Below are 48,371 nucleotides of genomic sequence, written 5' to 3'. Positions count from 1 at the left end.
GCCATGAAGACCTGCTGCCACAACGCATCCTCCTCCTGAGGTGAGAAGGATGCACCACTACTCCTCGGGACTACACAACTAGCGCAGCCTGCATCGTGCTCTGCCTGATCTTCGAACCTCAACAGTGCGGCAGGACCGCCGCATACCCGTTACCTCACACGGCTCATCCTGCGGCCGACCGATGCCATAACCATGCAAAGGGCCAACGAGGCGAATTTTCGCCCGATCAACCTTTACTAGCGCACGTAGGTGTCGTAGAAGGCCATTCGGGAATACAGAGGTCACGATGGGAAATCAAATTCAAGGTGATGCCGAGGCTCGGCTCGAGGGCATGGATTGGGCGAGCCGCTACTTCGAGGACATCGGCGAGCGCGCCGACTACCAGACGCTCGTGCTGCGCTCAGGCGAGTGGCTGGAGGTGTTGCTCGGCGAGCGAATTGCTGGAACCAGCATGCGGGCGCTCGTCGTCGCCCTGCACGTCGGTTGCGGTGGATCTCCCAGCGAGATCGAGCAGCGGATTGACCGCGACGGTTGGCGGGCTGGCCTGGAGGAGTCTCACGGGGTCGCTGATTGGCCAAGCATCTCCATTCTGGCGGAGCAACTATACGCCTTCGCGATTGATGGCGTCGTTACCGACACGCGGCTGCCCGATGACGTCGAGGCGCGCCGTTCTCACCTCGAAGCGCTTTTCGCGCGAGCTGCGCGTCTCATGGAATTGCTGCCACCAAACTGGGAGCCGAACCCGCGCCATCCCTGGTCACTGTCCGGCACATACGCGTCCGCGCTGGCGCGTTGGAAGATGGACAGGGAGGCGCCGATCACGACTGCCGAGATAGCGCGCCTTGGGCGGCTCGACGACAAGACGGTCCTCAACGCACTCGGCAGGCAACTCCATCCCGACGCCAAGGGTCTCATCGCGGCTGATGAGGCGCGAGGCTGGCTGATGGGAAGGCGCCCCAGGAAGTTCAGGCCGTCTCGTTGGTTGAATGCGTCCGATGACCAGGACAGCCGATCGCCAGACCGCACCGACAACGAGCCAGACATCGTCATGGTGCCGGTGGATGCGCATGGCGCTTCCTTTCTGCCTACTCTGGCCCGCCAGACGCGAGGCACGGGCTCGGAACGCCTGGGCTTCCGCATCGGGGCCAAGGGTGATGAGTTCGTTGTGCACGACTACTTCGAGGCACTCGACGCCCTGAAAGGCATGCATCCACCGCGCTGGCGGCGCCCCAATGCCGAAGGCAACTGGGGCATTGTTCGCGGCGAGCCGAACTGGCGGACCGTGCCTCGGGTCGAGATCGACCGCTTGCTGCATGAGGCGGGCTTCATGGCCACGCCGTCCGCGCAGGCATGACCGCCATGAATCTGTCGGCCACCACCCATTGTATCGAGCGCCTGCAACAGCGCTCCATACCGCCCTTTGTAGCGACTGTTGTGCAGGATCATGGGCGTTCCGTACGCCGCCGCGGCGCGGACGTCTTCTTCTTGGACAAGGCGTCGCGCCGACACCTGCGCCGAGAGCTGGGCAACCGCATCTACGATGCCATCAAGGAATTCCTTGATGTCTACGTTGTCTGCGCAGACGACGGCCGCTTCATCACCGCCGCCTGACGGCTTGAAAAGATCCGGCGCCCTTAGGGGTCACAATAGGAACGTTGAAAGGACAGTAGAAAATGACATCCGCCACGATTTTCCTGGATGATCAGCCGACAACGAGCGCGGTTGCGAAAGTGCGCCGATCAGCATGTCCGCCGTCGAGCAGCTTTGTGCGCCGGATTGGCGCCCTCATGGAATCCAGTGGCAAGACTCAGCGCCAGATCGCGATGGAGCTCGGCTATCTGAAGCCAAACATCATCACGATGTTTAAGCAGGGCACCACCAGAGTGCCGCCGGACAAGGTCGCACTGCTCGCCTCGTCGCTCAGGGCTGACCCTGACGAGTTGCTACGCCTCTGGTTCGAGACATATGAGCCCCACATGCTGCCAATTCTCGAACGCCACGTCGGTGCCTTTCTGTCGGCGCGCGAGAGGCAGACCCTTGTAGAGCTACGCGGGTGCGTCTCGTAAGCCCAGCCAGAGCAAGACGTCATCCCGGGGGGGCTGGGACACCCCCCCGTGTCGAACTTGTTCCGTGCTGACCCGCAGATGACAATGCTTCTTCTGTCACTTGCGCCTTCGACAGTCTCATCAATCGGCCATCGCTGATGCGACGAATGCACTCGGGTTGTCTTCCTCCACCAAACATCCCCGCTCGATCAGCCAGAACCGCGTGCCGACGTTCTCTACGAAGCGGCGGTCGTGCGAGACTAGCAGGCAGGCGCTCTCCCGTTGCCGCAGCTCCTCCTCCAGCATCTCCTGGCCCTCAATGTCTAGGTGGTTGGTTGGCTCGTCCAGCAGGTAGAAGTTCGGCTCCTGCAGCTGCAGGATCAGCATGGCGAGCCGCGCCCGCTGGCCGCCGGAAAGCTGCCCGATGCTGTGCCCCTGCCGGTCGACCGGGAAGCCCGCAGTTGCCAGCAGCGTCCGGATGCGCTGGTCGCCAATCTCGAAGCGGCTGCGGATGGCGTCGTGCAGCGTCTGGCCCGGGCGCAGGTGGCTGAGCATCTGGTCGCAGATCCCGGCGACGACCGTGGCGCTTACCGTCACGCCTGGATAGGACTGGCCCCGGATGGCCTTCGTCCCGTCCGGTGCTGTGACCTTGAGGGTGTCGAGGGTCAGCAGCGTCCTGGCGTGGGTGCTGCCGTCGGCCAGCCGGATCTGCCCAGCCGATCCCTCGCGATAGGCTGGGCGTGTTGCGGCCTCGATGCGCTCTGCGCGGTCTTGCTGTTGCTTCGTCTTGACCTTCAGCAGGTCGGAGCCGGAGTTGACACCGATGTTGTGCAGCTTGGCCGCCTGCTGCCGCAGCCGGGTGGCCTGACGCAGCTCAGTCTCGTGCCGCCGCGCTGTGGCCTCGTCCAGCTCAGCGAGGCTGGCACGCGCCGCGGAGTAGGGTGCCGCGAACTCCGCGGAGGCCTCGCGCCGCAGGAACAGGGTGCGCCGGGTGACCGCATCCAGGAAGGCGCGGTCGTGACTGGCGACCACCAGGACGACATCCTGCGGAAGCTCGGCGATCCAACGCTGCAACTGGCCGATCCGCTGGAGGTCCAGATGGTTGGTAGGCTCGTCCATCAGCAGGACGTCGGGCTCCGTCAGCCAGGCCCGGACCAACAGTACCATCCGCTGCCAGCCGCCGCTCAGCGCGCCCAGGGGCCAGTCGTGCAACTCCGCTGGGACGTCCATGGCGTCGAGCGCGACATCCACGCGCCAGCCCTCCCACTCCCGGCTCTCGGCGGGCAGCGCCTGTAGCAGGACATCGCGCACCGGCAGGGCCAGCGAGGAGGGCTCCGGGTCCTGCTGCATCAACGTGACGCGCAGGTTGCGGCCGTAGCGACAGTGCCCTGTGGCGGGCTCGGTGCGTTCCGCCAGGACGCGCAGCAGGGTCGATTTGCCGCCACCGTTATGGGCGACCAAACCGATGCGGTCGCCCTTGTGGATGGTGAAGTCGAGGTTGGTGAACAGCGGCGCGCCAAGCGACATGCCGAGGGCTTCGAGCGTGATCAGGGACATGAGGTCGTCTTTCGCTGTCCTGGCCGGACCGAGGTCCAGACGCAGAACGTCCGTCAGTAAATGAGCTGATCGGGGAAAGAGACCTTGGAGTCTGTCACCTGATCAGCCCTGCAAACGCATCTGCAGGGCTGGGACAGGGCCGCGCCGGTGGTGGTAGCTGTAATGCACCGCGGCCCTCCTCTTGTTACGGCTGCCGAGACCTCGAAATTAGCGAAGCCAGGTGTGCCGGGCAACAGGAATGAAGGGCTGGAATGAACTCCTTTGAACCCGGATAGGCTTGTGGCGAGCGCTTCCTGTTGACGCCGCTCGGGGCTGGCCGCCAGAGGTTAGCGTGCATCCTGGATGCGTGCAGGGTCGCAATGGTGCTGTACGGCGTGATGGTTTTGGCGACGGCAACGGTCCAGCAAGGGCCGGGGGCTGATGCTCCGGCTTGAGGACGTTGCGGCGCGCTTTAGGATGCGCGCCGCAGCCCCGCGCATCCGCTGGATAGCCGTGCCGCCCGGCTTCAGGGCGCGAACGAAGAACCTTGAGATCTAGACGCGCCATGAGCAATCCAGGAACCCTACTTGCCTACGGCGACCCGCACGGTGATTTCGTGCCGCTGTTCCGCGCAGTGAAGGAGCACAGCCCCTCGGCCGTCCTGATCGTTGGCGATTTCGACCCGCCCGCGCCGCTGCGCGTCGTGCTGGCCCCGCTGCTGGAGGCAGGCATCGACGTACGCTGGATCCCCGGCAACCACGAGGGCGATAGCCAGGAATGGTACGACCGAACTTTCGGCGACATGCCTGAGCGCAGCCTGCACGGCCGCTGCGCGACGCTCGCCGGTGCGCGCGTAGTGGGTTTGGGCGGCGTGTTCCGCGAACGGGTGTGGTGGCCAAGGGACGACGCTGCCGCAAAGCCCGAATACAGGACGCGCGTCGAAGCACGGCGTGCACACGGTGAACGCAAGACCCCGCCGCTCCGGCAGGCCATCACCATCTTCCCCGAGGACTGGGAACGGGCAGCGACGAATGGCGGCGACATCCTCGTGTGCCATGAGGCGCCGACATCTCACCCCTACGGCTTCGCCGCAATTGACGCACTGGCACGCCGTGTCCGCGCGCGCCTCGTCATCCACGGACATCATCACCGTCCGCATGAGGGCCGCATCGAGTGGCCAGGGGGCGGATGCGCAGTACGCGGCCTAGGCCGCGCTGAGCCGTGGGTCGTGGAGTTGCCATCGCCTTCGAATTAAGCTGCGTCGTCACGCTGCTGTCCGCACTGCGCAGCGCCAGGCTATCTCGTTCGGTTCCATACGGGAGTTCCCGTGTCGTCCACCGGGCCAATCGCGCCGGACACCGGATCGATGCGACGCACCATGGCCTCTGCGAACGCAGCGCAGCCTTGCTGATCGGGTGTCGGCTCGCCCATCCACAGGATGGTCAGCTGGCCCTCGGCGGTGGCAGTGATGGATGTCAGCTCGGCCTTTCGCTGCCGATCATCCCTGCCGCGCGCGACCACAAGATTCTGGAGAATGAACTGCTGGATCAGGTCGACCCAGCCGCTAGGGACGTCGATGCCATCCGGCACGTGGGCGCCGTACCCTCTGCGCAACAGGTCCAGCGCGTCCGGCTGGCCCGCGCGTGGCAGGGGCGTCTCTGTTCCCTCGGCGAGACCATATTCACTGCGCTCGCCCACCGCCAAAGTGCAGTAGTGGCCGTCGCACACATGCAGCGCGCCAGGGCGGCCCGAAAACTCGCTCACACAGAGGCTGTAGCGCTCGCCCATGACCCACGCGCTGTGCATGTAATCATCTAGGTCCTTCATGCGGAATCGGAGCTCGCCAAACTTCTGCTTGACCTGAGTCGCGATGAGATATCTGTCCGTTCGCTGAACGTCCTGCCTGCCGAGGTTGCTCAACACGTCGACGATGGCGAACCAGCCGTCCCCGTGCGTGAAGCCTTGCGCCATCAGGCTCTCCGTCAGGGGCAGGTGGCGCCTGACGTAGAGTGCCGGGTAGCGCTGGAACAGCAGCTGCTCGAGTGCCTCACGCAATACCGTTGCCTCCAGACACGCCTGCACAGGGTGCGCTGGCGAGGTCGACACTTCCGGCGCCAGATTCTGCATGAAATGTGAGCCGGTAGGTCAGCAGGACCGTCATGCTTGAGGACAGCTACTCGCCCATCAGCAGACGGCTGTACTGGTTTCTGTTCAACATGATGAACTCCTCGACTGCATCCGGATCGCTGCGCGGTGGCGCCGCGGTCTGGAGGTGGCGAGCCATCTTGCAGGCAAGCACCCAGCGTCCGGCTATGAACAGGTCTCCTGTGACCGGGGGCACGAGTGCTGGCCCGTTGACGTATGGTGCCACCAGAACAGCAAAGGCGACCTTGGCTTCCTCGTTTGGAAACTGGTCGAGCTCAAAGCGCTGCCCAAGCGAATACCGGCGGCCGCTCAAGGTATGTGCACGGCTGTAGTCGGCCGCGAACCACATCACCCGGGAGCTTCTCGCCCACGACAGGCCGCCAAGCACATTGTGCTCGACGGCGTAGCCAAACAGGATCTCGACGCCGACGTCGATATCCACGGAGCACCACGGATCCATGCGGGCGTTTGGACGCCAATCTTCATGCGCAGTCATGCCGTCCTCACTCGGCTGCCGGGCGGCTGCAAAGTCGGCCGCGGGCGCCTTGAACCCTGAATGTCTGGGTAAGCGGTGGCGCGCCACGCAATTGCCTCACAGAGGCTACTCGCAGGACCATCGCGGAGAACGGCGCTCCGCTGCCCGCGGTCATAGCGCGCATGCGAGGATTCAACGGCGTGTTATTCACGGGGCGGTTCACATGCCCGGCGGCTTCGCCGTTCTCGTGCCGACAGTCGGGCAAACCCGATGCCGAAGTGAACCAGCAAGCCGACACCGAATGCTGTCGTCGCGATTGCCAAAAGCCAAGTTGCAGAAATGGCGACGAGTTCGGCGCCCGACAGCTCCGTGCTGTGGAACGCCTGAACAGCTTCGCGCGCCACGGCGGCTGCTGTGACAAGCCCTGCCAGAGTTCCGGCTGTCCTATCGTGCACCAGCACACCTCACGTTAATTCAAGCTCAGCGATGCTGTTGATGATGGCCATTCCCGCCTCCGCTGCAGGTCACAGAGGTTGGCGCCCCAAAAGAGCGTTCTTGATGTCGTCGTCAGGTCCCGGCGGCATCGATAAGCTGAGTGCGCTGGGCAGCAGGCGGAGCGCCAAGTCGGGCCTGCCACATCGGAGCAGCTTCGACGGAGTTTGGTAGCCGATTGGCACCGTAACGCCTTCGAGCCAGCGGCAGAGCTCGACCCTGCGGCCGTTGAACGCGCTATGGACTTCAGCCGGGATGTCGAGCTCGTCCAGGCTGCGCATGCCGAGGCGCTCGCTGAAGCGGCCGAAGTAGCGGATGGCGGCTGCAGCGTCACGGACACAGAGGCCCTCAACGCCATCCACCAGCAGGGTCGGTTCCGGCGTTGTGCCCGGCACGTTATCGATGACGAGCCAGCTGCCTGGCTGCTGCTCAGGATGATTGCTCAGCCAATTTTCGATGTCGATGAACTTCGTCTTCTCCCCGTGCTGCATCGGCGGGCACGCCCAATCCTCATGAAGCATGTCCTCGTCGAGACCCTGTTGGATGAGCTTTGCGCGTGTTTCTACGAGCCCGACTGTGTAGCGCCAGCCGCTCGACACGACGAAGCGTGCACCAGTGGCATAGTGGATTTGTGCAAGCAGCTGGATTGCGCTGGGCTCAAAAAATGCGTCACGCCCAATTTCCTGCGCTGCGCCGCGCCCATAGTACCATCTAGTCCTTGCGCGCAGTGCACGGTTGCCTGGCATCATCCACGCCCGGGTGCTCTACAGCACTCCGTCGATGCCGATGAAGATGACAGGCTGAATGTCCAAGGGATGCATCAGAACAGCCTTGGGCCACGACGTTCGAGGTAGCGAGACAGGTGGTCCGCGATGAACTTCCCAGTCGCCGTCGGGTCATGAAGCGGCGGTGCGTCTGTCGTGAGGTGGCGTGCCATTTTGCACGCTGCGATCCACCAGAAGGCCGTTGTCAGGTCTTCCGTAACGGCAGGTGCGAGGCGTGGATCGGCCAGGCGTGGTGTCATCATGATCGCGAAGGCGTACCTGGCTTCCTCGCTTGGTAGCTGGTCGATGCTGATGCGGCGGCCGAGCGCATATCGGCGACCGCTACTCGTCCGGGCACGGCTGCCATCCTCAGGCATCCATTCGACCAGCGAACTTCTCATCCAGGCCAACCCACCGGTGGCGTCGTTCTCGATGGCGAAACCGAAGAGGGCCTCGGTGCCGTCGGCAAACTCGACGAGACACCACGGATCCAGATGGACGTTCGCGCGCCATTTCTGATGCGCGTTCATGATGGTCCTCCATTCATGGTCCGGTTCCGGTCAGGCACTGACGGCACCACGAGACCGGCACCATTGATATGAGCGAGAGCCGACGGTGACATGCTCGCTGTCATCCCGAAGATCGGTGCTTGGCGAAGCCCGTCCTCGCATTCCGGATTCGCGGTGCTCATGGCATGGCTCATTCGGTCAGAGCCTGAGCAATTCAGCGAGCAGCGCTGCACAACCCGGCTTGCCGTGCCTGCGGGCCATGCCACGCATCACGTTGGCGGCGCCCTTGTAAATGGTCAGCTGAACAGCGCCGCTCTCGAAGTGATGGGCCCTGATCACCGGCGTTGGCCTGGGATGGCAGGAAACGGGTCCCGAGAAGATGTCCTTGCGCGGGCGCCAAACGCCATCGCCGCTGTACACGCCCCAGGGGGTAGGATGGGCGCCAGTAGGACCTGCCAAACGCCGCCACCAATCCGGAACCCCTTTGTCGTCGACCGGGCCGCAGGCTCCTGTCCCGGGATCCGTGAGCGCCGCCATGCGAACGGCGAAGGCTATGGCCCCGCTTTCATATGGGGACAGGTGCTGGCGGTTGCGGGAGACGACGAGTTGGCCAACAGAGCCGCTATCCCAGGCTGCGATCAGCTCCACTTCATTCGTGCTGACCAGGAACGGGGCGAGGACGACTTCAGCGAGGTTCGCCCAGCCCGGCGGGATGTCGATTCCGTCATTGATGAGGTGTTCGTACCGTTGCTCGAGCAACCTCAGCGCGCGGGCTCCATCTGCGCCGACTGGTGCGGGATGGCGGCGCTTGGCAGCCTTCGGAACCGGCTTCCACCCTTCCAGTTCGCCCGGCGCGAGCGTGCAAAGCTCACCGATGTCATTCGTCATCAGTCTGCCCGGCTTGCCGCTCTGCATGCTCACGGCAAAGCTTAGGTGCGACGCGGCGGCGGCCGCTCCGTCCACGAAGGCATCTTCGCCGCTGAAATGGGCTTGCATCCCGCCCTCCAGACGCTCAATGCGCAGGACGCGGATGTTCTTGAGCCCAGCCCGCTCAACGCGCGCTGCCAGGACTTCGGAAAGCGCCTGCAGGATGGCGAACCAGCCGTCGCCGAGATCGGAGCCGAAGATTGGCGGCCGTTCCTGGCCGCGCTCGTCAGCATCCCGGTAGAGCACGGGGAACCTTGCGCGCAGGAGCTGCTCCAGTTCGTGGCGCATCAGAAGGGCTTCTGTTCACGGCAAGGCGGTCGGTGCTGCTCGCCGCCCCGGGCGGGCTCAAGCTGCCCCAGGACCCGGGGCACTAGGCAAAGCGCTCGAGCCATTGGGGCAGCCATAGTGGCAATCAGCGCCCGAGCAGCAGGCTGGTAGCCCCCGCTCATCCTGCGACCACTCCACCAATGCGAGTAACGGCCCCTGGCCCGCGCGGGCAGGCCCGGACGCATTGATCCAGACACATCGCTGGCACGGCCGTTTCCGATTCGCGCGTCACTGAGTGCCCCCATTCGTTCCAGTACGGCGGAGCCTGCATGCGCGCAATGCTAGTTTCAACCGGTTTACCGGTTACAGAAACCGGTACATGATGCTATGGTTCGACGAGCTCAGGCAAAGAATGTTGACAAGGATTGTCGCGGGGACGAGCGCGCATATTGCTGTCAACATTCGTGCTGAACAGCGCTCACGGCCTTCCCCCGCATGCTCCAACTGCCGCGCCTTCTCACCGCGGCCCGTGTTCTCGCCGGGCTCACGCAGGCCGAACTCGCTCACGCTGCCGGAGTGGCGACCAGCGTGCTCCAGGCCCTCGAACAGGGCAGGTCGGACCCAAAGCTGTCCACGGTGATCGCGATATTTCAGGCGCTCCGTGCCCGGGGAGTTGCCGTCACCTGGGAGCCGGAGAACGAGACCGGGACCATTACCTTGCTGAGCGGGGGGCGAGCTGAGCGACTTGCCCCCAAGATCCCAATAGAGCGGCACTGAACCTTTGAGGCACCCGATCGGAGTGGTCAGGCAACATGATCGCGACGGAAGCTGAGTCAGGATTCTAGGAACTCCATCGCGGCGACTCCGGCGAAGGCGCCCTCCGCTGAGGATGCGCTCACCCCTTCGGGGCACTGCCACACGGCCTCCTCAAGGCCGATGATGACGCATCCTGGTTCGACGTCGTCGTGACCCCAGCGCCCAACCATGACTGCACGACCGAGTACGGGAGTTGCAAATTCGGGCGCCCAAAGCCCGACGTCGGAGCACGATCGGGAAGACAAAAACGTGCGGCGGCTTATGCCTTTTCAAGAGAGCCGCCATCGGTCAGATCGACGCTCGCTGTCCGCTCTGCGTGGTGGGCCAAGAGCGCGATTGCCCCGCGGAGCAGGTCCACGGTTGCCATGGTAGTCATGCGTCCCGAGACCCGAGCGTCGGGTCGCCATGCAAGGATTCGCGATCACCTGCATCGCGCTCCAGACCCTTTGGCACCTGGCCGCCCAGGTTCATCAGGGCCGCCATGACCTTTATTGCGTCCTGACGCTCCAAGCGCCCGTTGGCAGTAGGGAGGTGGATGCCAGCGAAGCTCACCGCCTGCGATAGGAGAGCCATGGCCGCCTCCCACTCCGCGTCGGGCACCCCAGGGAATCGGACGCAGTGGAGGGCGGGGCGAACGGAGGATGGGGCGGCGGCGGGGTTCATGCGGGTCACCTCAGTTTGCCACCATGGTGACCCGGGCTGGAGGGAAATGGAGCCCCAGATCTGTCCTGTAAGGGCGCGCCTTACCCCGGAAGCAGGGCGCCCCAAGACGACAGCTGATCTAGCAAAGCGTTCGAAGTCTCTCCGTCAAGGCGCACCATCCCTCTCCTGTGTCTTCACTCCCTCATGGCGCTGTTCGGTTCCGCTACGCCGCTCACGGCGGGTCGGCACCCCAAAGTCCTGTCTTGAGGCCGGCCAGCGTCAGCAGCGCCTGGCGCCGTACCAGGGGAATCCGCCCGACCGGCCCCGCCAGCCTGTCGCGCATCCAGCCCAGGCCTGGCAGGTCGGACTGAAAAACCGGGGTCAGGGCGCGGCTCGCCAGGCGGTAGAAGGCCGTGCGGCGGCGGCGGGATTGCCAATAGGTGTCAAGACGTGCGTCCAGCGCTCCGGGCAGGCTCAAGGCCTCAGCCAGCGCCAGCGCATCGCGGAGCGCCTGGGTCGTGCCCTGGCCAAGCTGCGGGCTGGTGCCATGCGCCGCATCGCCCAGCACCACCAGGCGATCGGCAAAGGGTGGCGCAGCCCAGACGTCGCGGTAGCTCGCATGCTCCACCTGCTCGGGCGCCAGCGGCGCCACAAGCTCGGCGGCCTCCGGCCAGACGCGCGCCACCTCCTGCCGCCATGTGGCGATCGGGGAGGCACGCCAGGCCGGCACGCAGTCATTGCGGATGCTCCAATACAGCGCCGCGGCCGGCCGTCCCTCAATCAGCCCGGTAGGCAGCACGCCGACCATGATGCGTGTGCCTTCACAGCGCTGCATCAAGACGTCGGAGGGCCAGCCGGGCGGAAGCTGGACGGTTGCCCAGAGGCAGCCCCATCCATAGGGCCGGGCGGCATGTCCCGGCCGGCCGGACCACAGGGTGGCATGGGTGCCGGCGGCAACGACGATCAACTCGAAGCGCCGATAGGACCCATCCGCCAGAACCGCGACCGCCGCCTCGCCCAGGCCCTCGACCCGTGCCACCTGGCAGCCAGGCGTCACCGCCGCGCCGGCCGCCGCCGCGGCGGCCGACAGCGCAGCCCAGATCGCAGGGCGGGTCAGGCCCAGCCCGTGCAGCCCCTCGGCCAGGTCTTCGTACTGAAGGTCCAGCAGGCGGGTTCCGGTGGTGGTGCGGCTGTCCAGCCGCCTTACCTTCGCGGCGGTCCCGGACAGTGCATCGAGGACGCCGATCCGTCCCAGGATTGCCGCGCCGGGTGGTTGCAGCAGCAGGCCGGCGCCGATGGGCCGCGGTGCGGCGGCCCGTTCCAGCACCTCCACCCGGTGGCCATCCCGGGCCAGCAGGGCGGCGGTCGCCAGGCCCGCCAGCCCACCGCCGACGATACCGACATGCACGAGCGGCCCCTTCTGCAATGCGCCGCCCCCAGGATGCGCAGCGCACCGGGTCCCGGCAAGCCAGCCGCCGCCACCGCGGCCGCCGCGAAACCTCTTGCGAAGCCCCCCGGCTTGCGTGAGGGTCGCCGGACGACCGCTCCCAGAAGGACCGACCTTTGGCCTATGCGCTGCAGCAGCTGATCAACGGCATCAGCCTGGGGATGATCTACGGGCTGATCGCGGTCGGCTATACGATGGTCTACGGCATCATCGGCATGATCAACTTCGCCCATGGCGACATCTTCATGGTCGGCGCCTTCATCGCGCTGATCGCCATCCTCAGCCTGATGTCGAGCGACCTGATGGGCGGCCCGGCCGCCATCCTGCTGGTGCTGGCGATCTCCATGGCCTTCACCGCGCTGTACGGCTGGACGGTGGAGCGCATCGCCTACCGGCCGCTGCGCGGCAGCTTCCGCCTGGCGCCGTTGATCTCCGCCATTGGCATGTCCATCGTGCTGCAGAACTTCGTGCAGGTCAGCCAGGGCGCCCGTGTGAAGCCGCTGGAGCCGCAGCTGCGCGGCGGGGTGGAGCTGATGCGGGACGGCGATTTCGTCGTCCAGCTGTCCTACATGCAGATCCTGATCATCGCCTCGACCCTCGCGGTCCTCGCCGTCTTCACCTGGCTGGTGACGCGAACTGCGCTGGGCCGGGCGATGCGTGCCTGCGAGCAGGACCGCAAGATGGCCTCCCTGCTCGGCATCAACACCGATCGTACCATCAGCCTGGCCTTCGTCATCGGCGCGGCGCTGGCCGCGGTGGCCGGCACGCTCTACCTGCTGCGCTATGGGATCGCCGATTTCTTCATGGGCTTCATCGTTGGCGTGAAGGCCTTCACCGCGGCGGTGCTGGGGGGCATCGGCAGCCTGCCCGGCGCGGTGCTGGGCGGCCTGCTGATCGGCCTGATCGAGACCTTCTGGTCGGCCTATTTCTCAGTCCAGTACAAGGACGTGGCCGCCTTCGGGATCCTCGTCCTCACCTTGGTCTTTCTGCCCACCGGCCTGCTGGGACGGCAGGAGATCGAGAAGGTATGACCACGCCGGCGATGGCCCCGGCCGCCGGGCGGCTGCGCCTTGCGATGTTCGATGCGCTGAAGGCGACGGGCATTGCCTTCGGCCTGTTCGTCGTGATGGTGGGCCTGCGGACGGATATCAGCCCCTCTGGCGCGCTGCTGCTGCGCACGCGATGGACAGATGTCGCCGCGCTTTGCGCCGCCGTCTTCATCCTCCGCCTCGCGATGGGGTTGGGCCTGCGGCCACGGCAGGCGGGGGCAGCAACGACTCGATGGAACGCCACCCTTTCGCGCGCCGGGTTGCTCTTCGGCCCGGCCCTGCTCGCCTTGGCGCTGATCCTGCCCTTCATTCCCGGCATCGGCCGCTATGAGTTGGATCTCGGCATCCTGGTGCTGACCTATGTGATGCTCGGATGGGGGCTGAACATCGTGGTCGGCCTCGCCGGGCTGCTGGACCTTGGCTATGTCGCCTTCTACGCGGTCGGCGCCTATTCCTACGCGCTGCTGGCGCAGTATTTCGGGCTGTCCTTCTGGATCTGCCTGCCGCTGGCAGGCATCCTGGCCGCCTTCTGGGGGGTGCTGCTCGGCTTTCCCGTGCTGCGCCTGCGCGGCGACTACCTGGCCATCGTCACGCTGGCCTTCGGCGAGATCATCCGCATCGTCCTGCTGAACTGGGTCAGCCTGACCGGTGGCCCCAACGGCATCTCGGGCATCCCGCGTCCCACCTTCTTCGGCCTGCCCTTCAGCATGAGCGGTGGCCCCGGCAGCTTCGCCGGCTTCTTCGGGCTGGAGCCGAACCCCTCGCACCGCGTCATCTTCCTGTACTACCTGATCCTTGCGCTGGCGCTGCTGACCAACTGGGTCGCCATGCGGATCCGCCGCCAGCCGATTGGCCGGGCGTGGGAGGCGCTGCGGGAGGATGAGGTCGCCTGCCGTGCCCTCGGCATCAACATCACCAATACCAAGCTGACGGCCTTCGCGCTCGGCGCCATGTTCGCGGGATTCGCCGGCGCCTTCTTCGCCACTCGCCAGGCCTTCATCAGCCCCGAGAGCTTCACCTTCATCGAAAGCGCCATCATTCTGGCCATCGTGGTGCTGGGCGGCCTCGGCAGCCAGATCGGCATCGCGGTGGCGGCCATCGTCATGATCGGCGGCTTCGAGCTGTTCCGCGACCTCGACGAGTACCGGATGCTGGTCTTCGGAGGCGCCATGGTGCTCATCATGGTGCTTCGGCCGCGCGGCCTGGTCGGGTCCCGCGCACCAAGCGTGCTGCTCGGCACGCGACGCGGATGAGCGCCTCCCTGTCGAACCCTGCCACGGCATCGGGCACCGCGATCCTGGAGGTCGAGGCGCTGAGCATGCGCTTCGGCGGGCTTCTGGCCGTCGATGGCGTGAATTTTCAGGTGCAGCGCGGCAGCATCACCGCACTGATCGGCCCGAACGGCGCCGGCAAGACCACCGTCTTCAACTGCATCACCGGCTTCTACCGGCCGACCGCCGGACAGATCCGCCTGCGCCGCGCCGATGGCAGTGTCGCCGCGCTGCAGACGCTGAAGGATCACCGCATCGCCCGTGCCGGCGTCGCCCGCACCTTCCAGAACATCCGCCTTTTCGCGGGCATGACGGTGCTGGAGAACCTGCTGATCGCCCAGCATATCAAGCTCCAGAAGGCGACCGGCTTCGGCATCGGCGCCATGCTCGGCCTTTCCGGCTACCGGGCGGCGGAGGAGGAGGCGATCGACCGTGCCGCGGAATGGCTGCGCGCCATCGGCCTGCTGGACCGCGCCGACGATGTGGCGGGCGGCCTGCCCTATGGCGCGCAGCGGCGGCTGGAGATCGCGCGCGCCATGTGCACCAGGCCCGACCTGCTCTGCCTGGACGAGCCCGCCGCCGGGCTGAACCCGCGTGAATCGGACGACCTGGCCAAGCTTCTCCTCAGCATCCGCGACGGCACCGCGACGGCCGCCCCCCCCACCTCGGTGCTGCTGATCGAGCATGACATGGGCATCGTCATGCGCATCTCCGATCATGTCGTGGTGCTGGACCACGGCAAGAAGATCGCGGAAGGACCGCCCGAGCAGGTGCGGAACGACCGTCACGTCATCGCCGCCTACCTCGGGGAGGATGAGGAAGGCTGATGGCCGGACCGCTGCTGGAAATCGACAACCTCTCTGCCGGCTACGGCGCGGTGCAGGCGCTGAAGGGCGTGTCCCTGCATGTGGAGAAGGGCGAGATCGTGACGTTGATCGGCGCCAATGGCGCCGGCAAGTCCACCCTGCTGATGAGCATCTGCGGCGACCCGCGCGCCCGCGCGGGCCGCATCCTGCTGGATGGCGAGGAGATCACCGCGAAGCCGACGCATGAGATCATGCGGAGCGGCGTTGCGCAGTCGCCGGAGGGCCGGCGCATCTTCCCGCGCATGTCGGTGCTGGAGAACCTGATCATGGGCGCGCAGGCGGCGGGCCAGGATCCGGATGCCGAACTGCCGGGCGTCTTCACCCTGTTCCCCAGGTTGCGCGAGAGGCAGGCCCAGCGTGGGGGCACGCTCTCGGGCGGCGAGCAGCAGATGCTGGCGATCGGCCGGGCGCTGATGTCACGGCCGCGCCTGCTGCTGCTGGACGAGCCCTCGCTCGGCCTGGCGCCATTGATCTCCCGCCAGATCTTCGCGGCGATCCGCGAATTGAACCGGCGGGAGGGGCTGACGGTGCTGCTGGTGGAGCAGAATGCGAACCAGGCGCTGCGCCTGGCCCATCGCGGCTACGTGCTCGTCACCGGCCGCATCACCATGAGCGGCAGCGGCGCGGAGCTGTTGGCCCGGCCTGAAATCCGCGACGCCTATCTCGGCGGCGGCCATTGAGCCTCAATCGGGCCAGCCCGCCAGGGCGCGGGCCTCGGCGGGACTGACGCCTCGGGCGCGCAGCTCGCGCAACGTCTCGGCCCGATCGCGCTTCGCCAGCCGCCGCCCGGCGGCATCGGTCAGCAGCGGGTGATGGGCATAGGCGGGCTCCGGCCAGCCCATGAGGGCCTGCAGCAGCCGGTGCAGGTCGGTCGCCGGCAGCAGGTCCTCGCCCCGCGTCACCAGCGTCACGCCGTCCCGCGCATCGTCATGCGTGACGCAGAGATGGTAGCTGGCCGGCACCTCCTTCCGCGCCAGGACCACGTCGCCAAAGCGGGCCGGGTCGCAGGCCAGGCGGCCGCGTCCCAACTCGGCGAAGGACAGGCCCGGCCCCGCCAAGGCCAGCGCCCGCGGCATGTCCAGCCGCAGCGCATGCGCATCACCCCGCACCAGCCGCCCCTGGCGCTCATCCTCCGACAGCCGCCGGCAAAGCCCGGGATAGAGCGGCCCATCCGGGCCATGCGGGGCGGAGGCGCTGCCGGCGATCTCGCGCGCGATGTCGCGCCGGGTGCAGAAGCAGGGGAACAGCAGGCCGCGGCCGCCGAGCGTCGCCAGGGTCGCGGCATAATCCGCCATGTGCCGGGACTGCACCCGCACCGGCCCGTCCCAATCCAGGCCCAGCCAGGCGAGGTCCTCCTGGATCGCCTCGGAAAAATCCGGGCGGCAGCGGGTGCTGTCGATATCCTCCAGCCGCAGCAGGAAGCGCCCCTGCCCTTCCCGCGCCCGCCGCCAGCCGGCCAGCGCCGAATGGGCGTGGCCGAGATGCAGGTAACCCGTGGGGCTCGGCGCGAAGCGGGTGACGAGGGGCCGGGGCGCGGTCATCCTGCCCCGGCGTAGCCGAGACAGCGGAAGGGGAGCAAGCGATGGCGGAGGGATTGGAGGGGCCGCATTGGGGCCCCGCATCGGGCGGCCGGCCGCGCCATCTGGTGCTGTTGCTGCACGGCCTGGGCGCCGATGGCTTCGACCTGATCGACCTGGCCCCCGGCTGGGGCAAGGCGGTGCCGGATGCGCTGTTCATCGCGCCGCATGGGCCGGAGCCCTGCGACCTCGCCCCCTATGGGCGGCAATGGTTCAGCCTGCAGGACCGCCGCCCGGCCCTGATGCGGGCGGGGGTGGAGGCTGCGGCGGAATCGCTCACCCCCGCGGTCGCGGCGAAGCTGCGGGAGCTGGGCCTGACCCGGCGCGACCTGGCGCTGGCCGGCTTCAGCCAGGGCGCCATGACTGCGCTGCAATTCGGCCTGCATGCGCCGGATGGCTGCGCCGCCGTCATCGCCTATTCCGGCGCCCTCCTCTCGCCTCCCGCCCTGGCCCGGCCCGGCGCGGCACCGGTCCTGCTGGTGCATGGCGCGGCGGATGACGTGGTGCCGGAAGCGGGCAGCCGGCAGGCGGAGGCCAGCCTGCGCCAGGCCGGCTTTTCGGTGGAGGCGGTCTACCGGCCGGGCTTGGGACATGCGATCGACGAGGTCGGCATCAGCCTCGGCGCGCTGGCGCTGCAGCGCGCGCTCTGCGGCGGGGCATGACGGCTGGATGAAAGCCGCGGAACAGGCGGTTGCGCCGCCAGGGCCGCCCTGGCATGAAGACAGCGTCAACGCGGCGCTGCCACAGAATATGGGGCTTGCCTAACGTTCGTAGCCCCAGTGCTGGGAGGCGTCGCCATTCATAGGAGTGGCGCTTGCCTGACGGCGGACACTTCCAGCTGGGCCAGTCGTTTCCCGCGCTCGTCCTGAACGCGGATTTTCGGCCGCTGTCCTACTTTCCCCTTTCGGTCTGGGCCTGGCAGGATGCGGTGAAGGCCGTCTTCCTCGACCGTGTCTCCGTCCTTTCGGAATATGAGACGCTGGTGCATTCGCCCCGCGTGACCATGCGGCTGCCCAGCGTCATCGCGCTGAAGGACTATATCCCGGCCGCGCGCCGGCCCGCCTTCACGCGATTCAACGTCTTCCTGCGCGACAGCTTCGAGTGCCAGTACTGCGGCCAGGGCAAGCCGACGCCGGAGCTGACCTTCGACCACGTCATCCCGCGCAGCCGCGGCGGCCGGACGACCTGGGACAATGTCATCACCGCCTGCGGCCCCTGCAACCTGCGCAAGGCCAACAAGCTGCCGCGGGAGTGCCGGATGTTCCCGCGCCAGGTGCCGCGCCAGCCCACCAGCTGGGAGCTGCAGGAAAATGGCAGGTCCTTCCCGCCCAATTACCTGCATGAAAGCTGGCGCGACTACCTCTACTGGGACAGCGAGCTGGAAAGCTGAGCCTTCAGACCCGCTCGCTGACCTTGATCGCCACCTTGCAGCCCATCTTGATGGTGGCGCTCAGCAGCCGGTAGGCGGGCGTCAGCTCAGCCTCATGGGCCAGGCCGATGTCGCGGTGCTCCAGCTCCTCCGCCCGGAAGCGCTCGATATCCGCGCGCAGCGCCGCCTCGTCCTCGCCCAGGGTTTCGGCCTGGGCACGGTAGTGCTCGTCGATCGCCTCCTCCACCGCCACTGTGCAGGCCATGGCGGCGCGGTGGCCCAGCATCGCGGTGCCGGCCCCCAGCACGAAGCCCGCCACATGCCAAAGTGGCAGCAGCGCGGTGGGGCGCACGCGGCGCTGCCCGATCAGCCGGGCGAAGGTGTCGAGATGCACCTGCTCCTGCGCCTTCATATGCTCCAGGATCGGTCCGTATTTCGTCCGCCCGAGCACGGCCAACTGCCCCTCATAGATGCGCCTGGCGCCGTATTCCCCGGCGTGGTCGACACGGATGGTGCGGGCCACATAGTCGCGCGGCGTTGTGTCTCCCGGCAGGCGTTCCTCCGCGGTCCGGCGTCCTGGCATCAGCTCCTCCCTGCTCCGTCGCGGCCGGCGCGGCGCAGGATCCACGCCGACAGCAGCAGCGCATAGATCAGGTTCATTCCCGCGATCGAAAGGGGCAGGCCGGGAATGAGATAGGCGGGCTCGTCGCAGGGCTTGCTGGGCAGCGGCGTCATGTTGCGCAGCAGGTCGTCCACGCTGGTCGCGCTGCCGACCCCGGGGGCGAGGCAGGCGGGCAGCGGCGAGGGCCACCAGCCCTGCTCGACACCCACATGCAGCGCCGCGATGGCGCCGGAGACCGCGACCAACAGGGCCGCCCCGCGCAACAGCCAGACCCGCTTGCCGGACGGCACCAGCCCCGCCAGCAGCGCCAGCGCGGCGGCCGCCCAATAGGGCCAGCGCTGCCAGAGACACAGCGCGCAGGGCGCCAGGCCCGGCCAGCGTTCGAAACCCATGGCGAGGAGCGGCGCGGCGGCGGCGAGGAACGCCGCCAGGAAGGAGGTTGGCATGCCGCCTTCATCCGCCAGCCCGTGCCGATCGGCAACTGGACCCGTGGGGAAGCCGGACCTACCGTGGCCGCATAGCAGGAGGGGAATCGCGATGCTGCGGATCTGGGGCCGGGCCAATTCGTCCAATGTCATGAAGGTGCTGTGGCTCTGCGAGGAGCTGGGCCTGCCCTTCGAGCGGATCGACGCCGGCGGCGCCTTCGGGAAGACGAAGGAGCCGGCCTATCTCGCCCTGAACCCCAATGCCTTGGTGCCGACCATCGAGGAGCCCGACGGCTTCGCGCTGTGGGAAAGCAATGCCATCCTGCGCTACCTGGCGCGGTCCAAGGCGCCCGGCCATCCGATCTATCCGGCGGATCTGCGCCTGGCGGCCGATTGCGACCGCTGGATGGACTGGCAGCTCGGCACGCTCAACCGCCCGATGACAACCGTGTTCTTCACCTATGTCCGCATCCCGGAGGCGGAGCGCGACTGGCCGGCGACTCACAAGGCGCGGGCGGAGGCGGAGCAGCTCTGGGCCATGGTCGACCGGCACCTGGCGGGCCGCCCCTTCCTCACCGGCCAGGACTTGACCCTGGCCGATATCGCGCTCGGCATCTATGTGCATCGCTGGTTCGCCATGCCGATCGAGCGGGCCGAGATGCCGGCGCTGCGCGGCTGGTACGAGCGCCTTCTCACCCGTCCCGGCTGCGCCAAATACGCCTCCGGCCCGCTGACCTGACCCTTCAGCGGCTGGCGCCGGGCGTCCAGAGGACATCCCCGGTGCCATTGCCGTTCAGCCGGCGGGACAGCACGAAAAGGTGGTCCGACAGGCGGTTGAGGTAGCGGACCACGGCCGGGTTCACCGCCTCCTCCGCCGCCAGCGCCACCGTATCGCGCTCCGCCCGACGGATGATGGTGCGGGCGAGATGGGCATGGGCGGCGCCCGGGCTTCCACCCGGCAGCACGAAGCTGCGCAGCGGCGGGACCAGGGCATTCATCTCGGCGAGTTCCGCCTCCAGCCGCAGGCATTGCTGATCGCTGACCCGCAGGCGATCCTGGCTTGTCCCGGGCACGCAGAGATCCGCGCCCAGGTCGAAGAGGTCATTCTGGATGCGCCCGAGCATGGCATCCGCCAGCGCATCGCCCGCCAGGTGCAGGCGCAGCAGGCCAAGCGCCGCATTGGCCTCGTCGATGGTCCCATAGGCCGCGACTCGCAGCGCATCCTTGCGTACCCGCGTGCCGTCACCGAGGGAGGTTTCCCCCGCATCGCCGCCCCGGGTGGTGATCACATCCAGCCTTACCATCTTCGGTCTCCTTCAAGCTGGAAGGTGATGCCGATGGAGGTGGTCGAAAAGACCGGTACCCCGTCGCGCTGCGCCGGTTCGAAACGCCAGGCCCGCACCGCGCGGATCGCAGCCTCATCCAGCGTGGGAAATCCCGTCGAATTCAGCACCTGGACGTCGGCGACGCGGCCGATGGCATCGATCTCGACGCGCAGGGTGACGCGCCCCCGCTCATTCCGGATCCGGCTGGCATAGGGGTATTCGGGCGGAGGATTGGCCGCGCCGCCCAGCTGCCGGGCAGGAACCACGGCGCCCAGCGCCTCGCCGCCAGCCTGTTCGCGCGGCGGCCCCGGGGTGGTGGCCGCGCCCGGTGGAGAGGTACCGGCGCGGGGTGCGGCGGCGGTCCGCAGGGATGGAGCCAAGGGGGGTGGGGGCGGAGGCGGCAAGGGCAGCGCCACCTCCTGCCCTGGCAGGTCGGCGGCCGGTGGCACCGGGGCCTGGGGCTGCAGCGCCGGTGCCTGCTGCACCGATTCGGCAGGCTGGGCCGGGGCCACGGGTGGTGCGATGGCAGGCGCCGGCGGCTCGGCGGGCGGAGCCGGCCCGCTGGCCTCATCGGAATCGCCCGCCCAGGGCGACTGCTCGGCCCAGACCAGCGCGACCTGCTGCGCCGCCTCCTCAGGCGGCGCCCGGCCCTGCAGGATGACCAGCGCCAGCAGGCCGGCCGCATGCACCAGCAGCGAGAGGCCCAGGGCGGTGGATCGCCGGCCTTGCCCGCCGCGGCGGGCCCGTGGCCGCGTCACAGCACCAGCACGCCCCGGTGCTTGGCCTTGCCCTCCGGCTCGACATGGATGGTGATGACGGCGCCATCCAACTCCGCCTTCAGGGCGGCCTCGATCCGGTCGCAGATGCCATGCGCCTGCGTCACCGTCATCTCGCCCGGCACCACCAGGTGGAATTCGACAAAGGTGAAGCGGCCCGAGCGGCGGGTGCGCAGGTCATGCGCCTCGATGGCGCCCTCGGCATGGGCGGCGACCAGGCTGCGGATCTGGCCGAGCTCCTCGGCCGGCGCCGCCTCGTCCATCAGCCCGCCAAAGGAGTCGCGCATCAACTGCCAGCCGGAAAACAGGATGTTCAGCGCCGTCAGCGCCGCCAGCAGCGGGTCGATCCAGAGGATGCCGGTCAGCGCCACCAGCGCGACGCCGACGAAAACCCCGACCGAGGTGATGACATCAGACAGCAGGTGCCGCGCATCGGCCAGCAGGGCGGGCGAGCGCGAGGTACGCCCCCGGCGGAACAGCACCGCCGACCAGGCGCCGTTGATGCCCGTGGCAATGGCCGAGACCACCAGACCCGTCGTCGCCGCCTCCAGCGCGCGCGGCTGCAGCCAGGCCTGCCAGGCCTCGTTCAGGATCAGCAGCGCCGCGACGCAGATCAACACGCCTTCCAGCACGGCGGAGAAATACTCGGCCTTGGCATGGCCATAGGGGTGCTGGGCATCCGGCGGCTTGGCGGAGACGCGGATGGCAGCCAGGGCCACCAGCGCGGCCGCCACGTTCACCACACTTTCCAGCGCATCGGCGAAAAGCGCGACGCTGCCCGTGAGCCACCAGGCCCCCGCCTTCAGGCCAAGCACGAGGAGCGCGACCAGGACGCTCGCCGCGGCGAAGTGCTCCACCCGCTTCATGCCGCGTCCCTGCGGCAAGGCGGCAGCGGGCGGTGGCATGGGCAAGATGCAGGCACCGGGCCGTTCTCCTTCGGACCGGCTGCTTGATGCCCCGGACCGCGCCGCCAGCGCAACCTTGCGCGGCGGCGCGCTGGATCAGACCGAGAAATACTTGGCGCGCGGGTGGTGCAGCACGATCGCGCTGGTGGATTGCTCGGGGTGCAACTGCCACTCGTCCGAGATGGACACGCCGATCCGCTCCGCATCCAGAAGCTTCAGCAGCGGCTCCTGGTCCTCCAGCCTAGGGCAGGCGGGATAGCCGAAGGAATAGCGGCCGCCGCGGTAGGATTGCTGCAGCATCTTGTCCATGTCGCGGTCGTCTTCGGCCGCAAAGCCGAGCTCGGCGCGGATGCGCTTGTGCACATATTCCGCCATCGCCTCCGCCATCTCCACGGACAGGCCGTGCAGATAGAGGTAGTCCTGGTAGCGGTTGTCCTCGAACCATTCCCGCGCAATATCGGAGGCCTTCTGGCCCACCGTCACGACCTGCAGGCCGATGACGTCGCGGCCCTCCGGCCCCTCCTCGATATCCCGGACGAAGTCGGCGATGCATTCGCCATCCGGCTTCGGCTGGCGCGGCAGGTTGAAGCGGCAGACTTCCGTCACGCCATCCTCGGCGAAGAGCACCAGGTCGTTGCCCTGGCCGGCGCATTTCCAATAACCGTAGATCGCCTGCGGCTTGAGGATCTTCTGGTCCTCCGCCAAGGCGAGCATCCGCTTCAGCACAGGACGCAGTTCCTGCTTCGCCCAGCCCAGGAAATCCTCAAGCGAGCGTCCGGCCTTCCGGAAACCCCACTGGAATTGGTACAGGCTGCGCTCGTTGATGAAGGGGATGATCGCCTTGGGCGGCGCCTCCACTACCCGCGCGCCCCAGAAGGGCGGCACCGGCACGGCGCTTTCGGCCGCCACGCGGCGGCGACGTTCCTGCGCATAGGCGACGTCGACAGGGGCGAAGCCGCGCGGATCGGCCTGGCCGAGGGTGCGCTTCTCGTTCTTCGCCTTGCCGACGCGCTTGGCCTGCAGGGCGGAAAGATAATCCTCGAAGCCGTTGCCCATCACCTTGTCCATCAGGTGCAGGCCATCGAAGGCATCCCGCGCATAGGCCACGCGCCCGCAGGCATAGGCCTTCACGCAGTCATCCTCGACATAGTTGCGGGTCAGCGCGGCGCCGCCGAGCATCACGGGAATGTCGATGCCCTGGCGGCTCATCTCCTCCAGGTTCTCGCGCATCACCACGGTGGATTTCACCAGCAGGCCGGACATGCCGATGGCATGCGCCTTGTGCTCCTTGGCCGCCGCGACGATGTCCATCAGCGGCACCTTGATGCCGAGATTCACCACCTTGTAGCCGTTGTTGGTCAGGATGATATCGACCAGGTTCTTGCCGATGTCGTGCACATCGCCCTTCACCGTGCCGAGCACGATGGTGCCCTTCTCCTGGCCCTCCACCTTCTCCATGAAGGGTTCGAGATAGGCAACGGCGGCCTTCATCGTCTCCGCGCTCTGCAGCACGAAGGGCAGCTGCATCTTGCCGGCACCGAAAAGCTCGCCCACCACCTTCATGCCGTCCAGCAGCACGTCGTTGATGATGGACAGCGGCGTATTGCCCTGGTCGAGCGCGACCTGCAGTTCCTCGCCGAGGCCCTTGCGGTCGCCGTCGATGATGCGGTCCTTGAGGCGTCCCTCCACCGTCTCGGCCCGCACCTTCTTGACATTGTCCGCCGCCTTCCGGCCGGAGAAGATCTCCAGCACCTTCTGCAGCGGGTCGTAGCCTTCGCGACGGCGGTCGAAGATCAGATCCTCCACCACCTCCACCTCCTCCGGCGGAATCTGGTGCAGCGGCTTGATCTTGGAGACGTGGACGATGGCGCCCGTCATGCCGGCCTTCACGGCGTGGTCGAGGAACACGCTGTTGAGAACGTGCCGCGCCGCCGGGTTCAGGCCGAAGGAGATATTGGACAGGCCGAGGATGATCTGGATGTCCGGGAACTTCTCCCGGATCATGCGGATGCCCTCCAGCGTCCATAGGCCGAGCTTGCGGTCGTCCTCGTTGCCGGTGGCGATGGTGAAGGTCAGCGGGTCGATCAGCAGGTCGGATTGTGCCAGGCCGTACTTGTTGCAGGCGAAGTCCACCAGCCGCTCGGCGATGCGCAGCTTGTCCTCCGCCGTCTTCGCCATGCCGACCTCGTCGATGGTCAGCGCAATGACCGCGGCGCCGAACTTCTTCGCCAGCTTCAGGCGATCATGCGCCGCTTCCTCACCATCCTCGAAATTGATCGAGTTGATGATGGGCTTGCCGCCATGCAGCTTCAGCGCCGCCTCGATCACCGGGGTCTCGGTGGAGTCAATCACGAGCGGGCTGTTCACGCTGCTGGTGAAGCGGCGGATGACCTCGTTCATCTCCTCGATCTCGTTACGCCCGACGAAGGCGGTGCAGACATCGAGACTGTTGGAGCCCTCCGCTACCTGCTCGCGACCGATGGCGACGCAGCCGTCCCAGTCATGATTCGCCTGCCGTTCGCGCCAGGCCTTGGAGCCATTGGCGTTGCAACGCTCGCCGATCGAGAAGTAGCTGTTCTCCTGCCGCAGCGCCGTCGCGCCGTAGAGGCTGGCGACGGAGGGGACCCAGACCGGCTTCCGCAGCGTGGGCGCGGGGCGTTGGCGCGCACCGCCCAGCTTGCGCAGCAGCTGGTCCAGCGCTTGGATATGCGGCGTGGAGGTGCCGCAGCAGCCGCCGATCAGGTTCAGCCCATCCTCGAGGATGAAGCGCTCCATCCAGGATGCCAGCTCGCTCGGGCCCAGCGGATAGTGGGTCTTGCCGTCCACCAGTTCCGGCAGCCCGGCATTCGGCTGCACGCTGAGCAGGCCGGGCCAGTTCTGCGACAGCCAGCGCACATGCTCGGCCATCTCCTGCGGCCCGGTCGCGCAGTTCAGCCCGATGAGCGGCACGTCAAGCGAATGCACCACCGTAGTCGCGGCGGCAATGTCGGGCCCGACCAGCAGCGTGCCCGTGGTTTCCACCGTCACCTGCACGAAGATCGGGATATCCGACTTCGCCTGGGCGCGGGCGATCTTGGCCGCATTCACCGCGGCCTTGATGAACAGCGTGTCCTGGTTGGTTTCGGTCAGCAGCGCATCGGCCCCGCCGGCGATCAGGCCCTGGCATTGCAGCACCAACGCCGCTTCCAGCTCGTCATAGGTGATATTGCCCAGGCTCGGCAGCTTGGTGCCCGGTCCGATATCGCCGATCACCCAGCGGTGGCGGCCATCGGCGAAGCTCTCCGCCGCCTCACGCGCCAGCTCTACGCTGAGCTTGTTGATCTCGAAGGATTTCTCCCCCAGTTCGAACTCGCCGAGGGTGACGGGGCTGCCGCCGAAGCTGTTGGTCAGCACCATGTCCGACCCGGCTTCGTAGTAGCTGCGATGGATCTCGCGCACGATGTCGGGGCGAGAGAGGTTCAGCACCTCGGTGCAGTTCTCCTTGCCCCAGAAGTCCTTTTCGACATCCAGCGTCATGGACTGGATGCGCGCGCCGAAGCCGCCGTCGCACAGCAGCACCTGGTCCCTGAGGGCGTCGAGAAGATGCGGACGAGACATGCGGGGGAACCCCTTCAGCGAGTCGAAACGGAGAGGGAGGCCGGCTGGCGCTGCGCCACCCAGAGCCGGACGGCGAGTGGGCCGTCGATGCTGCGCGCACTGCGCAGGGCGCAGCCGGCTGCGCCCAGCCAGCCCGCAAGCTGCGCGTCGTCGAAGCCAGGCCAGCGATGCGCGTGCCGTCCGAGAAGATCGGCCCTGGCATGCGGCGCCAGGTCCACCACCAGCAGGCTTCCATCAGGCTTCAGAACGCGGGCCGCCTCGGCCAGGGCCGCGGCGGGATCCTCGGCATAGTGCAGCACCATCTGCAACGTCGCGGCATCGAAGGCGGAATCAGGCAGCGGCAGGCGGTACATATCGGCCTGGCGCACCGCGCAGTGATTCAGGCCGCGCTCGGAGAGGCGGGCGCGGGCCAGGGCCAGCATTTCGCGGCTGGCATCGACGCCGAGCGCGCTGGCGCAGCGGCCGGCCAGGACCTCCAGCAGCCGGCCGGTGCCGCTGCCGATATCCACCAGGCGGTCCAGCTGAGCGGGCAGCGCCTCCAGCAGCGCCGCCTCGATCGCGGCGGCGGGCAGTTCGAGCGCCCGCATCTCATCCCAATCGGCGCCATGGCGGCGGAAGGCGTCGGAGGCGACGCGGGCGCGCTCGGCCGCCAGGCGCGCCGCAGCGCGCCGGTCCGAGGCCAACAACGGGTCCTCCTCGGGCAGGCGGGCCAGGATCTGGCGGACCAGATCGGCATCGGAGGGCAGTTGGAAGAAGACGTTCGCGCCCTCCGGCATGCGTTCCAGCAGCCCCGCCTCGACCAGCAGCTTGAGATGCCGGGACAGCCGGGGTTGCGACTGGCCCAGAATGCTGCACAGGTCCGAAACACAAAATGAACCGCGCGCACAAAGCGACAGAAGGCGCAGCCGAGTGGGCTCGGCAGCGGCGCGGAGCTGGGCTAGGAGATCTTCCATGCGCTTGCAAATGACATAAAGATATCCTTATGTCTAGTCCATGACATGGACCCTCGATGCCCGCATCCCGCTGCGCCTGGTCACCTCCGCCCAGTTGGCGGCGCAGATGGCAGCCGCGCAGCAAGACAGCGGCAAGCCCGCGCTGCTGATCCCCGAGGCCTTGGCGGGCATGGCGACTCAGGGTCTGCCCCACGCAGCCTTCGCGCCCGAGGGGCCGCGCCATGCCGCGGCCTGCGCCTGCTGCGCCGGACGCCCACCTGTCTCCGCGGCCTTGGACCGGCTGTTCCAGGCGCGGGTGCGCGGCACCTGCCCCTGGTTCGACAGCGTGCTGGCCGTGGTGCCGGATGACGCATCCCGTACAGAGGTCGAGACGGCCCTGCAGCACGACCCACTGACCGCGGCCCGCTTCCGGCCAGCCTAGCGGTTCGGTCCTGGATTGCGGGAGGGGAACTTCAACTGCAGACCGCCTCGACCCGCCCCAAAGGCCCCAGCGAGGCCGTGACGGTCCCCTTCGGGTGCAGCGGCGGCGTCAGGCCTGCCACAACCAGCAGCCCGCCGGCCGGCAGGCCGCCAAGCCGCCGTGCAAAGGCCGCAGCCTCGGCGAAGGCGGTGGCCAGTTCCCAGGGCACGACCTTTCGCCGCGCCCCTGCGGGTCCGAGCCCGGCCTTGATGCTTCCAGGTACCAGGGCCTTGCCACGCCCGACGACGACCAGGCCGAGGCGCGCGAGATCCGCGGTCAGGGCCAGATCATCGGCCTCGGCCCCGAAACGCGTGGCGGAGACGTCGATGGCGGCATGCAGCGCCGCCAGGCGAGGCGGCTCCGCGGAATCGGGGTGCAGCGCCTCCGCCAGCACCCCGACCGCGGCGGCCGTAAGGACCGGCTGGCGCAGCGCCTCCAGGGCCACCGGGGCCCCATTCGGCAGCAGGCGGCCTTCGATCATCGGGCCAGCCAATGTGGCCCTCCCGAGCCGGTGCAGCAGGCGCACACCGCAGGGCGGAATCTCAAGCTGCTGCAGCACGGCCAGCGCCACCGCCTCAGCCTCCGCAAGATCGCGGGGCGCGACCTCCGGCGGAAGGGCGGCGAGCGGGTTGCCGGTTTCCACGGCCTCCACCAGCCAGCGGGTCGCCGCCTCCGGCGACCAGGCGGGCGCCGCCAAGCTCCCGGCCCTCAATTGAGCGGCGGGAGGCTGATTTCCTCCTGTTCCGTGAAGCCACCCGCGGGCGGCGCGTCGAGCATGCTGGGCGCGCCGGGCACGGGCGTCGCGCCGCCATAGAGGTTCTCCGGCAGCCAGGTCACCAAGGCGGGGAAGACATAGACCAGGCCCATGCAGAAGATGACGATGTAGATGAAGGGCATGCAGCCGCGGAAGATGTCCTCCAGCCGCACATGCGGCGGCGCCACGCCCTTCAGGTAGAAGGCCGCCATCGCGACGGGCGGGGACAGGAAGGAGGTCTGCAGGTTCAGCGCGATCATGATGCCGAAGAAGATCGGGCTCACGCCGAAGTCGTCGAGCAGCGGCAGGAAGATCGGCACGAAGATCACGATGATCTCCGTCCATTCCAGCGGCCAGCCCAGGATGAAGATGATGACCTGCGCCAGCAGCAGGAAGGTGAAGCTGTTCAGCGGCAGCGACTTGACGAATTCCTCCACGACCGACTGGCCGCCCAGATAACCGAAGACGGAGGAGAAGATGTAGCTGCCGACGAAGAGCCAGCAGACCATGGCGCTGGTGCGCGCCGTCAGGAACACGCTCTCCTTCAGCTTCTGCCAGGTAAAGGCGCGATAGACGATTGCGAGGATGATCGAGCCCAATGACCCCATCGCGGCCGCCTCAGAAGGGGTCGCGAGTCCGGCGATGATGGAGCCGAGCACCGAGGCGATCAGCAGCGCCAGCGGCAGAAAGGAGGTGAGCAGCGCCCAGATGATCTGCAGCGCCGGCACGTTGCGTTCCTCCGGCGGCAGACGCGGCGCCATCTCGGGCCGGATGATCCCGATGCCGATTGCATAGATGATGTAGAGCAGCGCCAGGGTGACCCCGGGGATGAAGGCCGCGGCATAGAGCTGCACGACGGACACGCCTGCGGTGGCGCCGTACAGGATCAGCATGATCGAGGGCGGGATCAGGATGCCGAGGCAGCCGCCCGCGCAGGTGACACCCGCCGCGAGCTTAGGATCGTAGCCGGCCCGCAGCATGGCTGGGAAGGCCAGCAGCCCCATCAGCGTGACCACCGCGCCAACGATGCCGGTCGCGGTGGCAAACAGCGCGCAGGTGGCGAGCGTCGCCACGGCGAGCGATCCAGGCAACCCGCCCGAGGCCAGCTGCAGCGAGCGGAACAGCCTGTCGAGGATATTCGCCCGCTCGATGATATAGCCCATGAAGACGAAGAGCGGGACGGAGATCAGCACGTCGTTGCTCATCACCGCATAGGTGCGCTGCACCAGCAGGTCGAAGACCCGATCCTGCATGCCGAGATAGCCGAAGAACAGCCCCATCGCCATCAGCGTGAAGGCGATGGGGAAGCCCAGCATGATGAAGAACAGGAACAGCAGGAGCTGGGTGAGCCCGAGGCCGGCGTCACTCATCTGGCGTCACTCATGTGGATGGGCCCCAGGGTCATTGAGCAGGGTCAGGAATGCGGGTGGCGCGGCGTGGGATCTTGCGAGGCGCCAACCTGCGAGGCAGCGCGCACCACGGCCGCCTCCCCGCCGCGCGCCATCTCGGCCGCCAGCGCCTCCGCCCCCTTGGCTTCTGCCGCGGCCAGGATCTGCTTCTCGAGTTCCTCGACGTCGGACAGCCGCTGCGGCCAGGCACCGGTGCGGATGCACTGCACGCAGCGCACCACTTCCACCACGCCCTGCAGCAGCAGCAGCAGGCCGACGATGGGGATGAGGAACTTGAACGGCCAGATGATCGGCCCGTTCGGGCTCATGCTGGACTGCTCGTTCTGCGCCCAGGACTGCACGGAGAAGTGCCAACCCGAGATCATGAAGGCGAAGATGGCAGGAAAGAAGAACAGCCCGTAGAGCACCAGGTCGAACTTCGCCTGCAGGGCCGGGCTGAAGTTGCGATACAGGAAGTCGCCCCGGACATGCCCGTTGCGCGACAGGGCATAGGCACCCGCCATCATGAACAGCGTACCGTAGAGCATATAGGAGGTATCGAAGGCCCAGGTCGTCGGCGCAGCGAAAAAGCGGCGCGCCGTCACGTCATAGACGATGACGGCGGTGAGGATGACGACGGTCCAGGCGAAGGTCTGGCCGACAAGGGTGGAAAGCCGGTCGATGCCAATGAGGACGCGCTGCATGAGATTGACCTTCTGGCAGGACGACCTCGCCGGCCCGCGATGCCAATGAACCCGCCCCGCGGTTGGCCGCACTGGCCATCCGCGGGGCGCGTCGGCACTCAGCCCTGGCGGGCGAAGAAGTGGTTGTAGGAGATCACCGGGCTGGCCTCGTAGCGCAGGAAGAAGCCACCGACCCGGCGGCACCACTCGCGCTGGCTGTCGCAGACCTTCTTGAAATAGGGGCCATTCGCCGGGCTGGAGTTATCGGCCTCCAGCCGCTGCACCACCGTGTCCCAGGCGCGCAGCTGCGCATCCAGCACCGGGCGCGGGGTCGGCCGGACATTCACGCCCGACTGCGCCAGCGCCACCAGATCCTTCGAATAGCGGTCCTGCAGCTTCCAGGACATATCGGCCGAGGCGGCTTCCGAGGCGTAGCGCAGCACCGCCTGCAACTCCGCCGGCAGGGCGTCATACTTGCCCTTGTTGAACAGGATCTCGAAGGATTCCGTCCTCTGGTGGAAGGACTGGATCATGTAATTCTTGGCCACGTCGGCGAAGCCAAGGACGCGGTCGGAGGAGGGATTGTTGAACTCCGCGCCGTCGATCACGCCGCGCTCCAGCGCCGGCACGATCTCGCCGCCCGGCAGCGCCACCACAGCCGCGCCCATCTCGTTGAACAGGTCGGTCGCGAGGCCCACCGTACGATAGCGCAGGCCGCGGATCTGCTCGACGCTGGTAACCGGGTTCTTGAACCAGCCGAGCGGCTGGGTCGGCATCGGGCCGCTCTGGAAGCCCACGACGTTCAGGCGCAGGATGTCGTTGACCAGCTCCTTGTACAGCGCCTCGCCGCCGCCGTGGTAGAACCAGCCCAGCAGCTGGTTGGCATCGCCAAACCAGGGCGGGGAGGTGCCGAAGAGGCTGAAGGCCTTGTTCTTGCCGAACCAATAGGCGGAGACGCCATGGCCGCCATCCAGCGTCCCGGCATGCACGGCATCCATCAGCTGGAAGGCACCGACCACGGCACCCGCCGCCAGCAGCTCGAGCCGCAGGCGCCCACCCGCCATGCTATTGGCGCGGGTGACGAAATCCTGGGCGAATTCATGGAAGATGTCGCGCTGCGGCCAGGTCGACTGGAAGCGCAGCACCGTCGTCTGCGCGCGGCTGACATTCGGCGTCGCCAGGACGGCGGCCCCCACGGCGCCAACTGCGGTCGCCTTCAGCAGGCCACGGCGACCGGCATTACGCGTGTCGTTCTCGTTCATCCCTACCTCCCGGACGGGCCGTCTGTCCGCTTTGCGAATCATTCGGCATTTTCTTCCCCCTTCTTCATAGGGGTTCGCCGCGACGAAGCGCAATGCCCGGTTTGGCCCGAGGTAAGGAGGCCGACTATTTCGTGACGAAGGCCTTCTCCACGACGTAGGTCGCAGGCCGGTTGTTGGCGCCTTCGGTAAAGCCGCGCGCCTCAAGGATGGCGCGCATATCGGCGTTCATCGCCTCGCTGCCGCAGAGCATGGCACGGTCCCGCTCCGGCGAAAGGGGCGGCAGGCCGAGATCGGCACAAAGGCGTCCGCTCTCGACCAGCGTGGTGACGCGCCCCTGGTTCGGGAAGGGCTCCCTGGTCACGCTGGGGTAGTAGAGCAGCTTGTCACGGACCATATCGCCCAGCAGCTCATGCGCCGGCAGGTCCTTCGAGATGGTCTCCCGATAGGCCAGCTCCGCCACCTGGCGCACCGTATGAACCACGACAACGCGGTCGAAGCGGTCATAGGTCTCGGGCTCGCGGATCAGGCTCAGGAAGGGTGCCAAGCCGGTACCCGTCGCGAAGAACCACAGCGTGCCGCCCGGCAGCAGGTTGTCGGTCACCAGCGTGCCGGTCGCCTTGCGACCGATCAGCACGCCGTCGCCCGGCACGATGTGCTGCAGCCGGGAGGTCAGGGGCCCGTCCTGCACCTTGATGGACAGGAATTCGAGATGCTCCTCCCAGGGCGCGCTGACCAGCGAATAGGCGCGCACCAGCGGCTTGCCCTCGACCATCAGGCCGATCATCGCGAACTGGCCGGCGACGAAGCGGAACTGCGGGCTGCGCGTGCAGGTGAAGGAGAACAGCCGATCGGTCCAGTGATGGACCGTCAGCACCCGCTCCAGGAAGAACCCGGGCGGGGCGGCTTCGATCGCCGAGGAGGCGCTGGGGGACGACATGGCGCCCGTATGCGACATCCCCCGCCCTGCTGCAATGCGGTTGCACCTGGCGAAGTCACCGCGCCCAAACCTGACCCGGCCGTCTCGCCCTGCCGGGCGCTCTGGGGCATGCTCCCGCCTCACCATGACCCGAGCCCCGCTGATGAACGACCCTGCTCCGCAGTCCGAACCGCCGGTCGGGGATCTCGTGGATGCCACGCCGCGCCCCCTGCCCGCCCGCATCCCCCATCGCGGCGCCTCCGTCACCCTTGAGCCGCTGGCGGTGCGGCATGCGGCCGAACTCTGGGATGCGGCCCAGGCCGATGCGGCGGGCCATGGCTGGGCCTATATGGGCTATGGCCCCTTCGCCGATGCGGAGGCCATGCGGCGCCACGTCGCCGCCTTCGCCGCCCAGCACGACCCGATGGCCTGGGCGATCCGCCCGCACGCCAGCGGCACGGTCCAGGGTTGGCTGACGCTGATGGAAATCCAGCCGGCCAATGCGGCCATCGAGATCGGGCACATCTGGTTCTCGCCCCGCCTGCAACGCACCCGCGCCGCGACGGAGGCCATGTTCCTGCTGATGCGCCATGCGATGGACGACCTCGGCTATCGCCGCCTGGTCTGGAAGTGCAACGCGCTGAACGCCCCCTCGCGCCGCGCAGCCGCCCGCCTCGGCTTCGTCTATGAGGGCGAGTTGCGCGCCCATCTGGTGGTGAAGGGCCGGCGGCGGGATACCGCCTTCTTCTCCATCCTCGCGGAGGAGTGGCCCGGCTGCCGGGACCGCATCGCGGCCTGGCTCGACGATTCGAACTGGGACCATGCCCAGCGTCCGCGCCGCTCCCTCGGCGGCGCCTCGGCCGCCCGGGAAGGCTGAGGCGCCGTGCCATGCAAGCGGGAACCGGCACAGGCGGGCGTTGTGTCCGGACCTATCCTGCCGCAAGATCCAGGATTGGTTTGAATGGGTAACGGAGACAGAGCCGTGCCGCGTGCTTTCGAGGATCGTGTCGGTGCCTTCGTCCCAGGGCCGCGGGTGGAGCTGCCCGCTGCCGCCACCGGACCGCTGCATGGCCTTGATTTCGCGGTCAAGGACCTGTTCGACGTGGCCGGAGCCGTCACCGGCTACGGCAATCCCGACTGGGCGCGCACCCATGCGCCAGCCGCGGCGACCGCGCCCATCATCCTGGCCCTGGCGCAGGCCGGCGCGCAGCTTCGCGGCAAGACGAAGACCGTCGAACTGGCTTATGGCCTGACCGGCGAAAACGTCTGGTATGGCACGCCCACGAACCCCGCCGCGCCGGACCGCTTCCCGGGTGGATCCTCCTGCGGCTCCGCGGCCGCGGTCTCGGCAGGCCTGGTCGATTTCGCGCTCGGCAGCGACACCGGCGGCTCGGTGCGGATCCCGGCCAGCTATTGCGGCATCTTCGGCATCCGGCCCTCCTGGGGGGCAGTCAATCTGACCGCGGCCTGTCCCCTGGGCCCCAGCTTCGACACTGCCGGCTGGTTCGCCTCCCGCGCCTCCGTGCTGCGGCGCGTGGGGGATGTGCTGCTGCCCGGCGGGGGTGCCTCCGGGGGAGAAGGCGCGCTCGGGCCGCTGATCAAGGTGCAGGAAGCCTGGGTGAATGCGGTGCCGCAGACCGCGACCGCCCTGGTGGGTGCGCTTTCGAAGGTCGAAGAGGTGCTCGGCCCCTGCCTCTCCATCCACCTCGCACCGGAAGGGCTGACCCAGCTCTACGAGAATTTCCGGGCGGCGCAGGCGGAGGAGGCCTGGGCCAGCCTGGGCTCCTGGATCGAGGCCATCAAACCCAGCTTCGGCCCCGGTGTCGCGGAGCGCTTTGCCGCGGCCAAGGCCACCGCGCCCGCCGTCGCCGCGGCGGCCCGCGCCTTCCGCGAGGTCTTCCGGCAGCGAATGCGCGCGCTGCTGGCCGGCGGCGCGGTGCTGATCTACCCGACCTCGCCCGTCGCCGCCCCCCGCCTCGACATCGATGCGGAGGCCCAGCAGGCGGTGCGGGAGCGGACCATGGGTGTCACCGCCATCGCCGGACTCGCCGGGCTTTGCGAGGTGACGCTGCCGGCCGCGAAGGTGGATGGCGTGCCAGTCGGCCTCTCGCTGGCGGCCGCGCCGGGCCGTGACCGGGCCCTGCTGGCCGTGGCCGAAAGAGTGGCCGCCGAGCTGCGACTGCCGGTTTGAACGCCACGGCCAGCACGGCGCTTGCCCCTGCCTGCGCGGCGGCCTAATCGCTGCGGCTCCGCCGATCCTGGGAAGCCTGCCGATGCTGATCCGTGACGCGACCGCGAACGACCTGCCGGCCATCACCGCCATCTACGCCCACCACGTCCAGGTCGGCACCGGCACCTTCGAGGAGGTCCCGCCGCCGCAGGCCGAAATGGCGGCACGCATCGCGAAGGTCCAGGAGGCAGGCTGGGCCTGGCTGGTGGCGGAGCTCGATGGCGTTGTCATCGGCTACGCCTATTTCAATCAGTTCCGCGAGCGGTCCGCCTATCGCTTCTCCGCCGAGAATTCGATCTATGTGCGCGACGACGTCCGGGGCCAGGGCGTCGGCAAGGCGCTGGTGGAGGTGCTGCTGCAGCGCGCCACCGATTGCGGCTTCCGGCAGATGCTGGCCGTCATCGGCGATTCGGAGAATGTCGGCTCGATCGGCCTGCACGTCTCGCTCGGCTTCCGGCAGGCGGGGATCCTGAAGGCGGCCGGGCTGAAGTTCGGCCGCTGGGTCGATGTGGTCTTCATGCAGCGCGCGCTCGGCGAAGGCGACCGGACTTCGCCGCTTTAGGAGGGCCGGGACTGACCGCGGACGCCTCCTCTCAGCGTCCGACCAGGGCCAGCAGAATGCCCAGCAGCCAGAACAGCAGGGCGAGGCCGCCGATCTGCTCCGCATGCCAGACCAGACGCTGGCGCAGCGTCTGGGCCATCATGCGCTGCGCCTGTTCCGCCGAAAGGCTGCGTGCCAGGGCCGTCGCGTGTTCCAGCAGCAGACTCCAGAGCTCGCTGCGGCGGAGGTTCCGGCTCGGCGTCCGCCAGGCGAGCCACAGCAGACCCAGGCAGATCAGCGCCAGGAGGTTTCCGCCCGTGCGCATCGCCAGCGCCAGGTCGAAGGACAGCGCCAGCATCAGGGTCACCACGCCCAGCCCGGCAAAGCTGAGGGCGCGGCGGATGCTATGATCCGCCAGGGTCCGCATCAGGTCCATTAACCACTCCCTGAAACACCATCTGCCATCTGGCGGTGGCGCCGCTTGGCGGCAACCTCCAGCCTGCCGTGAAGATCACGGGCGCGCCGAGGTTCCCTCCGCGCGCCAGGATTGTAGCTTGCGGTATATGGTCGAAGGGTTGACGCCAAGCATCGCCGCGGCGCGGGGCACGTCCTGCGCCGTGTGATCGAGCGCGGCCAGAATATAGTGCTTCTCCACCTCCGCCAGCGGCAGGAAGGGCGCAGGCTCCGCCGGCGGCAGCCAGGGGGCGCTGGCCGGCGGCGTGGCCGCGGGCTCCGGCGCCCAGGCCCAATCGGGCGCGGCGATGGGCGGTGCAGGCTGCGACTCCGCCGCCTCCGGCTCCGCGGGCACCGATGGCTCCGCGGGCGCCGATGGCGCGGCGGGACGGATGGCGTTGCGCAGCAGCATCGGCGGCAGCATGCCGGGCTCCACGCGCGCGCCATCGTGCAGCACCACGATATTGCGCACCACATTCTGCAGCTGGCGCACATTTCCCGGCCAGGGATAGGCGGCCAGGGCCTGCTCCGCCTCCCGCGCAAAGCCGCGGAAACGCTTGCCCTCCTCCCGCGCGAAGGCGGCCAGGAAGTGGCGCGCGATCAGCAGGACATCCGCGCCGCGGTCGCGCAGCGGCGGCATATCCACCGGCACGACATAGAGCCGGTAGTACAGATCCTCCCGGAACCGGCCGGCCTCGACCTCCAGCCAGGGGTCGCGGTTGGTGGCGGAGACGATCCGCACATCCACCTTCTCGGGGCGGGAGGCACCGACCGGCTGGAAGCTGCCGGTCTGCACGAAGCGCAGCAGCTTGACCTGCATCTCGAGCGGCATCTCGCCGATCTCATCAAGGAACAAGGTGCCGCCATCGGCCAGCTTGGCGGCGCCGGGCCGGCTGTCGGTGGCGCCGGTGAAGGCGCCCTTCACATGGCCGAAGATTTCCGATTCCAGCAGGTCACGCGGGATCGCGGCGCAGTTCAGCGCGATGAAGGGCCGGTTGCGGCGGGGGCTGGCCTGGTGCACCGCCTCGGCTGCAAGTTCCTTGCCGGTGCCGCTCTCGCCCGTGATGAAGACATTGGCCTTGCTGGCGGCCACGCTTTCGATGGTGCGGTAGACGGCCTGCATGGCAGGCGAGGCACCGATGAAGCCGAAGTAGCTTTCCCGCGTGAGCTGCGCCTTCACCTCGCGCAGCTCGGTCGCCAGCGCGCGCTTCTCCAGCGCATTCTGAAGCGTCACGGTCAGCCGCGTCTTGGCATAGGGCTTGACGATGAAGTCGACGGCCCCCTCGCGCATCGCCTCCACGGCATGGTTCACGCTGCCATGGGCGGTGACCACGATGATGGCCGCCTCCACGCCCTGCGCGCGCAACCGACGCATGGCCTCGAAGCCGGAGAAGTCCGGCAGCTCCAGATCCATCATGATGGCGTCGGGATGCCAGGAGAGGGCCTGCTCCAGGGCCTCGGCCCCGGTTTCCGCCAGCCGAATGTCATGCCCGAGGTCGCGCAGCAGGGCACGGGCCACCTCGGCCTGGGTCGGCGTATCCTCGACGATCAGGATCCGAGCGGCCGCCGTGGCCATGGGGCGCTAGCGGGATCCGGGCGGGCGCTCGGCCAGCGCGGCCAGCTCGGCCAGCGCGGCTTCCGCCTCCTGCCGGACCTGTGGCGCGAGGAGTTGGGGATCGGCGGGATTCCGATGGTCCATCGCGATCCGTGCCACCTGCTCCAGGCGCCGTGCCCCCACGGCGGCGGCGGCGCCTGCCAGGCTATGGGCGGCGCGCCGGTAGCCCTCCTCGTCACCGGCCGCGACCGCCGATGCGAGGAGCCGCGCGAGGCGGCCGAGATCCTCCTCGAAGGTCCGGACGATGCGCACGAAGTCCTCGCGTGGAAGGTCCGACGCAAGCTGGCCAGCGATTTCGGGATCTATTGCGCTCACGAACCACCTCTCGCACTGCATGGGCATGGGGTCAACGCATCTGGCCTGTCGAAGGCGCAGAGGTTGCTCCGTCTGCCCCTCAGGGCACCCGCTGCGCCGCGGCCCGGATCCCCAGGAGATCGCAGGCCGCCTCCCGCGCCATGTTGCGGCTCGGCTGCTGGGCGAAGGCGCTCAGGCGCAGCAGCGCCGCCTGTACCCGCCGACCAGCCAGGGCGGCACCATCGGCCTCGAGCGCGAGCTGGCTGGTCCGGCACAGCGCCAGCGCGGCATCGTCCAGCCGACTGACCGGGTCGGCATAGGCATCCGCCACGCGGCGGCGGGACAGCCGCCGCGCCAGCCCCTCCGCCCCGTCCGGATCGACCGCGCGCACCAGACGATCGGCGAAGGGACGCGGCAGGCAGCCCACGGGGGCGCAGGCCGCGAGATGCAGCCAGAGGTCCCAGTCCTCGGAACGCTGGAGCTGCTCATTGAATCCGCCGACGGCCCGCAGCAGGGCCGTGCGCGCCATCACGGTGGAGGTGGCGACCAAGGGTTCAGCATAGATGGCTGCCTGCCCATCGTGGTCCAGCATGAAGGCCTCGCGCCGCATGCTGTGGCGGGCAGCAAAGCTTGGGCAGCGGGCGAAGCCGCCCGGCAGCTCCGTGCCATCCTCGGCGAAGCATCGATGGTCGGTGAAGGAGAAGCCGATCTCGGGGTAGAGCCGATGCAGTTCCAGCTGCGCCGCCAGCTTGCCGCGCCGCCAGCGGTCATCGGCATCCAGGAAGGCCACCAGCGGCGCCTGCGCCGCGGCCAGACCCAGGTTGCGCGCCGCAGCCGGGCCGGCGCCGGTGGCGGTGAGCGGCCGGAGCCGCCGGTCACTGGCGGCGATTCCGCGGAGGTAGTCGGCGGTGCCGTCCTCCGACCGGTCATCGACCACCAGGATCTCGATCTGCGCCGCCGGGCCCAGGGAGGCGACGGCGCCGGGAAGCCAGCGCAGGGCGTTATGCGCCGGGATCACCACGCTGAGCTGGGGCGGTGCGTACAAGTCGGGCCTCGCGATCTGCATCGGACGGCCGGGAAAACGGCCTCCTGAAGCCCTCCCTGCATCCCGCGTTCCAGCAGATCGCGTTGCAATTTGCGATCACAGACCCATCAAACGGGACGAATGATCTCAATTTCTGGGATATTCACCGCGCTCCATAGCGCAGCAGCATGGCCCGCAGCGGGTCGGATCCGGGGTTATGCGCCTCCATCGCGACCACGATCTGCCGCGCCGAATACTCGCGGCCGTAATAGCTGCGCGCCGAGTCCGGCCGGTAGGAGAGCACGGAGCCGGAGAGGGACACGCCCGCGAACAGACCGCGCGACTTCGCGATTGCCACGATATCCGCGCCGACCGCAGCCGTGGTGCTGCCCTGGATGCCGCCGCCGATGGTGGCCAGCGCGAGGGAGGCGTCGGCGCCGATCTTGAACTGGCTGTCCATCACCGCCTGCAGGCCGCGATCGGTCATGATCATCATGGCCACCATCGCATCCTGCACGCCGATCTGCAGGCCGAAGCTGCCGGAGCCGAGTCCGTAGAAGGCCGGGGAGGACCAGGAGCCGGCCCCGTCGCGCCCGATCAGCACGCAGGACCCGCCCTCCCCGCCCAGGATGAAGCCGGCCCGGAAGACGCGCGGGCAGACCATCACGGCGCGTGCCCGCTGCAGGAAGCCGACCGCATCCCCGGCCTGTTCGCCGCTGCTCATCAGCTCCTGCACCGCCAGCGTCGCCCGGTCGACCAGCGCCTGTTCTTCCTGCTGCGCCGCAGCAGGCACGGCAAACAGCAGCCCGATGGCGAGCATCATCCCACGGAACATGAAAAGCCCCCCGCAACCCTATGTCGCAGCACAGTCTACATGGGCGCGACTCGGGTGTCCAAGGTGAAGCGGCCCGGGCGCTTGAGCCAGGTGTTCAGCCGCCCGAGGGCGCGGTGAAGGGTTCCTCGTTCACCGCCGCCACCCGCCAATCGGCGCCATGCCGCTCCAGCCGGGTCAGCGAGAGGTTCTTGATGGAGAAGATCAGGGCCTGGTGCGGCGTCAGCCCCATTGCCTGGGCGATCGCGGCCCGGATCGAGCCGCCATGCGCGACGATCACGATGTCCTGCCCCGCGCTCTCCTCCACCAGCCGGTTGAGAACCGCGGCGACCCGCTCAACCACCTCGGCGAAGGATTCCCCGCCGGGCGGCTTTTCCTCTCCCGCATGGGGCCAGAAGGGGTGCGGCGGGTGGCGGAGCAGCTCGGCGAAGCGCTCATGCGAAAGGCCCTGGAGTTCGCCCAGATGCTGTTCCGCCAGGTCCGCCTCGACCTCCAGCGCCGCGGGCGCATAGCCAGCCGCGAAGATCGCGGCCGCGGTGGCGCGGGTGCGCGACAGCGGCGTGACCACCCAGCGCGCCCCCTCCGGCAACCGGGCGGCGAGCCAGCGGTAGGCCGCGGCCTCCTGCTGCAGGGCCAGCTCGCAGAGCCCCACATCCATGCTGCCATAGACGACGGCGCGGGCGGAGGGCTCCACCAGCGCGTGACGGACGAGGAACAACCGGGTGATCTGCACGGGGCCGGTCTAGCGGGGACGCGGCCGTGCCGGAAGATGCCCTATTCGCCGCGGGCGCGACGGGCGGCCTGCAGCGCCCAATAGTCGTCCGGCAGTGCGTCGATGCCATGGGCGCTCGGCATCAGCACCGGCACCTGCAGGCAGAGCGACTGCGCCGGCAGCACGTCCCGCCACTGCGCCACCAGCCGCTTGAAGGCCTCGCCCACCGGCCGGATCTTGCGATCCAGATCATAGAGCCCGACCGGATCGACGCGGCCATTCTCCTCCCGCAGCGCCGTGTCCCAGTCCATCTGGTCGGTCAGCGAATACCAGGTGAAGCCGACCACCGGCACGCCGTCGTTCCGCACGCGCAGCACATTGGCCCATTGCTTCCACAGCCAGCGTTCCGCCGCGCCCTGGCCGTCGTCGCGGATATTGGTCTCCGTGTGCATGACGGGCAGCGCATAGCGCTGGTGATACTGATGCGTCAGCACGGCATAGCCGAAGACCTCGCCCGAGGCGCGGGTGCCGCCATCCGGCATCACCAGGTGCTCGTTCGTCCAGTAGTAGTCGTTGCCCATGATGCAGTGATGCTTCAACGAGCTCTGCGACAGGAAGAAGTGGTACTCCTCACGCGTCATGCCGTTGTCCAGCAGGTATTCGTACATGCCGCTGTCCACCCGCCGGCCGTAGTTCAGATCCAGCGACAGGAAGCGTTCCTGGTTGCGCTGCTCCGCCGGCCCGATGGCATCCGGGCTTTCGGCATGGAAATACTCCGTGCTCTCGCTCTGGATGAAGATGGCGTCGCGGCGGACTTCCAGGATGGCGCGCATCGCCAGGACATTGGCGGCCACGATGTGCTTCAGCGCGGTGACGAAGCTGCGGTCGGTGCGCAGTTCCTCGTTCCACCAGCCATAGCGGGCGGAGAAGAGCGCGCAGATATACATCTCATTGACCGGGGTATAGAGCTGGACCCAGGGGAACCGCCGCGCGAAGGCGCCCGCATAGGCCGCGAAAAGCCTTGGGAAATCCGGATTCTGGAAGTCGCCGATCCAGTCCGGCACGCCGAAGTGGCAGAGATCGACGATCGGCACGATGTCGCGGCGCTGCAATTCGCCGAAGGTCGCATCCGCGAAATCCCAGTCGTGCCGGCCCGGCCCGGTCAGGGTGGTGTGCAGCGGCGGCCCGTAGCGCAGGAAGGACAGGCCCAGCTCCTGCACCAGGCCGAAATCCTCGCGCCATCGCTCGTAGTGGCCGCAGCGCGCCATCTCATCCACCCGGACGCGGCCGCCCTTGATGCGCGGAATGCTGTTCTCGATGCCGGTGGCGAAGAGGAAGGCGGGTGGTGCGGTCATGCCAGCCGGAACGCGGCAGGCGGGCCTCGGTTACGCCAGGCTCAGCCGTTTCGCCGCCGCCGCTCGACCAGGCCGCCCTGGAAGATGCGGACCCCCACCTCCCAGCCCCAGGCGATCGCGGCCGGCCGGTCGACGCCGACCAGCACGATGGCCTCTGGCCGCGCCAGCGCGCGTTCCAGCGCGTCGGACCTCGCCACCGGCAGCTCGGCGGACCACCGCAACCGCAGCAGATCGAGGCCCAGCCGCTCCGGCGGCAGGATGGCCAGCAGTTCGACCGGCGCATCGTCCAGCGCCAGCCTGTAGCCCCTGCCGCGCGCGAAATCGCGCGCGGTGGTGAAACCGCCCGGATCGGCCAGGATATCGGCGGGCCGGAAGGCCAGGGTGATGTCCTGGCGGCGCCCCGCCGGCAGGCTTTCGTCGAATTTCAGGAAGCCGGGCGCGGCGAGGGTCGCCGGCGTCACGGGCAGGCCGATCCGCCGCCAGCCGAGTTGCGCGGCCGGGCGGCCGATCTCGGCCAGCATGCGCAGTTCGGCCAGCCGGGCCAGCCGGCGCTGCAGGGTGGAGCAGGCGGTGATATCGACACCCGGCAGGACGGCGGCCGCCAGGCTGGACCAGGCGATGCGGCGATCCTCCCAGAGCGGCTCGGCCGGCTCCCCCTCGGGATCCAGCCGGCAGACGCCCTGTGCCAGCGTCATCGCCTCGACATCCGCCTGCGCCAGGGCGCGCTCCGCCATGGCCAGATCGAAGCTGTTGATCGGCGCGGCATCGACCGGGTGGATCGGCGCCTCGGGCACCTGCGAAAGGCCCAGGCTTTCGGCGGCGACCGCCAGCAGTTGCGCCGCACCCGCCGGCAGCCGCAGCGCCTGCACCGCCTCGGCGGCCGCGGGGTCGAGCGCGCGCAGCAGGGCCAGCCGGGCGGTTTCCAGCACCAGCCCCGGCGGGGCGGCAACCGCCACCACATCGCCATTCGGCAGGTCGAAGACGCGGGTGCGCGCGGCGGCCATCACCGGCTCCAGCGCATCCCGCAGCAGGCGCTGATGCTGCGGCCGGCGGGAGACCGGGCCGAGGCCAGCCAGGCGCAGGTGCAGCACCTCCCGCACCGCATTGGCGGCGACACTCTCCCGCACCAGCGCAGCCAGCTCCGCCGCGGCGCGCACGCCACCCGGGCGGCGCTCGAGCTCTGCCTCCCCGGGCCTCATGCCGCTGGACGGGGCGGGCTGGTGCCGCCCTGCCGCGCCGCCGCGCCGAGCACCGCCGCGGCGACCGGCGGCCGCGCGGGCGCCGCCGCAGCCTCAAGGAAGCGGCCCTCCATGCGCAGAATGCCATGCCGCCGCCCCCAGTCGAGCGCCAGCTGATCCTCGACGCCCGACAGGATAAGGCGTTCGGGCGGGACGCGGCCGAGCGCCTCCACCACCCCCGGATGCGCCATGGCGGGCGACCAGACCAGACGCAGCCAGTCCACCGGCAGCGCCGCAAGCTCCAGGATGCGCAGCGCGCTGGCGCCAAGGCCATCCAACTCCAGGCCCCAGCCCTGGCCGGCCAGGCTGTCCCGCCGCGCAGCCAGGGCTGCGGGATCGGAGACCACTTCCAGACCGACGGTTGCGACCAGGCCGCCACGCGCACCACCTTGCGCGCCCTCTCCCCGGCCGCTGATCGGCGCCGGCGGAACCGGCAGATGCAGTGGCCCGGGCAGGACGCTCCCCATCAGCTCCCGGCCCTGCACCGGGTCGCCGATGGCCTGCAGCAGGCGCGCCGCCAGGCTGCGCGAGGCGTGTTCCAGCAGATCCGCATCCGCGCCCAGGCTTCCCAGCAGCGCCGCGAGTGGCACGGCGGCCACCGACAGCCGCAGGAAGGCCGGGCGGCAGGCGCCGCTGGCGGGATCGACCCGCATCCCGATCTGCCGCCGCACCACCTGGGTCAGCGGCAGGCTGCGCAGCCAGGTATCCAGCCCCGCCAGGGCCGGCCCCGCGCCGGCGGCACCCTGCGTTCCGGCCTCCGCGGCATAGGCGAGCAGGGCGCCGGCATCCCGCTCCAGCGACCAGATCCGCGTCACCTGCCCGCCCAGGAGCCGGTCGAGCAGGCCGCGCAACCGTTCGGCGCGGCCGGCCTCGGCACCGATCAGCAGCAATTCCTCGTTCGGCCCCTCCGCCACGACGCCGCCCGCCACCAGCGCGCCTTCCTGGAGCAGCGCCCGCGCCACGCGCCGCCGATGCGGCGCCATCACCGGCACCCGCAGGGCGACGCGCCCCGAAGGCGCGCGCAGGGCTTCCCGCATTACCGCAAGCAGCGGTGCCTGCTGTGGCGTGGCGGAGACATCCTTGGTGGCGAAGCCTTCTGGCATGGATCAGGAACCGCGAGGGCCGGGATGGCGGTGTCGCCCCCCATCCGCCTAGAGTCCGCCGGCAATGGCTGCCAAACGCTTAATCCCGGGCGCGACAACGCAGGCTTTCCTGCCGGAGGGGCTGCGAATCTATGCGGTGGGCGACAGCCATGGCTGTGCCCGCCAGCTGGCGGCGCTGCACGGGCTGATCCTGGCCGATCTCGCCGCACGCCCCATCGCCCGGCCGCGCCTGGTCCACCTTGGCGATTACGTGGACCGCGGGCCGGACAGTGCCGGTGTGCTGGCGATTCTGGCAGCCCCGCCGGCGCGGCTGCCCATCATCAACCTGATGGGCAATCACGACCAGATGATGCTGGACGCGCTGGCGCCCGATGCGGCGAAGCAGGAGGTCGAGCTCTGGCTGGCCAATGGGGGCGGCGCCACGCTCGAAAGCTACGGCGCCAGCCCACGCGATGCCCGCAGCTGGGGGCGCATCCCGGCCGCGCATCTGGATCTGCTGCGATCCTGCCCCAGCCATCATGCCGCAGGCGGCTATGTCTTCGTCCATGCCGGGCTGCGCCCCGGGGTTGCGCCGGAACTGCAGCAACGCATGGACATGCTGTGGATCCGGGAGCCCTTCCTGTCCGGGCGAGGCGGGCTGCCGGCCGTCGTGGTGCATGGCCATACGCCGGCGGCGAGCCCCGAGATCCTGCCGCACCGGATCGGACTCGACACGGGCGCGGTCTTCGGCGGGGCGCTGACCTGCGGCGTGTTCCAGGGCGCGCGGGTCGATTTCCTGCAGGTCTAGAGACAGGCTTCGGCTACGCGGCGCCGCCTGCCGCGCCGTATTTCGCCCCCGTGCGGATGGGGGCGCCTTGCGCCGGATGTGGCGATTGGGCTACGCCAAGCCGATGCAAGGCCCCGCGCCCGCCGACCTTCCCATGCCAGAAATCCCGGTCGGCGACCTGACCGAGGCGGTGCGCCTGCTCAAGCGGGCCTCCGTCCTCGTCGTCGGCGACGCCATGCTGGACCGCTATGTCTATGGCCAGGTGGAGCGCGTCAGCCCGGAAGCGCCCGTCGCCGTGCTGGCGGTGGAACGCGAGGTCGCCATGCCTGGCGGTGCCGGCAATGTGGTGCGCAACCTCACGGCCCTCGGCGCCGCCGTGGCCTTCGTCTCTGTTGTGGGCGACGACCAGGCCGGCAGCGACCTGACCGGGCTGATCGGCGGCCAGCCCAATGTGGAGCCCTGGCTGCTGGTGCAGGGCGGCCGCGCCACCACGACCAAGACCCGCTTCATCGCCGCCGGCCAGCAATTGCTGCGCGCCGACCACGAGATGGCCGGGCCGATCCATCCGCGCCTGGCGGAACGGCTGGTGCGCATCGCCGCCGATGCCGTGGCCGCGACCACCGTCATGGTGCTGTCCGACTACAACAAGGGCGTGCTGTCCGGCGATACGGCGCAGCGCCTGATCGCCGCCGCGCGCAGCGCCGGGCGCCGCGTGGTGGTGGACCCCAAGGGCATCGACTATGCCCGCTATGCCGGCGCCGACCTCATCACGCCGAACCGGGCCGAGCTGAAGCAGGCCACCGGCATGCCGGTGGATACCGAGGCCGCGCTGGTCGCCGCCGCCCAGCGGCTGCGCATCGACCATGGTTTTGGCGGCGTCCTGGTGACCCGCAGCGAGGATGGCATGACGCTGGTGGAAGCCGAGGGCGTCCGCCACTTCCCGGCCGAGGCGCCGGAGGTCCACGATGTCTCGGGCGCCGGCGATACCGTGGTCGCGGTGGTCGCCGCCGGGCTTGCCGCCGGCCTCGCCGTCCCGGTCGCCGCCCGCCTGTCGAACATCGCGGCCGGAATCGTCGTCGGCAAGATCGGCACCGCCGTGGCGCGGGAGGGCGATCTGCTGGAGGCCATGACTCCGGAGCGCGGCGCGCTGCGCAAGGTGGTCTCCCGCGCCCAGGCGGTGGAGCAGGTGGAACGCTGGCGACGGCGCGGCTGGCGCGTCGGCTTCACCAATGGCTGCTTCGACCTGCTGCATCCAGGCCATGTGCATCTGCTGGAACAGGCGCGGTCCTGGTGCGACCGGCTGGTCGTCGGTCTCAATGCGGATTCCAGCGTGAAGCGCCTGAAGGGCGAGGCCCGGCCGATCCAGGGCGAGGCCGCCCGCGCCGCCGTGCTCGCCTCCCTTGCCTCGGTCGACCTGGTGACGGTCTTCGAGGAGGACACGCCGCTGGAGCTGCTGCGCCTGCTGCGGCCCGAGGTGCTGGTGAAGGGCGCCGACTATACCGTGGACAAGGTGGTTGGCGCGGATCTGGTCACCGACTGGGGTGGCCAGGTCCGCCTCGCGGCGCTGCTGCCGGGCCAGAGCACCACGGCCACCGTGGCCCGCATCCGGGGCTGAGGCGCCGCGGGCCGCGCACCCGCTACGCAGGCTCCGGCCAGACGAAGCGCTGGCGCTCCAGATAGGCAAGGCGCGCCGCGAGATCCTCCGCCGCGCAGGCCATCACGGATATCACGCCGATGCCGACCTCCCGCGCACGCGGGTCCGTGGTCTCCGGCGCGGCATCGGCCTCGATCGCGAGTTCCATCACCTGGCCCTGGGGGGACACCTCCAGCGCCGCCACGGCGCGTCCGCCGGCCGCCAGATCCAGCACCAGGGGTTCGGCGCCCCGGACCGCGAGCGTCACGCGTTGGTCGCGCGCCGGGGCGCGCAGCATCAGGTGCAGGCGGAGCGTGCCGGTCTGCGCCTCAGCCACCGGCAATTGCAGCAGGGCGCGGCCGGGACGGGTCCAGCAGCCCCAGGCCTCGGCGCGATGCCACCCCTCCCCCGCGCGCAGCAGGTCGGCGAGCGCCATGGCGGGGTCGGGCAGCGGCGCCGCGATTTCCGCCAGCCGGTGCACCGTGCCAAGGGCAACGGGCGGCGGCGCCGGGGGCGCGGCGGAGGGCGCGCCAGCGAGGCGCGACAGGAGGTCGTCCGTCACCTGCTTCCAGGCGCGCAGCTTCAGCCCGGCGCGTACCTTCGCCTCCTGTGCCTGGCGGAAGGCCGGGTCGAAGACCAGCCGCTCCACCGAATCGAGGAAATCCGGCTCGCTCTGGTGGCGGAAATGCAGCGCAAGGCCGAGGCCGGCTTCCAGCAACCCGCTATGGTCCGGGGCCAAGGCGGCCTTGCCATGCGACAGCGCCTCCGTCACCGGCAGGCCCCAGCCCTCGTGGAAGGAGTTGTACAGGGTGAAGAGCGCGCCCTCATACAGCCCGTCCAGCGCCGAATCCGGCACATCGGTCAGCAGCCGGACCCCCTCGCGCAGCGCCGGCGCATTGCGCAGCAGCGCCAGCGCGGGGTCGGAGAGATAGCCGGGGCGGCCGACCAGCACCAGCAGCGGCAGCGCCGCGGCGCCATGCTTGCGGATCAGCGCCAGCCAGGCGTTCAGCACGAAAAGGTGGTTCTTGCGCGATTCCAGCGTGCCTACGAACAGGGCATAGGGCCGCCCCGCCAGCGCGGCGATGCCCGGATGCGGCCGTGCGGCCGATGGCACGCGCAGGGGCTGCGCATCCAGCCGCAGAACGGAGACCGGTGGGGTGGGCAGGCCGGGCAGCAGCTTCTGGCGCAGCGCCTCGATATCCTTCCGCGTCGCCTCGGAGACGGCCAGCAGCAGGTCGGCATGGGCGCCGAGACCGGCGAACCAGCGCGCGAATTCCGCGACCATCCCGGGGGTATTGTGCTCCGGCACCACCAGCGGCCCGCAGTCATGCACCAGCGGCGCGTAGCGCACCCCATGCCGCGCCTTCACCGCGCGCAGCGCCAGGCTGTAGTCCGGCAGCCACCAGGAGGAGCCGAGGTTCACCAGCCAGGCGCCCTGCGGGAAGACGAGCTCCGGCGCCGCCGCCACCGCTTCCCGCGCCAGGCCGACCGCTTCCCGCCAGGGGCTGTCGAGAGGATCGGCGCCGGCGCGGGCCAGGGCGGCCAGGCGCAGGAAGATTTCGCGCGGCAGGGCGCGCCAGGCCGCGGCTTCGGCATCGAAGACGGCCAGCAGGACGGTGGAGGCCGCCACCCCCGGCCGCAGCGCCGGGCCCACGATCTCCATCTGGACGCGCTGGATGCCGGAGGGGGCACGGTTGCTGCCGAACCAGGACAGCAGGTCCGATAGGTCGAAGACCACGGAAAGATCGCCCACCAGGGTCAGCCCGCCGCCTTCGGCCGCCGCCGCCTCCGCCAGCCCGCCCTCCGCCAGCAGGGTCGCCACCTCGCGCCAGGCGAGGTCGCTGTCCGGCGTCAGATCGAGCGCGCGGGCATAGGCGATGCGCGCGCCGGCCCGGTCGCCGGCCCGCTTCAGGGCGTGGCCGATCTGGATCTGCAGATCGGCATCCTCCGGCAGGCCGCGCTCCGCCTGGCGGTAGGACGCGACGGCGCCGAGCGGGTCGCCCTGTTCCTTCACGCAATGGCCGTGCTGGATCCAGATGCCCCAGTCATCGGGGTGCTGCGCCAGCCAGGCGGCGTAGCCCTCGGCGGCGCCACGCCAGTCGCGCGCATCGCGCCTGCGATCCGCCTCCCCCAATAGGCCCGCACCCTCGCTCCGCCGCACACCGTCCATGCCTGAAGATCCTGCCTGCCGGGCCGTCAGACAGGTCTAGCGCATCTTCGGCAGGACGGCACGCCGGTCAGGCCCGGCCGTAGGTGTCTTCCAGGCGCACGATGTCGTCCTCGCCCAGATAGGACCCCGACTGCACCTCGAT

49 protein-coding genes are annotated in these 48,371 nt (G+C 68.8%); 18 read left to right on the top strand and 31 right to left on the bottom strand.

The window, feature by feature from the left end; translation table 11 throughout:
* Positions 1-331: 331 nt before the first annotated feature.
* From ACTIF1_RS22880 to ACTIF1_RS22870, 3 genes are all read left to right on the top strand, one after another.
* On the top strand, positions 332-1,354 hold the full coding sequence (locus tag ACTIF1_RS22880; protein ID WP_439598766.1) for a hypothetical protein: 1,023 nt from the start codon (positions 332-334) through the stop codon (positions 1,352-1,354).
* On the top strand, positions 1,351-1,611 hold the full coding sequence (locus ACTIF1_RS22875; protein ID WP_439598765.1) for a hypothetical protein: 261 nt from the start codon (positions 1,351-1,353) through the stop codon (positions 1,609-1,611). Before ACTIF1_RS22880 ends, ACTIF1_RS22875 begins: the two co-directional genes overlap by 4 nt.
* Positions 1,612-1,673: 62 nt before the next feature.
* On the top strand, positions 1,674-2,066 hold the full coding sequence (locus ACTIF1_RS22870; RefSeq protein ID WP_439598764.1) for a helix-turn-helix domain-containing protein: 393 nt from the start codon (positions 1,674-1,676) through the stop codon (positions 2,064-2,066).
* Between the two features lie 120 nt (positions 2,067-2,186).
* Here ACTIF1_RS22870 and ACTIF1_RS22865 read toward each other — a convergent pair whose 3' ends face one another.
* A complete protein-coding gene (locus tag ACTIF1_RS22865) occupies positions 2,187-3,602 on the bottom strand; it encodes an ATP-binding cassette domain-containing protein (RefSeq protein WP_439598763.1) in 1,416 nt (471 codons plus the stop codon).
* A gap of 544 nt (positions 3,603-4,146) precedes the next feature.
* Between ACTIF1_RS22865 and ACTIF1_RS22860 the strand changes: the two genes are divergently transcribed.
* Entirely contained in the window at positions 4,147-4,836 is a 690-nt protein-coding gene (locus tag ACTIF1_RS22860) for a metallophosphoesterase family protein (RefSeq protein ID WP_439598762.1), read from the top strand.
* Between the two features lie 41 nt (positions 4,837-4,877).
* Here ACTIF1_RS22860 and ACTIF1_RS22855 read toward each other — a convergent pair whose 3' ends face one another.
* The 5 genes from ACTIF1_RS22855 to ACTIF1_RS22835 form a co-directional block, all read right to left on the bottom strand.
* Entirely contained in the window at positions 4,878-5,708 is an 831-nt protein-coding gene (locus tag ACTIF1_RS22855) for a hypothetical protein (protein ID WP_439598761.1), read from the bottom strand.
* A 46-nt stretch (positions 5,709-5,754) separates the two neighbouring features.
* The gene (locus ACTIF1_RS22850; protein WP_439598760.1) at positions 5,755-6,168 is read right to left on the bottom strand and encodes a hypothetical protein; all 414 of its coding nucleotides are present in this window, start codon (positions 6,166-6,168) and stop codon (positions 5,755-5,757) included.
* A gap of 557 nt (positions 6,169-6,725) precedes the next feature.
* Positions 6,726-7,442 carry an HAD domain-containing protein gene (locus tag ACTIF1_RS22845; RefSeq protein WP_439598759.1) on the bottom strand — a complete coding sequence of 239 codons (717 nt, stop codon included), beginning with the start codon at positions 7,440-7,442 and terminating at the stop codon, positions 6,726-6,728.
* Positions 7,443-7,513: 71 nt separating this feature from the next.
* Positions 7,514-7,987, bottom strand: coding sequence for a hypothetical protein (locus ACTIF1_RS22840; RefSeq protein ID WP_439598758.1), 474 nt, complete (start codon positions 7,985-7,987; stop codon positions 7,514-7,516).
* A gap of 177 nt (positions 7,988-8,164) precedes the next feature.
* On the bottom strand, positions 8,165-9,181 hold the full coding sequence (locus ACTIF1_RS22835) for a hypothetical protein (RefSeq protein ID WP_439598757.1): 1,017 nt from the start codon (positions 9,179-9,181) through the stop codon (positions 8,165-8,167).
* Between the two features lie 474 nt (positions 9,182-9,655).
* Here ACTIF1_RS22835 and ACTIF1_RS22830 point away from each other — a divergent pair, with 474 nt between their 5' ends.
* Entirely contained in the window at positions 9,656-9,937 is a 282-nt protein-coding gene (locus ACTIF1_RS22830; RefSeq protein WP_439598756.1) for a helix-turn-helix transcriptional regulator, read from the top strand.
* 913 nt (positions 9,938-10,850) lie between these two features.
* Here the strand turns inward: ACTIF1_RS22830 and ACTIF1_RS22825 are convergent.
* Positions 10,851-12,026: an FAD-dependent oxidoreductase gene (locus tag ACTIF1_RS22825; RefSeq protein ID WP_439598755.1), complete on the bottom strand. Its 1,176-nt coding sequence runs from the start codon at positions 12,024-12,026 to the stop codon at positions 10,851-10,853.
* A 155-nt stretch (positions 12,027-12,181) separates the two neighbouring features.
* Between ACTIF1_RS22825 and ACTIF1_RS22820 the strand changes: the two genes are divergently transcribed.
* The 4 genes from ACTIF1_RS22820 to ACTIF1_RS22805 are packed head-to-tail and all read left to right on the top strand — an operon-like array spanning position 12,182 to position 15,931.
* The gene (locus ACTIF1_RS22820; protein WP_439598754.1) at positions 12,182-13,096 is read left to right on the top strand and encodes a branched-chain amino acid ABC transporter permease; all 915 of its coding nucleotides are present in this window, start codon (positions 12,182-12,184) and stop codon (positions 13,094-13,096) included.
* The gene (livM, locus tag ACTIF1_RS22815) at positions 13,093-14,367 is read left to right on the top strand and encodes a high-affinity branched-chain amino acid ABC transporter permease LivM (RefSeq protein WP_439598753.1); all 1,275 of its coding nucleotides are present in this window, start codon (positions 13,093-13,095) and stop codon (positions 14,365-14,367) included. The genes ACTIF1_RS22820 and livM overlap by 4 nt, the downstream gene beginning before the upstream one ends.
* Positions 14,364-15,212 (top strand): ABC transporter ATP-binding protein, encoded by an 849-nt coding sequence (locus ACTIF1_RS22810; RefSeq protein WP_439598752.1) that lies wholly within the window; start codon positions 14,364-14,366, stop codon positions 15,210-15,212. Before livM ends, ACTIF1_RS22810 begins: the two co-directional genes overlap by 4 nt.
* The gene (locus ACTIF1_RS22805; RefSeq protein WP_439598751.1) at positions 15,212-15,931 is read left to right on the top strand and encodes an ABC transporter ATP-binding protein; all 720 of its coding nucleotides are present in this window, start codon (positions 15,212-15,214) and stop codon (positions 15,929-15,931) included. Before ACTIF1_RS22810 ends, ACTIF1_RS22805 begins: the two co-directional genes overlap by 1 nt.
* A gap of 3 nt (positions 15,932-15,934) precedes the next feature.
* Here ACTIF1_RS22805 and gluQRS read toward each other — a convergent pair whose 3' ends face one another.
* Positions 15,935-16,792 (bottom strand): tRNA glutamyl-Q(34) synthetase GluQRS, encoded by an 858-nt coding sequence (gluQRS, locus tag ACTIF1_RS22800; protein WP_439598750.1) that lies wholly within the window; start codon positions 16,790-16,792, stop codon positions 15,935-15,937.
* A 41-nt stretch (positions 16,793-16,833) separates the two neighbouring features.
* On the opposite strand from gluQRS, the gene ACTIF1_RS22795 reads away from it, so the two are divergent.
* Both ACTIF1_RS22795 and ACTIF1_RS22790 read left to right on the top strand, forming a co-directional pair.
* Positions 16,834-17,490 carry an alpha/beta hydrolase gene (locus tag ACTIF1_RS22795; RefSeq protein WP_439598749.1) on the top strand — a complete coding sequence of 219 codons (657 nt, stop codon included), beginning with the start codon at positions 16,834-16,836 and terminating at the stop codon, positions 17,488-17,490.
* Between the two features lie 152 nt (positions 17,491-17,642).
* Positions 17,643-18,218 carry an HNH endonuclease gene (locus ACTIF1_RS22790; protein WP_439598748.1) on the top strand — a complete coding sequence of 192 codons (576 nt, stop codon included), beginning with the start codon at positions 17,643-17,645 and terminating at the stop codon, positions 18,216-18,218.
* A gap of 4 nt (positions 18,219-18,222) precedes the next feature.
* On the opposite strand, the gene ACTIF1_RS22785 is transcribed toward ACTIF1_RS22790, so the two are convergent.
* Positions 18,223-18,780 (bottom strand): demethoxyubiquinone hydroxylase family protein, encoded by a 558-nt coding sequence (locus ACTIF1_RS22785; protein WP_439598747.1) that lies wholly within the window; start codon positions 18,778-18,780, stop codon positions 18,223-18,225.
* Positions 18,780-19,265, bottom strand: coding sequence for a disulfide bond formation protein B (locus tag ACTIF1_RS22780; RefSeq protein WP_439598746.1), 486 nt, complete (start codon positions 19,263-19,265; stop codon positions 18,780-18,782). Before ACTIF1_RS22780 ends, ACTIF1_RS22785 begins: the two co-directional genes overlap by 1 nt.
* 91 nt (positions 19,266-19,356) lie before the next feature.
* Between ACTIF1_RS22780 and ACTIF1_RS22775 the strand changes: the two genes are divergently transcribed.
* Complete coding sequence (locus ACTIF1_RS22775) at positions 19,357-19,983, top strand: glutathione S-transferase family protein (protein ID WP_439598745.1); 627 nt, start codon at positions 19,357-19,359, stop codon at positions 19,981-19,983.
* A 4-nt stretch (positions 19,984-19,987) separates the two neighbouring features.
* Here the strand turns inward: ACTIF1_RS22775 and ACTIF1_RS22770 are convergent, their stop codons facing one another.
* From ACTIF1_RS22770 to ACTIF1_RS22750, 5 genes are all read right to left on the bottom strand, one after another.
* Complete coding sequence (locus ACTIF1_RS22770) at positions 19,988-20,548, bottom strand: cob(I)yrinic acid a,c-diamide adenosyltransferase (RefSeq protein ID WP_439598744.1); 561 nt, start codon at positions 20,546-20,548, stop codon at positions 19,988-19,990.
* Positions 20,542-21,327, bottom strand: coding sequence for an energy transducer TonB (locus tag ACTIF1_RS22765; protein WP_439598743.1), 786 nt, complete (start codon positions 21,325-21,327; stop codon positions 20,542-20,544). Before ACTIF1_RS22765 ends, ACTIF1_RS22770 begins: the two co-directional genes overlap by 7 nt.
* On the bottom strand, positions 21,324-22,250 hold the full coding sequence (locus ACTIF1_RS22760; protein ID WP_439598742.1) for a cation diffusion facilitator family transporter: 927 nt from the start codon (positions 22,248-22,250) through the stop codon (positions 21,324-21,326). Before ACTIF1_RS22760 ends, ACTIF1_RS22765 begins: the two co-directional genes overlap by 4 nt.
* Before the next feature lie 96 nt (positions 22,251-22,346).
* On the bottom strand, positions 22,347-25,847 hold the full coding sequence (gene metH / locus ACTIF1_RS22755; protein ID WP_439598741.1) for a methionine synthase: 3,501 nt from the start codon (positions 25,845-25,847) through the stop codon (positions 22,347-22,349).
* Positions 25,848-25,861: 14 nt separating this feature from the next.
* Positions 25,862-26,800 (bottom strand): ArsR/SmtB family transcription factor, encoded by a 939-nt coding sequence (locus ACTIF1_RS22750; RefSeq protein ID WP_439598740.1) that lies wholly within the window; start codon positions 26,798-26,800, stop codon positions 25,862-25,864.
* 40 nt (positions 26,801-26,840) lie between these two features.
* On the opposite strand from ACTIF1_RS22750, the gene ACTIF1_RS22745 reads away from it, so the two are divergent.
* Positions 26,841-27,221 carry a hypothetical protein gene (locus ACTIF1_RS22745; protein ID WP_439598739.1) on the top strand — a complete coding sequence of 127 codons (381 nt, stop codon included), beginning with the start codon at positions 26,841-26,843 and terminating at the stop codon, positions 27,219-27,221.
* Between the two features lie 31 nt (positions 27,222-27,252).
* On the opposite strand, the gene ACTIF1_RS22740 is transcribed toward ACTIF1_RS22745, so the two are convergent.
* The 5 genes from ACTIF1_RS22740 to ACTIF1_RS22720 form a co-directional block, all read right to left on the bottom strand.
* Complete coding sequence (locus ACTIF1_RS22740) at positions 27,253-27,957, bottom strand: hypothetical protein (RefSeq protein WP_439598738.1); 705 nt, start codon at positions 27,955-27,957, stop codon at positions 27,253-27,255.
* 11 nt (positions 27,958-27,968) lie between these two features.
* Positions 27,969-29,384 (bottom strand): TRAP transporter large permease, encoded by a 1,416-nt coding sequence (locus tag ACTIF1_RS22735; RefSeq protein ID WP_439598737.1) that lies wholly within the window; start codon positions 29,382-29,384, stop codon positions 27,969-27,971.
* Positions 29,385-29,428: 44 nt separating this feature from the next.
* Positions 29,429-30,106, bottom strand: a complete 678-nt coding sequence (locus ACTIF1_RS22730; RefSeq protein ID WP_439598736.1) for a TRAP transporter small permease subunit — start codon at positions 30,104-30,106, stop codon at positions 29,429-29,431.
* A 98-nt stretch (positions 30,107-30,204) separates the two neighbouring features.
* Positions 30,205-31,347: a TRAP transporter substrate-binding protein gene (locus tag ACTIF1_RS22725; protein ID WP_439598735.1), complete on the bottom strand. Its 1,143-nt coding sequence runs from the start codon at positions 31,345-31,347 to the stop codon at positions 30,205-30,207.
* A gap of 124 nt (positions 31,348-31,471) precedes the next feature.
* A complete protein-coding gene (locus ACTIF1_RS22720; protein WP_439598734.1) occupies positions 31,472-32,284 on the bottom strand; it encodes a ferredoxin--NADP reductase in 813 nt (270 codons plus the stop codon).
* Positions 32,285-32,408: 124 nt separating this feature from the next.
* On the opposite strand from ACTIF1_RS22720, the gene ACTIF1_RS22715 reads away from it, so the two are divergent.
* The 3 genes from ACTIF1_RS22715 (at position 32,409) to ACTIF1_RS22705 (ending at position 35,055) form a co-directional block, all read left to right on the top strand.
* Positions 32,409-33,140 carry a GNAT family N-acetyltransferase gene (locus tag ACTIF1_RS22715; RefSeq protein WP_439598733.1) on the top strand — a complete coding sequence of 244 codons (732 nt, stop codon included), beginning with the start codon at positions 32,409-32,411 and terminating at the stop codon, positions 33,138-33,140.
* Between the two features lie 105 nt (positions 33,141-33,245).
* Complete coding sequence (locus tag ACTIF1_RS22710; protein WP_439598732.1) at positions 33,246-34,454, top strand: amidase; 1,209 nt, start codon at positions 33,246-33,248, stop codon at positions 34,452-34,454.
* Positions 34,455-34,536: 82 nt separating this feature from the next.
* On the top strand, positions 34,537-35,055 hold the full coding sequence (locus tag ACTIF1_RS22705) for a GNAT family N-acetyltransferase (RefSeq protein ID WP_439598731.1): 519 nt from the start codon (positions 34,537-34,539) through the stop codon (positions 35,053-35,055).
* 31 nt (positions 35,056-35,086) lie between these two features.
* Here ACTIF1_RS22705 and ACTIF1_RS22700 read toward each other — a convergent pair whose 3' ends face one another.
* From ACTIF1_RS22700 to ACTIF1_RS22660, 9 genes are all read right to left on the bottom strand, one after another.
* Positions 35,087-35,470: a hypothetical protein gene (locus ACTIF1_RS22700; RefSeq protein WP_439598730.1), complete on the bottom strand. Its 384-nt coding sequence runs from the start codon at positions 35,468-35,470 to the stop codon at positions 35,087-35,089.
* A 75-nt stretch (positions 35,471-35,545) separates the two neighbouring features.
* A complete protein-coding gene (locus tag ACTIF1_RS22695) occupies positions 35,546-37,063 on the bottom strand; it encodes a sigma-54-dependent transcriptional regulator (protein ID WP_439598729.1) in 1,518 nt (505 codons plus the stop codon).
* Positions 37,064-37,069: 6 nt separating this feature from the next.
* Positions 37,070-37,354, bottom strand: a complete 285-nt coding sequence (locus ACTIF1_RS22690) for an Hpt domain-containing protein (RefSeq protein WP_439598728.1) — start codon at positions 37,352-37,354, stop codon at positions 37,070-37,072.
* Between the two features lie 142 nt (positions 37,355-37,496).
* The gene (locus ACTIF1_RS22685) at positions 37,497-38,441 is read right to left on the bottom strand and encodes a glycosyltransferase family 2 protein (protein WP_439598727.1); all 945 of its coding nucleotides are present in this window, start codon (positions 38,439-38,441) and stop codon (positions 37,497-37,499) included.
* 142 nt (positions 38,442-38,583) lie between these two features.
* Positions 38,584-39,243 (bottom strand): lipid-binding SYLF domain-containing protein, encoded by a 660-nt coding sequence (locus tag ACTIF1_RS22680; RefSeq protein WP_439598726.1) that lies wholly within the window; start codon positions 39,241-39,243, stop codon positions 38,584-38,586.
* Positions 39,244-39,349: 106 nt separating this feature from the next.
* Positions 39,350-39,985, bottom strand: coding sequence for a histidine phosphatase family protein (locus tag ACTIF1_RS22675; protein ID WP_439598725.1), 636 nt, complete (start codon positions 39,983-39,985; stop codon positions 39,350-39,352).
* A 41-nt stretch (positions 39,986-40,026) separates the two neighbouring features.
* Positions 40,027-41,319, bottom strand: a complete 1,293-nt coding sequence (locus ACTIF1_RS22670; RefSeq protein WP_439598724.1) for a family 1 glycosylhydrolase — start codon at positions 41,317-41,319, stop codon at positions 40,027-40,029.
* 41 nt (positions 41,320-41,360) lie between these two features.
* The gene (locus ACTIF1_RS22665; RefSeq protein ID WP_439598723.1) at positions 41,361-42,518 is read right to left on the bottom strand and encodes a hypothetical protein; all 1,158 of its coding nucleotides are present in this window, start codon (positions 42,516-42,518) and stop codon (positions 41,361-41,363) included.
* Positions 42,515-43,660, bottom strand: a complete 1,146-nt coding sequence (locus tag ACTIF1_RS22660) for a hypothetical protein (RefSeq protein WP_439598722.1) — start codon at positions 43,658-43,660, stop codon at positions 42,515-42,517. The genes ACTIF1_RS22665 and ACTIF1_RS22660 overlap by 4 nt, the downstream gene beginning before the upstream one ends.
* 64 nt (positions 43,661-43,724) lie before the next feature.
* Between ACTIF1_RS22660 and ACTIF1_RS22655 the strand changes: the two genes are divergently transcribed.
* Both ACTIF1_RS22655 and rfaE1 read left to right on the top strand, forming a co-directional pair.
* Positions 43,725-44,447 (top strand): metallophosphoesterase family protein, encoded by a 723-nt coding sequence (locus tag ACTIF1_RS22655; protein ID WP_439598721.1) that lies wholly within the window; start codon positions 43,725-43,727, stop codon positions 44,445-44,447.
* 133 nt (positions 44,448-44,580) lie between these two features.
* A complete protein-coding gene (rfaE1, locus tag ACTIF1_RS22650; RefSeq protein WP_439598720.1) occupies positions 44,581-46,041 on the top strand; it encodes a D-glycero-beta-D-manno-heptose-7-phosphate kinase in 1,461 nt (486 codons plus the stop codon).
* Positions 46,042-46,063: 22 nt separating this feature from the next.
* Here the strand turns inward: rfaE1 and ACTIF1_RS22645 are convergent, their stop codons facing one another.
* Positions 46,064-48,229: a glycosyltransferase gene (locus tag ACTIF1_RS22645; RefSeq protein ID WP_439598719.1), complete on the bottom strand. Its 2,166-nt coding sequence runs from the start codon at positions 48,227-48,229 to the stop codon at positions 46,064-46,066.
* Between the two features lie 67 nt (positions 48,230-48,296).
* Positions 48,297-48,371 (bottom strand): hypothetical protein (locus tag ACTIF1_RS22640; protein ID WP_216837025.1); only part of this gene is annotated, 75 nt, incomplete at its 5' end.

Origin of the sequence: Falsiroseomonas sp. (assembly GCF_051860665.1) — a bacterium.
In the GTDB taxonomy this organism is placed as follows: domain Bacteria; phylum Pseudomonadota; class Alphaproteobacteria; order Acetobacterales; family Acetobacteraceae; genus Falsiroseomonas.
The sequence above is the reverse complement of the archived record's forward strand: the minus strand, read 5'-3'. Positions and strand labels throughout refer to the sequence as shown.

What these genes read in the sequence shown, in the direction of transcription:
- ACTIF1_RS22880 (WP_439598766.1), top strand. Translation starts at nt 332, where the DNA reads ATGGATTGGGCGAGCCGCTACTTCGAGGACATCGGCGAGCGCGCCGAC.
- ACTIF1_RS22875 (WP_439598765.1), top strand. Translation starts at nt 1,351, where the DNA reads ATGACCGCCATGAATCTGTCGGCCACCACCCATTGTATCGAGCGCCTG.
- ACTIF1_RS22870 (WP_439598764.1), top strand. Translation starts at nt 1,674, where the DNA reads ATGACATCCGCCACGATTTTCCTGGATGATCAGCCGACAACGAGCGCG.
- ACTIF1_RS22865 (WP_439598763.1), bottom strand. Translation starts at nt 3,602, where the DNA reads ATGTCCCTGATCACGCTCGAAGCCCTCGGCATGTCGCTTGGCGCGCCG.
- ACTIF1_RS22860 (WP_439598762.1), top strand. Translation starts at nt 4,147, where the DNA reads ATGAGCAATCCAGGAACCCTACTTGCCTACGGCGACCCGCACGGTGAT.
- ACTIF1_RS22855 (WP_439598761.1), bottom strand. Translation starts at nt 5,708, where the DNA reads ATGCAGAATCTGGCGCCGGAAGTGTCGACCTCGCCAGCGCACCCTGTG.
- ACTIF1_RS22845 (WP_439598759.1), bottom strand. Translation starts at nt 7,442, where the DNA reads ATGATGCCAGGCAACCGTGCACTGCGCGCAAGGACTAGATGGTACTAT.
- ACTIF1_RS22840 (WP_439598758.1), bottom strand. Translation starts at nt 7,987, where the DNA reads ATGAACGCGCATCAGAAATGGCGCGCGAACGTCCATCTGGATCCGTGG.
- ACTIF1_RS22835 (WP_439598757.1), bottom strand. Translation starts at nt 9,181, where the DNA reads ATGCGCCACGAACTGGAGCAGCTCCTGCGCGCAAGGTTCCCCGTGCTC.
- ACTIF1_RS22830 (WP_439598756.1), top strand. Translation starts at nt 9,656, where the DNA reads ATGCTCCAACTGCCGCGCCTTCTCACCGCGGCCCGTGTTCTCGCCGGG.
- livM (WP_439598753.1), top strand. Translation starts at nt 13,093, where the DNA reads ATGACCACGCCGGCGATGGCCCCGGCCGCCGGGCGGCTGCGCCTTGCG.
- ACTIF1_RS22810 (WP_439598752.1), top strand. Translation starts at nt 14,364, where the DNA reads ATGAGCGCCTCCCTGTCGAACCCTGCCACGGCATCGGGCACCGCGATC.
- ACTIF1_RS22805 (WP_439598751.1), top strand. Translation starts at nt 15,212, where the DNA reads ATGGCCGGACCGCTGCTGGAAATCGACAACCTCTCTGCCGGCTACGGC.
- gluQRS (WP_439598750.1), bottom strand. Translation starts at nt 16,792, where the DNA reads ATGACCGCGCCCCGGCCCCTCGTCACCCGCTTCGCGCCGAGCCCCACG.
- ACTIF1_RS22795 (WP_439598749.1), top strand. Translation starts at nt 16,834, where the DNA reads ATGGCGGAGGGATTGGAGGGGCCGCATTGGGGCCCCGCATCGGGCGGC.
- ACTIF1_RS22785 (WP_439598747.1), bottom strand. Translation starts at nt 18,780, where the DNA reads ATGCCAGGACGCCGGACCGCGGAGGAACGCCTGCCGGGAGACACAACG.
- ACTIF1_RS22780 (WP_439598746.1), bottom strand. Translation starts at nt 19,265, where the DNA reads ATGCCAACCTCCTTCCTGGCGGCGTTCCTCGCCGCCGCCGCGCCGCTC.
- ACTIF1_RS22775 (WP_439598745.1), top strand. Translation starts at nt 19,357, where the DNA reads ATGCTGCGGATCTGGGGCCGGGCCAATTCGTCCAATGTCATGAAGGTG.
- ACTIF1_RS22770 (WP_439598744.1), bottom strand. Translation starts at nt 20,548, where the DNA reads ATGGTAAGGCTGGATGTGATCACCACCCGGGGCGGCGATGCGGGGGAA.
- ACTIF1_RS22760 (WP_439598742.1), bottom strand. Translation starts at nt 22,250, where the DNA reads ATGCCACCGCCCGCTGCCGCCTTGCCGCAGGGACGCGGCATGAAGCGG.
- metH (WP_439598741.1), bottom strand. Translation starts at nt 25,847, where the DNA reads ATGTCTCGTCCGCATCTTCTCGACGCCCTCAGGGACCAGGTGCTGCTG.
- ACTIF1_RS22750 (WP_439598740.1), bottom strand. Translation starts at nt 26,800, where the DNA reads ATGGAAGATCTCCTAGCCCAGCTCCGCGCCGCTGCCGAGCCCACTCGG.
- ACTIF1_RS22745 (WP_439598739.1), top strand. Translation starts at nt 26,841, where the DNA reads ATGACATGGACCCTCGATGCCCGCATCCCGCTGCGCCTGGTCACCTCC.
- ACTIF1_RS22735 (WP_439598737.1), bottom strand. Translation starts at nt 29,384, where the DNA reads ATGAGTGACGCCGGCCTCGGGCTCACCCAGCTCCTGCTGTTCCTGTTC.
- ACTIF1_RS22730 (WP_439598736.1), bottom strand. Translation starts at nt 30,106, where the DNA reads ATGCAGCGCGTCCTCATTGGCATCGACCGGCTTTCCACCCTTGTCGGC.
- ACTIF1_RS22725 (WP_439598735.1), bottom strand. Translation starts at nt 31,347, where the DNA reads ATGAACGAGAACGACACGCGTAATGCCGGTCGCCGTGGCCTGCTGAAG.
- ACTIF1_RS22720 (WP_439598734.1), bottom strand. Translation starts at nt 32,284, where the DNA reads ATGTCGTCCCCCAGCGCCTCCTCGGCGATCGAAGCCGCCCCGCCCGGG.
- ACTIF1_RS22715 (WP_439598733.1), top strand. Translation starts at nt 32,409, where the DNA reads ATGACCCGAGCCCCGCTGATGAACGACCCTGCTCCGCAGTCCGAACCG.
- ACTIF1_RS22705 (WP_439598731.1), top strand. Translation starts at nt 34,537, where the DNA reads ATGCTGATCCGTGACGCGACCGCGAACGACCTGCCGGCCATCACCGCC.
- ACTIF1_RS22700 (WP_439598730.1), bottom strand. Translation starts at nt 35,470, where the DNA reads ATGGACCTGATGCGGACCCTGGCGGATCATAGCATCCGCCGCGCCCTC.
- ACTIF1_RS22695 (WP_439598729.1), bottom strand. Translation starts at nt 37,063, where the DNA reads ATGGCCACGGCGGCCGCTCGGATCCTGATCGTCGAGGATACGCCGACC.
- ACTIF1_RS22680 (WP_439598726.1), bottom strand. Translation starts at nt 39,243, where the DNA reads ATGATGCTCGCCATCGGGCTGCTGTTTGCCGTGCCTGCTGCGGCGCAG.
- ACTIF1_RS22670 (WP_439598724.1), bottom strand. Translation starts at nt 41,319, where the DNA reads ATGACCGCACCACCCGCCTTCCTCTTCGCCACCGGCATCGAGAACAGC.
- ACTIF1_RS22665 (WP_439598723.1), bottom strand. Translation starts at nt 42,518, where the DNA reads ATGAGGCCCGGGGAGGCAGAGCTCGAGCGCCGCCCGGGTGGCGTGCGC.
- ACTIF1_RS22660 (WP_439598722.1), bottom strand. Translation starts at nt 43,660, where the DNA reads ATGCCAGAAGGCTTCGCCACCAAGGATGTCTCCGCCACGCCACAGCAG.
- ACTIF1_RS22655 (WP_439598721.1), top strand. Translation starts at nt 43,725, where the DNA reads ATGGCTGCCAAACGCTTAATCCCGGGCGCGACAACGCAGGCTTTCCTG.
- rfaE1 (WP_439598720.1), top strand. Translation starts at nt 44,581, where the DNA reads ATGCCAGAAATCCCGGTCGGCGACCTGACCGAGGCGGTGCGCCTGCTC.
- ACTIF1_RS22645 (WP_439598719.1), bottom strand. Translation starts at nt 48,229, where the DNA reads ATGGACGGTGTGCGGCGGAGCGAGGGTGCGGGCCTATTGGGGGAGGCG.